Genomic DNA, 56848 nt, shown 5'->3' with positions numbered 1-56848 from the left:
ATGCAGTGCCTCACCGCGGGACTCCGGCTGACCTCGGACACCGAGCGGCACGAGATCCGCCAGATCGTCGACGAGCGGACCGCGCACCTGCCCGACGAGGACCTGGCCGTCCTGGGTTACCTGGAGTGGCGCGACTGCCTCGAACGCGGCCTCGCGGCCCACCACGCCGGCATGCTCCCCGCGTTCAAGGAGGTCGTGGAGGAGCTGTTCACCAAGGGGCTGGTCAAGGCCGTGTTCGCGACCGAGACCCTGGCGCTGGGCATCAACATGCCGGCCAGGTCGGTCGTGATCGAGAAGCTCGACAAGTGGAACGGCGAGACGCACGCCGACCTGACCCCGGGCGAGTACACCCAGCTCACCGGGCGGGCCGGCCGGCGGGGCATCGACGTCGAGGGTCACGCCGTCGTCCTGTGGCAGCCGGGCATGGACCCGCTGAGCGTGGCCGGGCTCGCCAGCACCCGCACCTACCCGCTGCGGTCGAGCTTCCAGCCGTCGTACAACATGGCGGTCAACCTGGTCGGGCAGGTCGGCCGGGAGCGTGCGCGGACCCTGCTCGAGGACTCCTTCGCCCAGTTCCAGGCCGACCGGGCGGTCGTCGGGCTGGCCCGGCAGCTCCGCAAGGCGGAGCAGGCGCTCGAAGGCTACGCCGAGGCGATGACCTGCCATCTCGGCGACTTCCAGGAGTACGCGGGGCTGCGCCGCCGCCTCTCCGACCGGGAGGCGGAGCTGTCCCGCCAGCGCGGCGCGGCCAGGAGGGCGCAGGCCGTGCAGTCGCTGGAGGCGCTCAAGCCCGGTGACGTCATCCGCGTGCCCGGAGGACGGCGGGCGGGCCTCGCCGTCGTCCTGGACCCGGGGACGAGCATGCGCGGCGAGGGGCCGTCGCCGCTGGTGCTGACCATCGGCAAGCAGGTGAAGAAGTTATCGCCCGCGGACTTCCCCGTGCCGGTCGAGCCCGTCGACACGATCCGGATCCCGAAGAACTTCAACGCCCGGTCGCCCAAGGAGCGGGCGAACCTGGTCTCCACGATGCACGCCAAGCTCGGTGATCGCGACCTGGGCAAGCCCGCCAGGGCGCGCGACCACACGACCGAGGACGAGGAGATCAGCCGCCTGCGGGTCGAACTGCGCCGGCATCCGTGCCACGGCTGTGACGAGCGGGAGGATCACGCGCGCTGGGGGGAGCGCTACCACAAGCTGTACCGGGAGACCGAAGCGCTCAGGCGCCGGGTCGAGGGCCGCTCGCACGTGATCGCCCGCACCTTCGACAAGGTGTGCGGTGTGCTCGACCAGCTCGGATACCTCGAAGACGAGAGCGTCACCGAGGAGGGCAGGCGCCTCGCCAAGCTCTACACCGAGCTCGACCTGCTCACCGCGGAGTGCCTGCGTTCCGGAGTCTGGGAGGGTCTCGACCCGGCCGAACTCGCCGCCTGCGTGTCGTCGCTGGTCTACGAGTCGCGGCAGTCCGACGACGCCCGCAGTCCGAAGATCCCCGCGGGGTCGGCCAAGGAGGCGCTGGCCGCGATGATCCGGCTGTGGGGCGAGCTCGAGGGCATCGAGCAGGACCACGGGTTGTCCTTCATCAGGGAGCCCGACCTCGGCTTCGCCTGGTCGGCGTTCCGCTGGGCCCGGGGTCACTCCCTCGACGCGGTGCTGACCGACGGTGACATGGCCGCCGGCGACTTCGTCCGCTGGATCAAGCAGCTGCTCGACCTGCTCGCGCAGCTCAAGGACGCCGCGCCGAAGGGGAGCAAGGTCCGCGCGAACGCGGTGAAGGCGATCGACGCCATGCGCCGCGGCGTGGTCGCGTACTCCTCGGTGTCGTGACGGTGCTCGTGACCGTGCCGGGTGCCGAGACGGTGCTCGTGAAGGTGCTAGTGACGGTGCTAGTGACGGTGCTAGTGACGGTGCTAGTGACGGGGCTCGAGGCGGGACTCAGGCGAGGGCGAACCTGACCTCGCGGGTGGCCGGGTCGGCTCGCGTGAGCCGTACCCGGACCCGCTCGCCGAGGGGCAGCTGTTCACCGTCGCAGCGGGCGACGACGGCGGGGTCGGTCACCTGCACCTGCCCGCCCGGCCTGCCCTCGTCGACGTCGATGACGACGGCGTCGAACGACTGTCCGAGGCGGCGGCTCAGCACGGTCGCCTCGACCAGGTCGACGCATGCCCGCTCGACCGCGCCCGCGCGCCTGCCCGCGACGGCCATCTGCTCGGGCAGCACGGACAGGGCCTCCCTGACCTGCTCGGGCACCGGTTCGCCCGCCGCGACGGCCACGCACACCTCGGTGGCGTAGCGGTCGACGAGGCGGCGCAGCGGCGCCGTCACGTGCGCGTACGGCGCGGCCACGGCGGAGTGCCCGGTGACCGGGGGCGGAGAGCCGTCGAAGGCGGCGTACGCGGCCCCCCGGAGCAGGATCGTCGACTCCCGGAGGAACGCGGCGTGGCCGGGGACCTGGGGATCGAGATCGTGGACGACGTCTCCGTACGACGCGTCCTCGGGCCAGGGGACGCCGAGCGCGGCCGCCACACGGCGGGCCTTCACGAGGTCCCGCGGCGCCGGCGGGGGCAGCACGCGCAGCACCCCGATTCCGGCGTCGAGCATCAACTGCGCCGCCGACATGCCGGTGAGCAGGGAGATCTGGGCGTTCCACGCCTCGCAGGGAAGGGTGGCGCGGAACTCGAGCGCGTAGCCGTCGCCGTCGTGGACGACCTCCTGCTCGGGGGTCGGCAGGCTGACTCCGCCTCGCTCCCGCTCGAGGGCGAGCCGCAGCGGGCCCACCTCGGAGAGCAGCTTGAGGGTGCCCTCCGCCCTGCCGGCGTCGACGGCCGCCTGCACGGTGGCATAGTCGAGCCGCTCGCGGCTGCGCACCATCGCGCGCCGCAGGTCGACGCCGACCAGTTCGCCGTCGGAGTCGAGATCGACGCACCACAGCGCCGCGGGGCGGGCCTGGCCGGGCAACAGGCTGGCCGCGCCCTCGGACAGGACCGTGGGGTGCAGCGGCACACGGGAGTCGGGCAGGTACACGGTCTCGCCCCGGGTCCTCGCCTCCAGGTCCATCGCCCCACCTGGGCGGACGAATGCGGCGACGTCGGCGATGGCGTACCACACCCGGTAGCCGCCCGGCCGCTTCTCGATGCACAGGGCCTGGTCGAGATCCATCGATCCCGGTGGGTCGATGGTGACGAACGGCAGGTCGGTGCGGTCCTCATCGGGGACGGCCAGGCTCCGCGCTGCCTTGTCCGCCTCGTCCAGGACGGCCGGCGGGAAGGCCTGGGGCAGGCCGAACTCGTGGCGGATGCGGGCCAGGCCGGTCGCGAGGCCGGCGCCGTCGGGCTTTCCCGCCTGCTCGCCGGTGAGGCGGATGGTCGTGTGCGGCACGCGGTCAACCTACTCCTGAGCGGCCCGTGCGCGCAGTGGCCGGCGTCACCGGTCGGCGAGCGTGGCCAGAAGCCGGTTGAGGGGGCCGTCGAGGCCGTACCGGTCGGCGAGGGCGACCAGGCGCTCGGGATCCCGCGGCTTGGCCGGGCAGGTCAGGTCGACGTCGGGGACGGGCGCGTCGCGGGCGACCTCGACCACCCCCGGCGCGACGGCCAGATAGTCGCGGGCCGCCGCGAGCTTGGTGCGCGCCCCCGCGGGGAAGCCGTCGGTCACGCCGGCGTCGAGCGCGGTCAGCAGGGCCGTGAGCGAGCCGAAGCGGGTGATCAGGGCGGCGGCGGTCTTCTCGCCGATCCCGGAAACGCCGGGAAGGCCGTCGCTGGGGTCGCCGCGCAGCGTGGCGAAATCGGCGTACGCCTGGCCCGGGATGCCGTACTTGTCGGCGACAAAAGCCTCATCGACCATTTGAAGGTTACGAATGCCCCTTACTGTGTAAAGGGCTCGGCACGGTTTCGCGTCGTCGACGAGCTGGAAGAGGTCGCGGTCGCCGGTGACGATGTCGACCGCGCCGGACGCCCTGGTCGCAAGCGTGCCGATGACGTCGTCGGCCTCATACCCGGGGACGCCGATCCTGGCGATGCCGAGCGCGTCGAGGACGTCCTCGATGACCGGCACCTGAGGCACCAGGGTGTCCGGCACGGTCTCCTCGTTGCCGGAGGCCACCCGGTGGGCCTTGTACGTCGGGATTGCGGCCACCCGGAACGCCGGCCGCCAGTCGGCGTCCATGCAGGCGACGAGCTCGGTGGGCGAATGTTGCCGGACCAGAGTGGCGATCATGTCGATGAGCCCGCGGACCGCGTTGACGGGCATGCCGTCGGGCGCGGTCATCGACTCCGGGATGCCGTAGTAGGCGCGGAAGTAGAGAGACGGGGTGTCGAGAAGCATCAGCACCCGTCCATTGTCACGCCTCCGTCACGCCCCGCGCCCGCGATCTACTCGAGGACGTCGACGGCGAGGAGGCACGTGTCGTCCTCCGGGTTGGGGCCGCCGATCTCCTCGATCAGGCCGTCGAGGCCGGCGTCGAGGCCGTCGCCGTGCCGGGCGATCGCCCCGGCCGCCTTGAGGGTCAGGGCGAGCCCTTCGCTGATGTCGCGCGAACGCCGCTCGATCAGGCCGTCGGTGAACATCAGCAGCAGGTCGCCCGGTTCCAGCCGGATCTCCGCCACGCCGTACGGCTGGCCGGAGACGGCCCCGAGGACGACTCCGTGCGGCGGCGTGAGCTGCTCGGCGACGCCGTGCCGTACGAGGATGGGGGCGAGGTGGCCGGCCTGGGCCCAGGTGAACAGCCGGGTCGGCGGGTCGAAGTAGCCGCAGACCACGGTGGCCGTGGTGTCGTCGAGCCGGTTCAGCACGAGCGCGTTGAGCCACGCGAGCAGCAGATCGGGCGAGGCGGTGGTCATGGTCAGCCCGACCAGCGCGTGCCGCAGCTGGGCCATCTCCGCCATGGCGGGCAGCCCGTGGCCGGAGACGTCGCCCACCGCGAGGAACATCCGCCCGCCGGGCAGCGGGGCGGCCTCGTACCAGTCGCCGCCGAGGCTCGCCGACTTCTCGGCGGGGACGTAGCGCACCGAGATCCGCGCGTAGGGCAGGGAGATGGACGCGCCGGGCTGGGGGAGGATCGCGTCGCGCAGCGCCAGCGTCACGTGGCGCTCCTCCTCGGCCAGCTCACGCACCTCGAGCAACTGCCGCTGGGACTCGGCCACGATCCGCTCGGCCTCGCGCCGCGCGGTGATGTCCTGGATGACGCCGTGGACCATCGTGGCCGCGGGTTCGAGGACCACCCGCAGGTTCCGGACGCCGTCGTCGCCCCGGACGCGGAACTCCGCGTGGACGGGTTCGCCGCTCCCGGCGCCTGGGTCGTCGACCCGGTCGACGACCCGGGAGACCACGCCGGCGAGGGCCGGCCGGTCGGCGGGCTCGGCCAGCGCGGGCAGGTCGTCGAGGCGGACGGGGCCCTGTGCCGTGTTCCTTCCGAAGATCGCGTACATGTGCTCGGACCAGGAGGTCTCACCCGTGACGAGGTCCCACTGGCTCCAGCCGATGCCGCCCAGCCGCTGGGCGTGCGCGAGCTGCTCGGGAGAGGGCGCCGCGGGAGGCGGCACGGAAGGGGGCACGGAAGGGGGCACGGAAGGGGGCACGGAAGAGGGCACGGCCGGACGGTCGGCCCGCCGCGGGGAACGAGGCGGCTCGGGCGCGTCGCCGAAGCCGTCGATCCTCCCGTCCGCCCTCCCGTCCGCCAGGCCGTTCATGACGTCGCCGATGGCGCTGTCGAGTGCGGCGCAGGGCAGGGCGCCGGTGTCGCGGCCGTCCGCGGGAGGGAGGGGCGGCTGTGGGCCGCCCGCTACGCCGACCATGTGACTCGCTCTCGAAAATGCTAATCAATAATTCTGATCAAAAGTGCTGATCACGGTGCTGATTAACGTGCTAATTAGGGACATTCTGGATGCGGACAGTAAGCGTCCTAGCGCGGAGCGTAGCAGTACGTGCGACCGCTCGGGTGAGGTTTTTTTCTACGCGGTAGGAGAAGAGCCATGGGGCGCCGGAAGCGCGCCGGCCGAGCGGACCCGGTGCCCGCTGTAGGCGGTGGCCTGTCGCTCCGCCGACCCGGGAGACCCGGGGGCCCTCTCCGGCTCGTTAGATTGGGCCCGTGACAACGATGCCCACTGACCTGTATCCCGTGACCCGCCTGGCCGAGGTCCGCGAGGCCACCGAGCGCTCCGGGCTCGGCGCGCTGCTGCTGACGCCCGGTCCCGACCTGCGCTACGTGACCGGATATGAGGCGATGCCGCTGGAGCGGCTGACCTGCCTCGCCGTTCCCGCCTCCGGGGAGCCCTTCCTCATGGTCCCCCGCCTGGAGCTCGCGGCCGCCGAGCACTCGCCCGCGGCGCGGCTCGGGATCGAGTTCGTCCCGTGGGACGAGACCGATGATCCGTACGCCCAGGTGGCCGCCCGGCTGGGCGCGGTCTCCTCGGTCGGACTGGCGGACCGGATGTGGGCGATGCAGTCGCTGAGGTTCCGCGACGCGATGCCCGGCGCCGAGCAGAGGCTGGCCGGGAGCGTGCTGCGCGAGCTGCGCATGCGCAAGTCCCCCGCGGAGGCGGCCGCGCTCGCCGAGGCGGGAGCGGCGATCGACTCTGTGCACAATCTGGTCCCGGGCTTCCTCAAGGCGGGCCGCACCGAGCGTGAGGTCGGCAAGGACATCGCGGAGGCCATCATCGCCGCGGGTCACGAGCGCGTCGACTTCGTGATCGTCGGCTCCGGGCCGAACGGCGCGAGCCCCCACCACGAGCTGTCCGACCGGGTCATCCAGGCGGGCGAGCCCGTGGTCGTCGACATCGGCGGAATGATGCCGAGCGGGTACTGCTCCGACTCGACCCGGGTCTACTGCGTGGGCGAGGCGCCCGCCGAGTTCGTCGCCTACTACGCGGTGCTCAAGCGCGCGCAGGAGGCGGCATGCGCCCATGTGCGGCCGGGCGTCACGTGCGAGTCCGTCGACGCGGCCGCGCGCGAGGTGATCGAGGAGGCCGGCTTCGGCGACCGCTTCATCCACCGGACCGGCCACGGGATCGGCCTGGAGACCCACGAGGAGCCCTACATCGTCTCCGGCAACACCGAGCTCATCGAGCCGGGATTCGCGTTCTCCGTCGAGCCGGGCATCTACCTGCCCGGCCGCCACGGGGCGCGGATCGAGGACATCGTCATCTGCGGCGAGACGGAGGGGCGGCTGCTGAACAACACGACCAGGGAACTCGTGATCGTCTGAAGTTCTCCCGCGTGATGCTCGTATGACAGGTCTGTCCAACGGGTGCGGCAAGGTGTAACAATCAGGGCGGCCGGCGATCCCGGCCGCCCTTTGTTTTCGACCTGTTCTGCGACAGCCGTACCCCACCGGGTAGGAGAGCATTGCGATGAGCGTCGACCGTATTCTGCCCACGCCCGAGGCCCACGACCTGCTCGATCTCGTTCGTGAGCTGGCCGCCAAGGAGGTCGCGCCGCGAGCTGCGGCCGATGAGGCGGCGGGCCGGTTCCCTCGTGACCTGTTCACCCTGCTGGGGTCGGCCGGACTGCTCGGCCTGCCGTACGCCGAGGAGTACGGCGGGGGAGCCCAGCCGTACGAGGTGTACCTCCAGGTGATCGAGGAACTGGCCGGAGCCTGGCTGGCCGTGGGGCTGGGCGTCTCCGTGCACACGCTGTCGTGCTTCCCCGTGTCGGCGTACGGCGGCGCCGGGCAGCGGGCGGAGCTGATGCCCTCGCTGATCGGCGGGGAGCTGCTGGGGGCCTACTGCCTGTCGGAGCCCCAGTCGGGGTCGGACGCTGCCGCGCTGACCACCCGCGCGGAGCAGGACGCCGACGGATACCTGGTCGACGGGGTCAAGGCGTGGATCACCCACGGCGGAGTGGCGGACTTCTACACGCTGATGGCGCGGACGTCAGGGGAGGGCGCGAGGGGCGTGTCCTGCTTCCACGTCCCCGCGGGTCTCGACGGGCTGTCCTACGGCGTCCCCGAGCGGAAGATGGGCATGCGGTCCTCCCCGACCGCCCAGGTGCGGTTCGACGGCGTGCGGCTCCCGCCGGAGTCCCTGATCGGCTCGCCCGGGCAGGGGTTCCGCATCGCCCTGGCCGCGCTGGACGGCGGGCGGCTCGGCATCGCGGCGTGCGCGGTCGGCGTGGCCCAGGCCGCCTTCGACGCCGCCTCCGGCTACGCGCGCGAACGCCGCCAGTTCGGTTCCCGCCTGGTGGACTTCCAGGGCCTCGGCTTCATGCTGGCGGACATGGCCACCTCGATCGCCGCGGCGCGGTCCCTGTACCTGGAGGCGGCGCGGCTGCGCGACGCGGGCCGTCCGTACGGCACGCGGGCGGCGATGGCGAAGCTGTACGCCACCGACATGTGCATGAAGGTCACCACGGACGCGGTCCAGGTGCTCGGCGGCTACGGGTACGTCGAGGACTTCCCGGTCGAGCGGCACATGCGGGAGGCCAAGGTCCTGCAGATCGTCGAGGGGACCAACCAGATCCAGCGACTGGTGATCAGCCGGGCGGTCGCCCGGGGCGACGCCTGAGAGGCGCCTCGGGCGCCTATCGGGCGCCCAGGGGGCTCAGCTGCTCAGGAAGGCGGTGACGGCCGCGAGGAACTCCTCTGGCCGGTTGCCGTGGATCTCGTGCCCGCCGCCGACGGTGACGAGCCTGGCGCCGGGGATCCGCGCGGCCAGCTCTGTCACGTCGGTTTGCGGGATGTGGCTCGCCGGGCCTCCGGCCAGGGCCAGCGTCGGCGCGGTGATCGCGGCGAGGCCGTCCAGCCAGGCCGGGTCGGGATCGCGCCGCTGCCGGGTGGTCTGCTCCACCATCTCCCAGTCGTACGGCAGGGCCCCCTCGGGTCGCTCGGGAACCTGGACGCCCGCGGGCCACGGGGCGGGCACGTCCTCGAGGATCAGGCGGCCGACCATCGCGGGGCGCTCCTGCGCGACCAGGCAGGCGACCAGGCCGCCCAGGGAGTGGCCGATCAGGGTCGCCGGTGTCCCCAGCCCCTCGAGCAGGCCGATGACGTCGTCGCGCATCGCCTCCAGCCGGTAGGAGCCCGGCCATTCGCTGCGTCCGTGGCCGCGCAGGTCGGGTGCGAGGACCCGCCACGCCCCGGCGAGGCCGCCGGCGACGGCCTCCCAGTCGGTGTGGTCGAACCCGCGCCCGTGTAGGAGCACCACCGGCGGCGCCCCGTGGTCGCCCGCCGTGCCGTACGCGAGGCGGATCCCGTTCACATCGGCGACGTTCGTCATCATCACCCGGCAATCATGCATCCCGCCGGGTTCGCGGTGCTTCCGGGTTCACTGTCAGCGTCAACCCGTATTCATCCCTGTTCATCCGTATTCCACGGGTTGGGATGGAATCATGCCGTGACCACTTACGGACACGGCGTGGTTTCCGCGGCACTACCGTTGCAGGGGTGGAAGAGATCGATCGCCGAATCGTGACGCTGCTGGCGACGGACGGCCGGATGAGCTTCACCGATCTGGCCAAGGAGACCGGGCTGTCGGTCTCGGCCGTGCACCAGCGGGTCCGCAGGCTGGAGAAGCGCGGAGTGATCCACGGCTACCGGGCCCTGGTGAACTACGACGAGATCGGCCTTCCCCTGACGGCGTTCGTATCGATCAAGCCGAACGACCCCGCCGCGCCGGACGACGCGCCGGAGCGGCTCAGTCATCTCGACGCCATCGAGGCGTGCCACAGCGTGGCGGGCGAGGAGAGCTACATCCTCAAGGTCCGCGTGGCCTCGCCGCTCGCGCTCGAGGAGTTGCTGCAGCAGATCAGGGCTTCGGCCAACGTCAGCACGCGCACCACGGTCGTTCTCAGCACCCCCTACGACTACCGTTCGCCGGGCACGGACGCCGGCGTGGACGACGGGGACGCCGAGCGCTGAGCCGCGCGGCGCCCCCGCCGGATCTTCAGCCCGCCTGAGCGGGCACGGGCGGGCCGATCTCCTCGTCCTCCCGCGCCGAGCCGAGGAAGTACTCGCGCACCCGCTCCCGCGCCTCGGCGGAGGCGCCCAGCCGGTCGAGGCCCAGCAACGCCGCTCCGACGATGGGCGGCACGTCCGCGACGACGAGGCGGGCGTGGGGCGCCTGCTCGGCGTAGCGCCGCGCGATGAGCGACATCAGCAGCTCGTCGCCCGCCGTCAGGACGCCGCCGCCGAGCACGACCTCACACGGCCCGCCGAGGAGGTCGAGCCGCCGCATCGCGACCACCCCGAGCACGGCGATCTCGTCGGCCAGCCGCTCCACCAGGGACCGCGCGACCGCGTCGTGACGGGCCGCCGCGAGCAGGGGCGGCACCAGAGCGTGCAGCCGTGCGATCGGCAAGTCGCCGAAGTGCAGCCCCACGACGGCCTGCTCGACCGTGGCCGTGCCGAAACACCTGCGCACGACGTCGGTCAGGACCGTGGCGGGTCCACGGCCGTCCTCGGCGCGCACGGCATGCCACAGGGCCTCCTCGCCGAGCCCGAAGCCGCCGCCCCAGTCGCCGCTGAGGCGGCCGAGCGCGGGGAACCGGGCGACGCCGCCGGAGGGGGACACGCCCACGGCGTTGATCCCCGCACCGCACACCACGGCCACGCCCCAGGCCGTGGCGGCTCCGGCTCGCAGCAGGGCGAAGGTGTCGTTGCCGACGACCGCGTCCCTGCCGTACCCCCGGGCCAGCAGCTCGTCGCGGAGCCGCTCCTCCTCGATCGGCAGGTCGGCTCCCGCGACGTAGGCCGCGATGTGGTCGGCGTACGGCGGATCGGCGGGAGTCCCGGCGTTCCTGAGTGCCTGCCGTACGGTGTCGCCCACCACATCGATGGCGGCCGCGACGCCCGCGCTCTGCGGGATGAAGGCCGCGCCGCGGCCGGTCGCGAGCACGGCGCCGTCCTCGCGGACCAGGGCCACGTCGGTCTTGCTGTTGCCTCCGTCGACCGCGAGGATCGTGCGGAGCCGCTGATCCGAGGCTCCGGCGGTGCCCTCGGTAGGGGTCACCGGGACTCCGCCCAGGGCAGGAACGCGCGGTTGGCGTCGATCAGGCGCCGCGCGAGGTCGCCCGACAGCGAGGCCTGGCCGATCAGCGGGTGGCACAGCAGGGCGTCCTTCACCAGCTCCTCGCCGCCCCGGACGGCCGCGTCGATGGCCAGCGTCTCGTACGCCGAGACGTGGCCGATCAGGCCGCGGTAGAGCGGCTCGACCGGAGCGACGGGCAGCGGCGTGGCTCCGTGCGCGCCGATGGTGGCGGGCACCTCGATGACGGCGTCGTCGTCGAGGAACGGCAGCGTCCCGTCGTTGCGGGTGTTCACCACCTGGACGTCCCCGCGGTCGTTGACCAGGGAGGCGATCAGCGCGACCGCCGCCTCGGAGTAGAAGGCGCCGCCCCGCTTCTCCAGCAGCTCGGGCTTGGTGTCGACGGTCGGGTCGCCGTACATGTCCAGGAGGGTGGCCTCCATGGCGGCGACCTCGGCGGCCCTGGTCGGCTTGGTGCGCTGCTCTTCGACGACGAGGTCGTGCTCGTAGAAGTACCTGAGGTAGTAGGACGGGATGACGCCCAGGTGGCGGAGCAGCTCGACCGGCAGGCCGACGCTGCCGGCGATCTCCTCGCCGTGTTCGTCGAGGATCCTCGGCAGCACGTCGACGCCGTCGAGCTCGACCGAGCGCTCCCAGGTGAGATGGTTGAGCCCGACGTGGCCGAGGGAGATCCGGTCGGGGGTGACGCCCAGACCGGCGGCGAAGCGGCGCTGGAAGCCGATCGCCACGTTGCACAGGCCGATGGCGCGGTGACCGGCGTCGAGCAGCGCCTTGGTCACGATGCCGACGGGGTTGGTGAAGTCCACGATCCAGGCGCCGGGCGCGTGCTGACGCACCTTCTCGGCGATGTCGAGCACGATGGGGACGGTACGCAGGGCCTTGGCCAGCCCGCCCGCGCCCGTGGTCTCCTGCCCGATGCAGCCGCACTCGAGCGGGAGCGTCTCGTCCACGTTCCTGGCGGCCTGGCCGCCGACGCGCAGCTGGAGCAGGACGGCTCCCGCGCCCGCGACGCCCTCCTCGACCACGGTGGTCGTGCTCACCTTGGCCGGGTGGCCCGCGCGGGCCAGCATGCGCCTGGCCATCCCGCCGACGAGCTCCAGGCGGCGCTCATCGGGGTCGACCAGGGTGATCTCCGACAGGGGCAGTTCGTCGCGCAGGCGGGCGAAACCGTCGATCAGTTCCGGTGTGTAGGTGGAACCGCCCCCGACAACGGCGAGTTTCATATGGTGTCTGGCGCCCCGGCCTCGTAGCCGGCCGGGACGCCATCCTCCTTCCAGGATTCGAGACGTGTGACGATGTGTGGCTGCGGACCTGTTCGCGGGCCCGCTCGCGGACCTATTTGACGCCCGTCAGCTTCACTCCCTCGATGAAGACCTTCTGGGCGAAGAAGAACACGACGATCACGGGGGCCATCGCCAGGATGGTCGCGGCCATGGTGAGGTTCCACTGGGTGGCGTGCTGCGATTTGAAGGCCGCCAGCCCCAGGGACAGGGTCCAGTGACTCTGGTCGGTTCCCGCGTACAGCAGGGGGCCGTAGTAGTCGTTCCAGCAGAAGAAGAACTGGAACAGGCCCACCGCGGCGATGGCCGGCCGCGCCATCGGGAGGATCACCCTGATGAGCGTACGGAACTCGCCGCACCCGTCGACCCTGGCCGCGTCGGAGTACTCCCGCGGGATCGTCACCAGGAACTGGCGGAGCAGGAAGATCGAGAACGCGTCCCCGAGGAGCATCGGGATGATCAGCGGCCACAGCGTGCCGGTCAGGTGGAAGCGCGCCCAGATGAGGTAGATGGGCACGGCGACGACCTGCGGAGGCAGCATCATCGTTGTGATGACCAGCAGGAACGCCAGTTTCCTGCCGCGGAAGCGGAACTTCGCCAGCGCGTACGCCACGGGGATCGACGACACGAGCATGAACGCGGTGGCGAGCACCGAATACATGATCGTGTTGCTGATCCAGGTCAGCAGCGGAGCCTTCTCGAAGATGTCCGCGAAGTTGTTCCAGTGCCAGGTCGCCGGCCACAACTGCGACGTGAGCGCCTGGCGGTTGCTCATGAACGCCGTCAGGACGATGAAGACCAGCGGTCCCAGGAACATGATCGACAAGGCGACGGCGATCGCGTGCTTGGCGATCCAGTAGAGCAGCGCCCGGCCCCGGGGAGAGCGGGTGCTCGCCGCGGGTCGCCGGACGATCGTCTCGGGCGCGACGGTCGCGGTCATGCCTCCTCCTCCGCGAAGCCCCGGAACTGCCGCAGCAGGATCAGGGTGAAGATCATCGAGACGACGAACAGGATCAGCGCGAGGACGCAGGCGTAGCCCATGGCGAAGTCACGGAAACCCTGCTGGAACAGCCACTCGGGGAAGGTCAGCGTCGACCCGTCGGGGTACCCGGGGGTGAACACCGAGCCCGCCGAGTCGGTCGCGCCCGAGGCCACCCGCGCCGCCACCATCGCCTGGGTGAAGTACTGCAGGGTCTGGATGACCCCGGTCACCGCGGCGAACATCAACACCGGCCGGATGACCGGCAGGGTGATCCGCGTGAACTGCTGCCACGCGCTCGCCCCGTCGAGCGCGGCGGCCTCGTAGAGCTGTTTCGGCACGTCGAGGAGGGCGGCCATGAAGATGACCATCAGGTCGCCCACGGACCACAGCGCGAGCAGCGTGAGGCCCCACTTCGACCACGCGGGGTCGCCGAACCAGTCTGGCGACTGGATGCCGACCGCGCCCAGGATCGCCTGGACCGGGCCGGTGCCCGGGTTGAGCAGATAGACGAAGCCGAGCGTCCCCGCCACCACGGGCACGAGCGACGGCAGGTAGAAGATCGTCCGGAAGACCCCGGCGCCGGCCTTGAGCTTGGTGATCAGCTGGGCCACGCCGAGGCCGAACAGGACCCGCAGCGGGACCATCACCACGACCAGCCAGAGCGTGTTCTTGATCGAGGTCCAGGCGGCGTCGTCCCGCAGGAAGTACTTCCAGTTGAGCAGCCCGACGGGCTCCAGCGTGAACATGTCATAGCGCTGGAAGGAGAAGTACACCGTGGAGATCAGGGGGTAGGCGAAGAACACGCTGAAGCCCACGATCCACGGGGAGAGGTAGAGCAGCGCGCGGAGGTTGGCGCGGCGCCGTTCCCTGGAGCGGAACGGCGCCGCCTTCCCCCGACGCCCGAGCGTCGCGGTCGCCATCGATCAGTCGCCCGCCGTGAGCTTCAGCTTCTCGTTGATCGTCTTGTCCACGTCGGCGAGGAGCGCGTTCAGGTCCGGCGCCCGGCCCGACTCCCACTTGATCTGGGCCTCCTGCAGCGTCTGCTGGTTGAAGGCCGAGTTGATGTGAGCGGGCAGCGTGGTGCTGTTCGGGTTGGCGAAGATGTCGAGGAAGGTCTGGAAGTTCGGGTCCTTCTTCAGCTCGGGCGACTGCAGCGCGGGCAGCGTGCTCGGCACGTTGCGGATCGCGTTGGACAGCGTGACCAGGGCGTTCGTGTCGGTGGTCAGGTACTTGACCAGGTCCCAGGCCGCCTCGGGGTTCTTGGCGCCGCGCGGGATGCCGATGACCGTGCCGGCGATGAAGCCCGCGCCGTAGCGCTGCGCCTGGTCGTCGGCGACCGGCATGGGTGCGGTGCCGTAGTCGAGGTCCGGGGCGTCAGAGGCGATCATGGCGTTGCGCCACTCACCGTCGACGGCCATCGCGACCTGGCCCTTGTTGAACGGGTTGTCCGCCGACCACTCGTCGCCGAAGCTCTTGCGGAACTTCTCGATCTTGTCGTAGCCGTACCAGTCGGTGAGGTCCTTCTGCCAGGTCATCAGCGTCTTCCACTGGGGGTCCGCGCCGATCGCCGAGGTGCCGTCCGGGTTGGTCCACTTCGCGCCGACCATCACGCCGGTGTGGATGGGCGCGTTCTCGTACATCTGGCTGGTGGGGACGAAGCCGGCGACCTTGATGTCGCCCTTGGAGTCCTTGACCGTGAGCTTCTTGGCCAGGTCGGCGAGCTCGCTCAGGGTCTTGGGCGGCTCGTTCCCCTGCATCAGCTTCTTGTTGTAGTAGAGCCCGTAGGTGTCGGCCAGCATCGGCATCACGCACCGCTTGCCGGCGTACTGCGTGTACTCGTCGATGACCTTCGGGAACAACGTGCCCGCGTCGATCTTGCTGGCGCTCAGGTACGGATTCAGGTCCTGGAAGATGTTGGCCTTGCAGAACTGGGCCACGCTGTCGGTCGTGAACGACAGGGCCACGTCGGGCGGGTTGCCGCCGCGGACCGACTGGATGATCTGGTCGTCCTGGACCGCCTTGGTGGCGTTGACGGTGATCCAGGGGTACTGCTTCTTGAAGCCTTCGAGAGTGTCCTGGAAGGCCTTGAGCTCGTTGTCGGCGCTGAAGCCGTGCCAGAACTGGATGGTGACCGGCTCGTGGCTGGTGGCGCTCGCGTTTATCTTCGGCGCGCTCGTCTCCGTGCCGGCCGTACAGGCGGTCATCAGGAACAGGCCGGCCGCGGCCGACAGGACCAGCAGTCGTTTCACGGGGATGCCTCCCAGGTGCGTGGTGGATGTCAGGAGGGGATGGATGGGTTCCTGCGGTCGGGCTCGCCGCGGGTCCGGTCATGCGGTTCGCGCCGGGAAGTTGTCTCGGGACGGTGGACCGCCCCGAAGGTCTCGTCTCTGGCGATGCCGAGGGCGAGGTCGAGGGCACCGGCGAGGACGGGGTTGCCCTCCACGGTGGACAGCCGCAGAGGCGGCCGGGGGATGGTGAGGGCGTGCAGCTCCTGCTCGATGAGCTCCCGCAGGACCTCGCCGCCGGACAGCAGCACGCCGCCCGACAGGACGACGATCTCGGGGTCGACGACGGCCGTGATCGCGGCCAGGCCCACCGCGAGGCGGCCGGCGAGCTCGCGCAGCGCCTCGCGCGCCTTCTCCGCCTGCGCGCCGCCGCCCTCGACCGCCGTCACCGCGTTGCCCACGGCCGCGGCGGGCGTCGCCCCGCGCAGGCCGTGCGCCCGCAGGGTCCTGAGTACGGCTGGGCCGCCGGAAAGGGCCTGGAAGCCGTGGTCGGCCCGCTTGCCGACGTCCCGTGCGGTCGGCGCGCCGAGGACCGGCATGTATCCGACCTCGCCGGCGCCGCCCGTCGCGCCCCTGTGCAGCCTGCCGCCGAGCACCAGGGCGGAGCCGAGGCCCTCGTCGGCCCACAGCAGCACGTAGTCCTGGTGGCCCTGGGCGGCTCCGCGCACCTGCTCGGCCTGCGCCACCAGGTTCACGTCGTTCTCGATGTCGACCGGCACGCCGATGCCGTCGCGCAGGGTGCCCACGAGGTCGGGGATGTGCCAGCCGGGGATGTGGGCGGCGTAGCCCAGCCGCCCGGTCGAGGGGTCGATCGCGCCCCCGATGCCGATCACCACCCGGGTGAGGCCCGCGATGTCCAGCCCGGCGTCCGCGCAGGCCCCCGCGAGCGAGGCGCGGACCCGCTCGACGACGTCTCCCGCGGTGCGCCCGGGGGTCGCCAGCCGGTGCTCTGCGACGACCGTGCCGGTGATGTCGGCCAGGACCACGTCGATCCGGCCGGGGGTGACGTCCAGGGCGGCCACGTGCGCCGCGCCGGGGTTGATCCGGTACAGCTCGGCGGTGCGGCCGGGAAGCCCTTCGCGGATGCCGTCGAGGACGACGAGGCCCGCCTCCTGGAGGCGGGCCAGCAACTGGGAGGCGGTCGGCTTGGACAGGCCGGTCAGCGCGCCGAGTTCGGGTCGGGTGAGGGGCCCGCGCTCCAGGAGGACCATCAGCGCGGCCCGGTCGTTGATGGCGCGCAGAAGGCTCGGCGTCCCAGGTGTGGGCTGGCTCAACGGCACGTCCTTCCGCGGCGAGTTAGGAAAGTTTCCTAACTTGGGGAAGGACGGTAAGTAATCGTGTTCACGCACGTCAAGACCCCGTAAGTCCTCGAAATCGACTCGTGACCGTATTCACCCCTTTTCCGTTGCCCGCCCGCCAAGGGGGTGATCATGCATGGGTTCGGGGACGCACCCCGCGACCAGCCCCTCCCCTCGCCGTGATCATGCACAGGCTCGGGGAAAGCGCCGCCGACCGGCCGCTTCGCGGTTCGTGATCATGCACACTTTCGCGGTCGCACGTCCCGGCCTGCGGCTTCGCCGTACGTGATCATGCAGAGCGTCGCGGCGTGCCGGATCACGCATAGAATCGCAGCAGGTCGGAGGCGTTGATCACGAATCTGAGCATGATCACGGCGGGGGAAGTCGCAGGTCACGTCCCTCCTCCCGAACCTGTGCATGATCACCCCCTTGGCTGACGGGTGGGGAGAGGCGACGTAGAATCTGGCGGCCTATGTCTGAGTCAACGGCGGGCGAGCTGGCCCGGGAGCAGAAGTACGTCGCCGCGCTCTATGAGCGCCTCGACGTGTTGCGGGTGCGCACGCGCGGACAGCTCGACGACGTGCTGGCCCAAGGGGCCACGGGCACCCATCAGAACCGGTCCGAGCGCGACTCGTTCGCCGGAATGTACGCGCAGCGGCTCGCCCGGCTCTGGGCGGTGGAGAACAGCCTGTGCTTCGGCCGCCTCGACCACGCCGACGAGACCCGCCTCTACATCGGCCGGCTCGGGCTCTCCGACGACGACCAGCAGCGCCTGCTCATCGACTGGCGGGCGCCCGTCGCCCAGCCCTTCTACCGCGCCACTCCGGCCGCCCCCATGGGCGTCACCCGGCGCCGCCACCTCCACACCAGGGGCCGCACGGTCACCGGCGTGGACGACGACCTCCTCGACCTCGACGCCCTGAGCGACGCCGACCGGGCCTCACTGAACGGCGAGGCGGCCCTGCTCGCCGCGCTCGGCGAGAAGCGCACCGGCCGGATGCGCGACATCGTGGCGACGATCCAGTCCGAGCAGGACAAGATCATCCGAAGCGAGCTGAACGGCGTGCTCGTCGTCCAGGGCGGACCCGGCACCGGCAAGACGGTCGTGGCCCTGCACCGGGCGGCCTACCTCCTCTACACCTACCGGGAGCGCCTGGAGCGCAGGGGAGTCCTGATCATCGGGCCGAACCCGACCTTCATGCGCTACATCGAGCAGGTGCTCCCCTCGCTCGGCGAGACCGACGTGCTGCTGTCCACCGTGGGCGAGCTCTACCCCGGGGTGAAGGGCACCCGGCAGGACCAGCCCGAGGCGGCGGTCGTCAAGGGGTCGATCCGGATGACCGAGGTGATCGCGAGAGCCGTACGGGAACGGCAGCGGGTACCGAGGAAGACGCTGGAGATCCGGCTCGACAAGTTCACCCTGAAGCTCGACAGGCAGACCTTCGACGCGGCCCGTTCGCGCGCGGTCCGCTCGCGCAAGGCGCACAACCAGGCGCGCGCCGTGTTCGTACGGCACCTGCTGAACATCCTGACCCGGCAGGCCGCCCGGCATCTCGGCCGGAGCATGCTCGACGACGCCGACTTCGCCGAGCTGCGGGAGGACCTGCGGACCGAGGAGCCGGTCCGGGCCGCGCTGAACCGGCTGTGGCCGTACCTGACGCCGCAGCAGCTGCTGATCGGCCTGTACACCTCCAAGGAGCGGATGGCGGAGGCCGGCCTGTCGCCCGAGGAGCAGAGACTGCTGCTGCGGGAGCCGCCGCGGGCGGGCGAGAACTGGTGGAGCGCGGCCGACGTGCCGCTCCTCGACGAGGCCGCCGAGCTCCTCGGCGAGATCGACGAGGGAGTGCTCAGGGCCGCCCGCCGCGCCGAGCAGGAGCGTGAGGAGCGCATCGCCTACGCCAGGGAGGTCCTGGAGCTGACCGGCATGGCGGACATCATGGACGCCGAGCGGTTCGCCGAACGCCAGCAGGCCGATGAAATCTACCTGACGACGGCGGAGCGCGCCGCGGCGGACCGCACCTGGGCCTTCGGCCATGTGATCGTCGACGAGGCGCAGGAGCTGTCCGAGATGGCGTGGCGGACCGTGATGCGGCGCTGCCCGAGCAGGTCGATGACCATCGTCGGGGACATCGCCCAGACCGGCTCGGCGGCGGGCGCGGCCAGCTGGGGCCGCGTGCTCGAGCCGTATCTCCAGGGCCGCTGGCGGGAGGCGGCGCTCAGCGTCAACTACCGCACGCCCGCCGAGCTGATGGAGGTCGCCGGGCGGGTGCTCGAGCTGGTGGGGCCCGATCTCAAGGCGCCGGAATCGGTACGGGAGACCGGCGAGCGCCCGTGGGCGATGCGGGTGGACGACCTCGCCGCGGAGTTGGGGCACGCCGTCCGGGACGAGGTTGTTGAAGGCGGCAGGCTCGTCGTGATCGTACCCTCCTCGGACGAGGACCGGCTCGGCGCGGCGGTCGCGGCAGAGGTGACCGGCGCGGTGACCGGCGCGGGACCGGCGACCCTGGACGCACCGGTCTCGGTCATGTCGGTGGCGGACGCCAAGGGCCTGGAGTTCGACGCCGTGATCGTCGTCGAGCCGGAACGGATTCTCCGCGAGTCCCCGCGCGGCCCAAGCGATCTTTATGTGGCGCTGACCCGGGCCACGCGACGGCTTGGCGTGATCTACACCGGCGGACTGCCAGCCGTTTTGACGCCCCTTGATCAGCGGGTCCGGTGATGGGGGAATAACGCGAGGTGGCACGATGTGGGGGACATCACTGGAAGACCCCGGATCGACACTGCTCACGCAGCCTGTCCTAGCTGCGAAAACTTGGTATTTTCGCTGATCGGGACACGGTTGACATCTGCGCTGAGGTCGGTAGTTTGCTGCGCAGTCCAGCACGGGACTGACTGGTTGGCCGTCTCAAGACATCACCGGATTCTGCGTCCGTGACGGAGCGTGACTCCGTCTGCACAGCCAGGCGCAGGTCGGCGTTCCGTCGAGTCGGGGCACCCCAACCGGCCGGGGGGTTGGACCCGGGGAGGGGTCCGGACACCCAGTAGACAACGGAACTCCGCGCCCGCCGCCGACGGGACGGGAACCGGTCCGAAGGGCCGTCCGGGCCCCCTTCCGCCGTGCGCGGCGAAACCGTGCGTGGAGACACGCCAGGTGATCCTTGGGTCCACCGCGAGGGACTCAAGGATCACACCGGCCGAGATCGCTCCGAGTGACCGCCGCCACCGCCTGTGTGACCGCCGGCACCGGCCCCCGCGAGCCGCCGGGCCCGCCCGTCGGCGCCCCGTCGGCGCCGGGCGCCCGCCTCTTTCTCCCACCGTCCGCGGCCCGAAATCGGCCTCTTGGATTGGCGCTGTTCACCGGGATCTGGGAAGCTGTCCGCACTGGCCGGTCCGGGACTTCGCGTCGCGTGGACCGGCGCCGGGAGGGCACACTCACGCACGAGGAGACACCGCCCCGTGGCATTGGAAGTCAAGGACGAGGCACCACCCCCCACACCTGAGAGGCGTACGGCGCCGCCGGTGGGGCATGTGCTGTTCCGTCTCGGCGCATCGGTCGCGGGCGGCCTGGTGCTGTTTTTGGCGTTTCCCCCGATCGGGCTGTGGTTCCTCGCACCGCCGGGTGTCGCGCTGCTCGCCCTCGCCCTGTACGGCGTGCGCCTTCGCCGGGCCGCCTGGCTGGGATACGCGGGGGGCCTCGCGTTCCTGCTGCCCACCCTGGCCTGGGTGCGCCCCATCGGCTACGACGCCTGGGCCGCCCTCGCCGGGATCGAGAGCCTCTACTGGGCCGCCCTGGCGTGCCTGGCCGTGCTCGTCATGCGCCTGCGGCTGTGGCCGCTGTGGGTGGCCTGCCTGTGGGTCGCGCAGGAGTGGGCGCGCGGGCGGTTCCCGGTGGGAGGCTTCCCCTGGGCGAGGCTGGCGTTCAGCCAGGGCGAGTCGCCCTTCACGCCGTACGCCGCCCTCGGCGGCGCGCCGCTGGTGAGCTTCGCGGTCGCCCTGTCCGGCGCCCTGCTCTGCTACCTGGTCGTCCGGATCGGGCGCGGGTTCCGGCGCGACCGTCTGGTCGCGGGGACGCTCCTGGCCGCCGTGGCCGTACCCGTGCTGGGGTTCGCGGTGCCGCTGCCGGGCGACGGGGGCAAGACGGTGACCGTCGGCATCGTCCAGGGCAACGTGCCCGGCCGGGGGATGGACTTCCTCGGCGACGAGCCCTCGATCGTGCTCCGCAACCACGCAGACGAGACCCACAAGATGGCCGAGGCCGTCCGGGCGGGCAGGCTGGCCAAGCCGGACATCGTGGTCTGGCCGGAGAACTCGACCGACATCGACCCGTACCGCAGCGCGTTCGCGAGCGGGATCATCGACGCCGCCGCCAAGGACATCGGCGTGCCGATTCTCGTCGGAGCAGTCGTGAACGTCGGGGACGCCAACCGGGCCACCCGAGGGCTCGTCTGGGACCCGGTCACCGGCCCCGGCGCCTACTACGACAAGCGCAAGCTCGTGCCGTTCGGGGAGTACACGCCGTTCAAGAGCATCGTGCTGGCCCTGTCGAAACGGGCGAACCTGGTCGGGCGCCAGTCGATCGCGGGCGACGTCCCCGGGGCGCTGAAGATGGGCCCCGTCACCGTCGGCGCCGTGGAGTGTTACGAGGTGGCCTTCGACGACGACGTGCGCACCACCGTCGAGGCCGGGGGAAGCCCGCTGGTCGTCCAGACCAACAACGCCACGTACGCGCTGACGAATCTCCCCGCGCAGCAGCTCGCGATGTCGCAGTTGCGGGCGGTGGAGCACAACCGGGCCGTCGTGACGGCCGCGACGACCGGAATTTCGGCATACGTCTCTCCGGGTGGCAAGGTGGAGTGGCAGACCGCCGAACTCGTCCCGGCCATGAACGTGGTGAAGGTCCCGGTGCGGACGGAGAACACGCTGGCCACCGAGGTAGGTGCGCTGCCGGAGTGGATTTTGATACTGATGGGGGCCGGAGCCGTGGCGGCGGCGTCCTATGCGGCACGGAGGAAGAGCTGATGGAGCGGACCCCCGGGCGGGTTCTCGTGATCGTTCCCACGTACAACGAACGTGAGAACCTGCCGTTGATCGCCGCGAGGTTGCGCGAGGCGCTGCCGGACGTGCACCTGCTCGTCGCCGACGACAACAGCCCCGACGGCACCGGCGAGATCGCCGACAGGCTCGCGGAGCAGGATGATCACATCCACGTGCTCCACCGTCCCGGCAAGCAGGGTCTGGGCTCCGCCTACATCGCCGGATTCCGCTGGGGCCTCGCCGAGGGCTACGACGTGCTCGTCGAGATGGACGCCGACGGTTCCCACCAGCCGGAGGAGCTGCACAAGCTGCTGAACCGGGTGGCACGCGGGGCCGACCTGGCGATCGGCTCGCGCTGGGTGCGGGGCGGCCAGGTGCTCAACTGGCCGGCCTCCCGCCAAATCCTCTCGCGCGGCGCCAACATCTACGTGCGGCGGATGCTGGGCATCCCGGTGCGCGACGCGACGGCGGGGTTCCGCGCCTACCGGGCCGCCACGCTGGAGAAGATCGGCATCGACGACGTCGAGTCCCAGGGGTACTGCTTCCAGGTCGACCTCACGCTGCGGACCGTACGGCACGGCCTGCGGGTGGCCGAGGTGCCGATCACGTTCGTGGAGCGGACCATCGGCACGAGCAAGATGAGCCGCGCCATCATCCTGGAGGCCTTCTGGCGGGTGGCCATCTGGGGCGTTGACGGGCTGCCCGAGCGGCTTCGCCGCAGGCGGCGATAGCCCCGCCGCGGGCGGCCACGACCCGGTGCGGGCCTGCGAGGAACCAGGAGCGCCACGGAAGCGTTGACCGGTTTGTACGTCTGTCGCGGCGAGTGAGGCACGTTGATGTTGCGTATCGGACTCTTTCTGGCCTTCCTGGTCGTCCCGGTTCTGGAGATCTGGCTGCTGATCAGGATCGGCACCGTGATCGGCGGCTGGCAGACGGTCGCCCTGCTCATCGCGGACAGCATCCTGGGGGCCTGGCTGGTCCGCCGGGAGGGCCGGCGCGCGTGGGCGGCCCTGCAGAGTGCCGTCCAGTCGGGCCGGATGCCGGATCGTGAGCTGGCCGACGGCGGGATGATCGTCGCGGGAGGGGCGCTGCTGCTGACCCCCGGATTCCTGACCGACATCCTGGGGTTCATCCTGATCCTGCCCTTCACGCGGCCCATCGCCCGGCGTGGGCTGGCGTGGTTCCTGCGGCGCCGTGTCCAGGTGCTGACGGCCCGCTCGCCGTACGGTCCGATGTTCACACCCGGAGGCGGGTTCCAGCGGCCGGACGGGGGAGCGCGCGGGCACGTGATCGACGGCGAAGTAATCGAGGGCGAGGTCGTCGACGATTCCCGGCGGCGGGACGCCTGACCGCTTTCGGGACCCGCGGAGCCTTCCCGGCGCATGATCCTGTCGGGACGGCCTAAGCCTCTCGGGGTGCGGGTCGGGGTCATCTGGTCTTGTCCCGAGGACGCCTGAAAGTCTCTGAGGGGGCCGGAGTGGCCATGGGCGGTCCCATCTGGCCCCTGGAGCCCCGGGAACCCCTGAATCCCCTGGAACCCCTGGAACAAACGCGTCGGCCCCTGAACATGCGAACGCCCCCGTCGGCCTGCCGGCCGACGGGGGCGTTTTCACACCTGCCGTCTACGCGCTCTTGCGTCGCTGCGCCCTGAGAATCGCGAGCCGCTCGTTGAGCACCTCTTCGAGGTCCTCGATGGAGCGGCGCTCCAGAAGCATGTCCCAGTGCGTACGCGGCGCCTTGGACTTCTTCTGCTGGGGCTCTTCGGCGTCCACCCGCAGTGCGGGGGCGCCGCAGCTGCGGCACTCCCAGTTCGTCGGGATCTCCGCCTCAGCGGCGAGGGGCACGGTGGTGAGATGGCCCTTGGGGCAGGTGTAGGACACCTCCTGGCGCGGAGCCAGATCGGTGTTGCGGTCGTTCTCGTAGCTGGTCGCCCCGAGCCGGGTACCGCGAAGTGCACGCTCGCCCATGTTCTAAGCCTCCTGAGGTCCCCGCGCATGAGAGGGGTTTGTCTCCACCGCGTACAACGCCTGATACCGTGTGTGGATTCCCACCAGAGACCTGATCCAATCGCGCTTTTTACGGCTCGCGTGCCTCAGAGATGCTCTGGAACCTCATTCCCGGCCGCGCGGATGGCCTTGGGCAGGTTGACGGATAGCAACATGATGAAGCCGACCACGAAGAACACCACGAGCGAGACGATCGCGATCCGGTAGCTGTTGGTGAACTGCACCGCGAGGGTGATGGTGAGCGAGCCGATGAACGCCGATCCCTTGTCGCTGATCTGCAGCAGGCTGAAGAACTCCGCCTCCTTGCCACGCGGGATGACGTGGGAGTAGAGCGACCGGGACAGCGCCTGGGTGCCGCCGAGGACGATGGCGATGGCGAACCCGAGGGCGTAGAACTGCACCTGGGCGCCCTCCGCGAGGAAGACGGCCACCACGACGATCACGATCCACACGACGAGGCTGGCGAGCACGGTCCGCTTGGTGCCGTACCGGCGGGCGAGCCTGCCGAGCAGCAGCGCGCCGCCGAACGCGACGAACTGGACCATCAGGATCGCGGTGATCTGGACGGTGGTGTCGAGCTTGAGCGCCTCGGAGGCGTAGGCGGCCGAGTTGCCGATCACCGTCTGCACGCCGTCGTTGTAGATCAGGTAGGCGACCAGGAACAGCAGCGTGCCGGGGTAGCGGCGCAGTTCGGAGATCGTCCGGCCCAGCTGGCGGAAGCTGCCGCCGACGGAGCGCAGCGCGGTGCTCTCATGGGCGGGGACGGGCCGGTTGCGCAGCCTGAGGAGCGGGATGATCGTGAAGATCGCCCACCAGAGGCCCGCCGACATCATGCAGATGCGCACGGCCATGCCCTCGGCGACCCCGAAGTTCTCGTGGCCGACGTAGAGGACGAGGTTGAGGGCGAGCAGGAGGAATCCGCCGAGGTAGCCGAAGGCCCAGCCGCGTGAGGAGACCTTGTCGCGCTCGGCGGGAGCCGAGATCTGCGGCAGGAAGGAGTCGTAGACGACGACCGACGCTCCATAGGCGACGTTCGCCAGGATGAACAGGGCGCCGCCGAACAGGTAGCGGTCGCCCTCGAGGAAGAACAGTCCCATGGTCGCCAGTGCGCCGACGTAGGCGAAGGCGCCCAGCAGTTCCCTCTTGCGTCCCGTGTGGTCGGCCAGCGCGCCGGCGATGGGCAGCAGGACGATCTGCAGCAGCGTCGAGACCGTGAGGATCAGCCCGAAGTAGGCCGCGGGCCGGATGTCGAAGCCGAGCACGTCGACGTAGCCGAGTTGAGCGGTGGTCAGCTTGTCGAAGTCCCTGGTGCACACCTCGAGCGGGGTGGACGCGAAGTCCTGCTCGCAGGCGGCGGTCTTGGCGATCGGGATGAGGTAGGGCCCGAGGAACACCGAGATGATCGTCGTGTAGAAGGCGGAGTTCGCCCAGTCGTACCAATACCAGCCGCGCCGTTCGCGGCCCTGCGCCCGGGGGGCCTCTTCCTTGGTGACCGGGGGGGAGGTCATGTTTCTGTGTCTCCTCGCCTAGCTGCTCGCCGTGCCGGGATGCCACTGGCCACGCCTGTCGAGCACGTCGCGCAGGCCGGTGATGTTGTCGGTCATGATGCCGTCGACGCCGAGGTCGAGCAGGACCTCCATCGTGACGGGGTTGTCGATCGTCCAGACGTGCACCTGCATGCCGATGGCATGCGCCGTGCGGACGAAGGCGCGGGTGGTGACGCGCAGGCCGCGGAACCCGATGGGGACCTGGGCGCAGGGGACGCCGGCGCGGGCGAGCCCGTTGAGCAGCCGGCCGTAGCCGCCCGCGAGCGCGGCGGCGCGCAGGGCGGCGATGCCGCGCGGGCCGAGGGCCGAGCACACGTCGCGGCCGATCGCCTTGCGTGCCTGTTCGAGCCGCAGGTCGGAGAAGGAGGTCAGGCAGACGCGGTCGTAGGCGTTGGTGCGGCGGATCGCGCGGGCCAGCGGCACGATGGCCGGGCTCTCCTTGACGTCGATGTTGAGCCGTACGTCGGGCCAGGTGCCGAGCAGGTCCTCGATGAGCGGGATCTCGTCCTTGCCGCCGATGCGCGCCTTGCCGACCTCCCGATAGGGAAGCGCGGAGATCCGTCCCGTGCGGTCGGTGACCCGGTCGAGGGTGTGGTCGTGGAACGCCAGCAGCACCCCGTCGGACGTCGCGTGCGCGTCGGTTTCCAGGTAGGTGTAGCCGAGGTCGACCGCCCGGGAGAAGGCGGCCATGGTGTTCTCACGGCCCTCCGCCGCTCCGCCGCGATGCGCGAAGGCGAGCGGCCCGGGATGGTCGAGGAACGGATAGCGGCGCTGCACGAGCAGGAGTATGCCGGTTACGGAGCCGGACCGTCATTGAGCAGAAGTGAACATTTGCGTCACGAGTCCCCCTTCGACGCCCATTCCTGACGCCGGGACTCGGCGATCACGATCGCGGCGGCGACCGACACGTTGAACGAGCCGACCCTGCCCACCTGGGGGATGTAGACGACGGCGTCGGCCGCCTCCAGCGAGGCGGGGGAGCAGCCGTGGTCCTCGCTGCCGACCAGCAGGCACACGTCGCCGGTGAGGTCGGCGGCGTGCAGGGGGACGGCGTCGCCGGTGAGTTCGACGGCGACGACCGTGAAGCCCTCCTCCTTCGCGGCCTTGACGGCGTCGGAGACGGGGACGGGTTCGTGCCACTCGACCAGGCGGTCGGTGCCGAGCGCGGTCTTCTGCACCTTGGGGTTGCTCGGCGGGGTGGCGTTCCCTGCCAGCCAGACCGTGTCCACGCCGAACGCCGCGGCGCTGCGGAAGATCGAGCCGACGTTGAACGGGCTGGTCACCGACTCAAGGATCAGCGCCATGCGGCCGGTGGTGGCGCGGCGCCAGTTCCGGTTCAGCCGTTTCACGTCGGTCGGCCGCAGTTGCCTGCGCGGGTTGGGCGTGGTCATCGGGCGTCCACTTTCAGGATTCGGTAGGCGGCGCGGGAGGCGAGCCGGGAGGTGGGCAGACCCTGGTCGTTGAGCCAGCGCTGCAGGGAGTCGGAGCCGAGGTGCTTCTGGACGACCAGGTACGCAGAACCGCCGGGCGCGAGGCGGCCGAGCCACCGGGTGAGCATCTCGTGGAGTGCGGCCTTGCCGATGCGGATCGCGGGGTTGGACCAGATGGCCTGGAACCGCACGTCGTCCGGCACCTCGTCGGGGAGAACCGGCCTTACTTTGTCAAGGCCGGCGCCTTTTGCGTTCCGCTCGCACAACTCCACGGAACGGCGGTTGACGTCGACGGCCCAGACCGTCGCGCCGGGCGCCCTCGAGGCCATGGTCAGCGCGATGGGGCCGTAACCGCAGCCGAGGTCGAGCAGGTCGCCGCCCGCGGGCGGCGGAGGCACGGTCTCCAGCAGCACCCGCGTGCCGGAGTCGATCCGGTCGGGGGAGAACACGCCCCGATCGGTCTCCAGCCGCAGATGCAGATCCGGGAGGACCAGGTTGACCACGCCGGGACGGCTGGCCGCCTGGGGGCTTTCCTCGAAGTAATGTGCCACGTGCACAAACGTACCAACGCCTGACAGCGGTGATCGCCGGACGCCGCTGTCCACAGGCCTGTGGACAGTCTGTGGACAATGCTGGGGATGTTCAGGGGATGCGCGACCCCAGGAGCATCGCCGACGCGGCGACCAGGATCCCGGCGATGATCGCCCCGATGAGGAACCGCTGCGTGATCTCCTCGTGGACGACGCGGTAACCGAGGGACGTGCCGATCTGCGAGTACACCTCGCGCAACTCGCTGCCCGACTCCGCGGCGTACGCACGGCCGCCCGTGCCGTCCGACAAGGACTTCAGCGTGGTCTTGTTGACCGGCACCTGGACCGGCCGGTTGTCGATGTTCACCGTGCCTTCCGGCGTGCCGTACGCGATGGTCGAGACCGGCACCTTGGCGCCGACGGACGCCTCGATGGCCTCGTTGACCGACCTCCCGGAGGTGTTGTCGCCGTCGGAGAGCAGCACGATCGCTGACGGGGGCGGGTCGGTGACCGCGCGCTGGTCGAAGGACCTGATCGAGTCGAGGGAGTTGAAGACGGCCTCGCCGATCGCGGTGCCCGGCCGCGTGGTCAGGTTGGAGATCGCGGTGGTGACCGCCACGTGGTCGGTCGTGGGGGAGATCACCACGGCCGCCGACCTGGCGAAGGCCACCACGCCGACGTTGAACCTCTCGGGCAGGTCGTCGACGAACTGCTGGGCGGCCTGCTTGGCGGCGATCAGGCGGGTGGGCGGGACGTCCGCTGATTCCATCGACAAGGAGATGTCAACCGCGATGATGATGGTCGCGCGGTCGCGGGGCACCCGTACGGCGTCCGCGGGCCGTGCCGACCCCAGGACCAGCAGGATCAGCATCAGCAGGAACAGCGCGGCGGGCACGTGCCGGCGCCACGCCGGGCGTTCGGGGGCGACCAGGGAGAGCAGCGCCAGGTTGGTGAAGCGCACGGCGTAGCGGCGGCGGGTCAGCTGGACCAGCACGTAGCCGATGGCGAGCGCGGCCACCAACGTGAACAGCCAGAGCCAGCCCGGAGCAAGGAAGATCACGTTGCCGCCCCTCGGGTGGAGGCCGTCCGGCGCATCAGGTAGGCGGTCCGCCTCTGCCGCAGGACGAACTGCGCGATGTCGAAGACCCAGTCCCGGTCGGTCCGCAGGACGAGGTGGGAGGCGCCGCTGCGGCGCAGGGCCAGCCGGTTGGACTCGCGTTGCGCGGCCGCCGCCTCGGCGTACCTTTCCCGGATGTCCCGCGACAGGTAGATGTCGCGGCTGCGCCCGGTCTCCGGGTCGGCGAGGGTGACCAGGCCGACGTCGGGCAGCTCGAGCTCGCGCGGGTCGATGACCTCGACGGCGAGCACCTGGTGGCGGGAGGCGAGCCTGCGCAGGGCGGGCTCCCAGCCGTCCGGGTCGTCGAGGAAGTCCGAGACGATCACGCGCAGGCCGCGCTTGCGGTGCGCGGCGGCCATCATCTCGATCGCGGGGCCGAGCTCCACCGAGCCGCCGGACGGCGGGGCGCTCAGCAGGGAGTGCAGCAGCGCGTACAGCGGCGGGCGGCCCGGCCGCGCCGGGTAACGGTGAACGTCGTCGCCGTGCAGGATGTAGGCGCCGAACCGGTCGCCGACGCGGCTGGCCAGGAACCCGATGGCGCCGACGGCGGAGATGACCAGGTCGCGCTTGGCGACGTCGGCCGTGCCGAAGTCCATGCTGGCCGACAGGTCCGCAAGCGCCCATGTCTCCAGCTCACGGTCGGCGATGAGGTCGCGCACGTGCGGGGTGGTGGTGCGCGCGGTGACGGCCCAGTCCATCCGGCGGACGTCGTCCTCGCCCGGCACGTAGACGCGGGTGTCGCCGAGCTCGCTTCCCGGGCCGGGGATCAGCCCCTGGTGGCCGCCGTGCAGCAGGCCGTCGAGCCGCCGCACCACGGTGAGCTCCAGGCGCCGCAGCGCCTGGTCGGGCGTGGCCGGGCTCATCGGCCGATCACCGGGGACCCTGGTTGTTCCACACGACGAGAGGCGGTGGGACGGCCATCAGGATCTGGCGCACCACGCCCTCTGCGTCGACGTCGTCGGCCAGCGCGTCGAAGGTGAGCATCAGCCGGTGCGACATCACGTCGACGGCGACGTCCCGGACGTCGTCGGGCAGCAGGTAGTCGCGTCCCCGGAGGAGGGCCAGAGCACGCCCGGCCGCGATCAGGCCCAGGGTCGCCCGGGGGCTGACGCCGATCTCGATGACCTCCTGCAGCTCGCGCAGGCCGTAGTCGGCGGGCGTGCGGGTGGCCATGACCAGGCGGACGACGTAGTCGGCGACGAGCTGGTGCACCGACACCTCCTCGGCCATCTCCTGCAGCCGCAGCAGCCGATCGGGGTCGAGCACGGGCCCGGCCACCGGAGGGTGGACGCTCATCCGCTGCAGGATCTCCAGCTCCTCGTGGGCGCTCGGATGCGAGACCCTGACCTTGAACAGGAACCGGTCCCGTTGCACCTCGGGCAGCGGGTAGACGCCCTCGGACTCGATGGGGTTCTGCGTCGCCAGCACGATGAACGGCCGCGGCAGGATGTGGGTGCGTCCCGCCAGGGTGACCTGCCGTTCGGCCATGACCTCGAGCAGCGCCGACTGGACCTTCGCCGGCGCGCGGTTGATCTCGTCGGCCAGCAGGAAGTTGACGAAGACCGGCCCGAGCTCGACGTCGAACCGCTCGGTGCTCGGGTGATAGACGCGGGTGCCGACGATGTCGCTCGGCACGAGGTCGGGGGTGAACTGGATCCGGGCGAACGTGCCGCCCACGACCGTGGCCAGCGTGGAAGCCGCGAGGGTCTTGGCCACGCCGGGCACGCCCTCGAGCAGGCAGTGTCCTCGCGCGAGCAGGGCCACCAGCAGCCGCTCCACCATGTGGTCCTGGCCGACGATCACACGTCGTACCTCGTCGAGGGCGTCGCGGAGGAGCCCGACGTCGGCCGGCCCGGCGTCCGCCCGGGCCGCGATCGCCTTGCCCGGCTCCGGGTCACTGAGTTCATCGGCAACGCTCATGCACGTTATTCAATCGTGACTCGGCAGGAGAATCCATTTCTCTCCCATTTGGGATGAGGCAAATGGCCGTATCGCCTGGATTGCGGTCTGGGGTGGACGGCAGGCGCGCGCCGGTCGCGTCCGGTTTCGTGTGATCTCGGTGTGATGTGCCCGCGGTCTTGGCGCCTCGTGGAGATGGCCACCTTTGTCTTCTGCTCCGTTTGCGCGTCGGCAAAACTGCGGCGTTCAGGGCTGGGCGCGGAGGCGTCCCCGTGTCACCGAGGCCTGGTGCGCAGGGGGCCGCATCGCCTCGATGCGCGCCGCCCCCCTCCGCCGCCGGGACCGTTGATCGACGCGCCCGTCGTGCGCGTGTGTTTTCATGAGGGTGATGGTCACTCCGCTGCAGTACGGCGACCCGCCCCACCTGGGGCCGTTTGTGCTGCAGGCGAGACTGCGCACGGCGCCTGCCGGGCTCGTCTACCTGGGACAGGCCCCGGACGGCCGCGCGGTGTCCGTCGCCGTGCTCACCAGCGGCGCGGCTCTCGACGCCGCCGCACGGGACAGGTTCGTGACCGCCATCAGAGACGCCGAGCAGCCCCGCGCGGGCGTGCTCGGCTGGGGCGCCACGCTCCTGCACCGGGTCCGTGGGAGGGCCCCGGCCGACACGCCGCCCATCGTCGCCATGCACGACGGGCGGGCTCCATGGGTGGCCGTGCCGTACGTGCCGGGCGGACCGGGGGCCGAGCGGTTCCTCGACCCGGTCATGGTGTCGGGGACGCTGATCGGCAGGCGGCAGGGGCCCGAGTTCGTGCCGCACTGGCTGGGCGACCGCACCCCCGCCTTCCCGGGGCCGCCGCCCCCGCCTCCGCCGCCTGTCGGCACGCGGCGTCAGGTGGTGCTGGCCTCGGCGTTGCTGGCGACGCTGACGCTGCTGATGATGGTCATGTTGTGGCTGCTGGTCTTCCGCGGCGACGAGGAACATGAGCCGTCGCGGCCGCTTCCCGCGACGAACTTCGTCCCGACGCCGCCGCCCGTCCCGACGTCGCCGGAACCACAGGAACCCTCGCCGACGCCGTCGGAGGGCGGTTCCGGCAGCCAGAGCCCGTTGCCCCGCAGCAGCGACGACGGTGGCGACGACATCTGACCGACCCCTGTGACGTGGCGATATTTCCTGCCGCTACCCTCGACGTTGCGAAACGATGACGATGTTGGGGGGATGCGCAGCGATGCACGCCGGGACGATCGTGCTGCTGCTCGTGGCGGCGCTGGCCGCGGGGTGGGTCGACGCCGTCGTGGGCGGAGGAGGTCTGCTCCAGCTGCCCGTGCTGATCCTCGCGGGCCTGTCACCCGTACAGGCCCTGGCCACCAACAAGTCGGCCGCCATCTTCGGCACGGCGTCCGCCGCGGTGACGTACGTGCGCGGGACGAAGCTGGACCGCGCGGTCGCGTTGCCGGCGGGCGTGCTGGCGGTGGTTTTCGCGGGGGTGGGCGCGGCCTCGGCCGCCCTTCTCGACGCCTCGATGCTCAAGCCGCTGGTCATGGCCGTGCTGCTGGTGGTCGCGGCGTTCGTGACGTTCCGTCCTGCCTTCGGCAGGCTGCCGCATCCTCATCTCCGGACGACGGCCCGGGTGGTGAGCGCGGTCCTGGTCGCGGGGGTCGGGATCGCGTTCTACGACGGCATCCTCGGCCCAGGGACGGGGACGTTCCTGCTCATCGCGTTCACCTCCCTGCTGGGAATGGACTTCGTGCGCGCCTCGGCGACCGCGAAGGTGATCAACACGGGGACGAACCTCGGCGCGCTGATCCTGTTCAGCGTGCAGGGGCACGTGATGTGGGCGCTCGGCCTGAGCATGGCCGTCTGCAACATCATCGGCGCGCAGGTGGGCGTCCGCATGGCGTTGCGGCGCGGCGCCGGATTCGTCCGCGTGGTTCTGCTGTGCGTCGTGACCGCGCTGGTCGTCAAGCTCGGCTACGACCAGTTCGCCTGAGCGGGCACGTCGGCGGCGTCCGTTCCGCCGGTTCGCGCCGGCCGTACGGCGGGGGCGGCAAGGGCGACGAGAAGCGTCAGCAGGGCGGGGACGAACAGGGCCTTCGGCAGGGTGACGAGTTCCGCGAGGGAACCGATGATCACCGGGCCGGCGAGGAAACCGGTGTATCCGAGGCTCGCCACCACCGCGAGCGCGCGTCCGGACTGCGCGGGGTCGCGGTGCCCGGCGGCGGAGAAGACCTGCGGGATGACGCACGACAGCCCCGCGCCGAACAGGGCGAATCCGACGACCCCGGCGACCGGCGTGCCGATCAGGAGGTTGATCGCGAGACCGGCGGCGCCGAGCAGGCCACAGCCGCGCACCAGGGTTACCGGGCCCAGGCGGGCCGCGAGGCGGTCGCCTGCGAAACGCCCGGCGGTCATCATGATCGAGAAGGCGGCGAACGCGGCGGCGGCGAAGCCGGGGGAGGAGCCGAGATCGTCGTGGAGGTAGACCGAACTCCAGTCGGCGGAGGCCCCCTCGCCGACGAGGCCGCAGAATGCGAGCACGCCGAGGAAGAACGCGCCCTGCGGCAGGCGGCGCCGAGCCGGGGTGGTCCGGCCGGCGGGGCCGGTTCCGGTGGTTCCCTGAGCGGCTTCGGGCGCGGCGGTTTCCGGCTCCGGGGGGTGCGGGGTGTCGCGCAGGGCACAGCGGGCCGACAACACCGCGACGACCAGGATGAGCGCTCCGGCGACCGCGAAGGTGACGGCCGGGCTCACGTCGGCGCTCGCGAAAACCCCGCCCAGCGCCGACCCGGCGAAGCCGCCGACGCTGAACACCGCGTGGAAGGCCGACATGATCGGCCGGCCGTACGCGCGTTCGACGGTGACGGCGTTGGCGTTCATCGAGACGTCGAGTGTGCCGTTGACGACGCCGAACAGGAACAGGGCCAGCGTGAGCATCGGCAGGCTGGGCGCGAGGGCCGGGAGCACCAGGACGGCTCCCTGGGCGAGCGCCGCCGGGATCATCACGCGGTCGCTGCCGTACCGGTCGACGAGCCGGCCGATGACCAGCATTCCGGTGATGGCGCCCGCCGCGATGCCGAGCAGTGCCAGGCTCAGGCGGCCGTCGGAGAGGGCGAGGTCGTGCTTGATGGCGGGGATGCGGGCGGTCCAGGTGCCGATGGCCGTTCCGGCGAGCAGGAACAGCCCGAAGACGGCGATGCGGGCGCGCCGCAGGGAGGGCGGGGCGGTGGCGAGTGGCGCCATGAGGCAGGGCTCCAACGGTGAGGACTGCATGATCACGGACCGGATTCGGCCAGGTGAGCGGTGACGCGGCCGAATCCGTGCATGATCACGTAGTGGAAGGGCGCAGGTGGGAGGGCATCTTCACGAACCTGTGCATGATCACGCGGAGGGGGGCGTGGTCACGCGGGGGGGCGTGGGGTGTGATCACGCGGGGGGGATGCGGACGGTCACGCCGGCGGCGGTGAGGGCGTCGTGCTGGTCCTGGGGGATGCCCTCGTCGGTGACGACGACGTCCAGCCTGTCGAGCGTGCAGACCGAGCCGAACGCCGTGCGGGAGAACTTCCCCGAGTCGCAGGCGACCACGACGCGGCGGGCGGAGGCGAGGGCGGTCTGTTTGATCGCGACCTCCGGCAGGTCGTGGGCGGTCAGGCCGTGCTCGGCGGACAGGCCGCAGCAGCCGATGACCGCGGTGTCGAACCGCAACGACCTGATGGAGGCCTCGGTCAGCGGGCCGACGAAGTTCATCTCGCCGTGCCGGACCTCGCCGCCGGGAAGGACGAGGCGGATCCGCGGAGCCCCGGCGAGCTCCTGCGTCGCCTGCAGGGCGAGCGGAAGCACCGTGAGCCGGCGGTCGTGTATCGCTCTGGCGACCTCGAGGACGGTCGTGCCGCCGTCGAGCAGGACGGCCTCGCCGTCCGCGAGCAGGCTCGCCACCTCCGCGCCGATCCGCTGCTTGGCGTCGACCGCCTCGCGCTCGCGGACGCCGAAGGGCGGCTCCTCCCCGCGCAGGAGCAGGCTGAGCGCGCCTCCGCGGACCCGCCGCACCACGCCCTGCTGCGCCAGTTCGTCGAGGTCGCGGCGGATGGTCATCTCCGAGACGCCGTGCAGGGCGGCGAGCTCGGCCACCGAGACGCTGTCGGACGTCCGCAGCTCGTTCATGATGGCGCGGATCCGGTCGGCACTTTCCATGCGTTCATTTGAACATCATCGATGTTTGAAAGCAAATAAATCTACATTGTAAAGGTGGCAGACTGGGCGCATGCGCGCGAGCCGATTGCTCTCCCTCCTGCTGCTCCTCCAGACCCGCGGCAGGATGACCGCGCCCGAGCTCGCCGTGGAGCTCGAGGTCTCGGTGCGCACGGTCTACCGCGACGTGGAGGCCCTGTCGGCCGCCGGCGTGCCGGTGTACGCCGATCGCGGCCCGCTTGGGGGATACCAGCTGCTCGACGGCTACCGCACCCGGCTGAACGGGCTGACCGCCGAGGAGGCCTCGGCGCTGTTCCTCGCGGGACTCCCCGGCCCGGCCGCCGAACTCGGCCGCGCCGACGTCGCCGCGGCGGCCGAACTGAAGCTGCTTGCCGCGCTTCCGCCCGAGCCCCGTTCGCGCGCGGCCCGGATGCGTGAACGGTTCCATCTCGACGTGCCCGGCTGGTATCGCAGCACCGACGACGTGCCGTTCCTGATGGACGTCGCGGAGGCGGTGTGGGACGACCACGTCGTCCGGATGCGTTACCGGCGGTGGGGCCGGGCCGAGGTGGAGCGGGTCGTGCACCCGTACGGTCTCATCCTCAAGGGCGGTTCGTGGTATCTCGCGGCGTCGTGCGAGGGCAGCGTCCGAACGTACCGGGTCGGCCGCATCATCACGGCCGAGGTGCTGGACGAGACGTTCACGCGGGCGCCGGACTTCGACCTCGCGGCCTTCTGGCGGGAGTTCGCCGTGGAGTTCGCCGCGCGGATGTACACCGCCGAGGCGGACATCCGGATCGCGCCGGGGATGGAGGACCTGCTCCGCTACACCATGGGCGCGGACGTCAGCGACAAGGCCCTGGCGGACGGGGTGACCGACGCGCAGGGGTGGACGCGCATCACGCTGCCGATCGAGTCGGTCAACCACGCGGCGTGGCAGCTGCTGCGGCTGGGGTCCTCGGTGGAGGTGCTGGGCCCGGCCGAAGTGCGCGACCGGATCGCGAGGACCGTGGCCGAGCTGTCCGTCATGTACGGCCAGGCCCCCGAATGAGCGGCGGCATGGCCGGCGCGGCGTGAGATCAGCCGGACCGCGGATTGCGCTGCCGGAAGGCCGCCTTCTTGGCCCTGTTGCCGCAGGTGTTCATGGAGCACCAGCGGCGGTTTCCTGGCCGGGAGACGTCGACGAACAGGCCCGCGCAGTCCGGGTCGGCGCAGCGGCGAAGCCGTGACCTCGCCGGCCCGGTGAGGACGTCCACCGCGTCGCGGGCGACGAGGGCGAGCACGTGCCGCACCTGGGCACCCTCCTGGCGCCAGCGGAGCCGCCCGACCTCGTCGAGCCGGGGGGCGAGGGCCGGGCGCGCGGCCCAGTCGTTGAGGATCGCCGCGTCCCGCGGATCGGGGAACCCTCCGGTGCGCACCTGCTCGGCCGCGCGGTCGATCGCCTCGCGCAGGCGGCGCGCCCCGGCGAGCGTGGCGGGTCCGACCGGGGAAGCCTCGGCGAGCAGCCCGGCCCGCACGCACCAGCGCGCGAGGTCGCCGGGGACGGCGAGCCGTTCACGGGGGACGGGCGCGCCCCGGTCGCCGAGCGTCGCGGTGAACGTGAAGCACAACCGCCCGTTGCCGAATCTGAAGCCGTCGTCCCGGCGTCCGCCCTCGCTCTCCACGGAACCACCATAGCCGGTTCCAACGCGTCGCCAGTCCGGTGCTAACGTGCAGGCCGGGCGGGCGCGGGGTACGACGAGCGCCAGGGCCTGCCGAGCCGGGGCGTGCGCGCCTCGACCGGCTCTCGAGTGCACGATCGAGGGGGATCCAGCGATGACAGCGATGAACGTCGGTTTCGTGGGGCTCGGCGCCATGGGACGGGGGATGGCGGCCAACCTGGTTCGCGCGGGCCATGCCGTACAGGTGTGGAACCGGTCGCCTGAGCCCGTCGCCGAGCTCGTCGCGATGGGCGCGTCCCGGGCGGACGGTCTCGAGGCCGTCTTCACCAACGACGTCGTGATCTCCATCCTGTCCGACGACGCGGCCGTCGAGTCGGTCCTGCTGAATCCGCGCCTTCTCGGAGGCGCGACGGCGACCGTCCACGTCAACATGGCGACGGTCTCGGTCGAGCTGGCCGACCGCGCCGCCGCCCTCCACGCCGAGCACGGCCTCGGCTACCTCTCCGCTCCGGTGATGGGCCGGTCAGAAGTGGCGGCCGCCGGGAAGCTCAACATCGTCGCGGCGGGCGACGGCGCACTGATCGACCATGTGGAGCCGCTGTTCGCGGCCATGGGGCAGCGCACGTGGCGCATGGGCGACACGCCTCACCAGGCCAACCTGGTCAAGATCGCGGGCAACTTCCTCATCGCCTGCGCGATCGAGTCCGTCGCCGAGGCCTGCGCCCTCGCCGAGTCGAGGGGGATCAGGTCCACCGAGCTCGTCGACCTGATGACGAACACGATCTTCCCCGGCGTGATCTATTCCGGTTACGGGTCCATGGTCGCCGAGCGGCGTTACGAGCCCGCGGGGTTCCGTCTCGCGCTCGGGCTCAAGGACGTCTCGCTCGCGCTGACCGCCGGGGCCGGAGCCAATGTGCCGCTTCCGTTCGGAAGCGTGCTGCGCGACTCCTTCGTGGACGCGATCGCGCACGGCGACGCCGACCTCGACTGGGCGGCCGTCGCCGAGGTCATCCGGCGCCGCGCGGGCCTGGCCGAGGGGGGCTCGTGACGGACGGGCGCGGCATGAGGGGGTTGCTCAGTGAGGCGGAGACCATCTGGAAGCCGTGGCGGAGCATCTCCGTCTCGTAGCGGCCCACGGCCTCGATCAGGGGAACGCCCCCTGATGCGACGCCCACCAGGGCCTGCCGCAGGAGTTCGGCGTGGCGCAGTGTCGTGTTGGCCCCTTCGCCGCGCCCGGGCGACATGGTGTGCACCGCGTCGCCGAGGAGCGTGACGTCCGCCGTCGGCCACGGGGAGACGGGCCGCGCGCTGCGCAGGCCGACCGGGAAGGTGGCGGGTACGTCGGCCTCGTCGACGATCCGCCGGGCCAGCGGGTGGAAGTCCGCGATCGTCTCGCGCGCCAGCCGGTGCAGGGTCTCCCCGTCGGACCGCCGGAACCCCTCGGGGGTGAGCGACGGCCCGGCCGGCCATCCGGTCCGCTCGTCGCTGGAGACCATCCAGGCGAGGTAGCCGGGCATGTCCGTCAGCCGTGCGCCGGGCGCCAGCCTCGCGACGGCCTCGGGCACGGGCTCCCTGGTCCTGCAGGTGACCACGGACATGGCCGCGCCGCCGGGCGCGATGAGCCGGTTGAAGCTGTCGACGAGGACGCCGGGGAGCCGGTCGAGCATGCCGGGTGTGATCGGCGTCCGGCCGTAGACGAAGTTCCCGAGGTCGTCGACCTCGGCGGCGGGCAGCAACTGGCGGCGGACGGCCGAGTTGGTCCCGTCGGCGCCGACGAGCAGGTCAGCGGTCGCGACGGTCCCGTCGGCGAAGTGGGCCCGCACCCGCCCGTCCTCGGCGTGGTCGTACCGGACGAAGGTCTTGCCGAAGTGGCGGGCGTCGTCGAGGCCGGACAGCAGGATCTCGCGCAGCGTCAGCCGGTTGACGCCGAAGAAGACGTCGTGGGGGAGCGGCGGGACGGGCTTTTCGAACTTGGGGTTCAGCAGGTGGTCAAGGAACGCCATCCGTGTGGCCGGCAGGATGGCCGTCGCGACGCAGAGCTCGAACAGGTGCTCCGGCAGGCAGCTCCTGAGTGCGGACGTGCCCTCCTTCTTGAGCGAGATGCGCCAGCCCTGGCCGCGAAAGTGGGCGGACCGGTCGCGCTCGTAGACGTCGACGCGGACGCCGGACTTGCGCAGGCCCTGAGCGAGGCAGAGCCCGCCGACGCCGCCGCCGATCACGAGCACGTGCGGGCCGTCGGAGTTGTCTTCGTTCATATGGGGGTCCTTTCGGGGGTAACGGCCCCACCGTAGCCCGATAGCTGTCGCGACAGCAACAGTCATGACAGCTATCATGACGCGATGGAATCCCCATCAGCCGGAAGCCGGCCGTACCAGGACCAGGACCAGGACCAGAACCGCGCCGTGCCGATCGCGCTCGTCCTGGGAGGCGGCTCGCTGCTCAACCAGGTCGGCCGCGAGCTGCGCACCGCCGTGGAGAGCCGGCTGGCGCCGTTCGACGTCACGTCCCAGCAGGCCGCGCTCCTCCTGCACGCCGCGCGGCAGGAGGCGAGCCCCAACCAGCTCGCGCCCCAGCTCGGGACCGACACGGCGGGCATGACCAGACTGCTGGACCGCCTCGAGGACAAGGGCCTGGTACGGCGGCGCAGGCATCCCGGCGACCGGCGCTCCATCGTCATCGAGGTGACCGACGAGGGGCGGGCGATCGTCCCCCGCCTGGCCCCCGTGTTCGGCCGCGTCACCGGGCGGCTGCTGGCGGGATTCACAGAGACGGAGGTGCGGGAGCTCACGGGCATGCTCCAGCGCATGCTGGAGAACCTGACCGGTACCGGTGCCGAAGCGCTGTCATGAGCGCTTGGCCGGCTCGGCCGCGATGACCACGACCACGCCCAGGAGCGCCAGCGACAGGTTGGCGAACAACGCGTTCTCTGCGAGGACGTCGACGCGGGGGATGACGAGGCGGTTGAAGAAGTTCAGCACGATCCCGAAGAACGGCTGGACCAGCAGGTGGTCGATGGCTCCGCTGACCCCCTGCAAGGTCAGGAAGATCCCGATGAACTGAATCGTCGAGCGCATGATCGGAACGCTAGGGAGCCCGCGCCGGCCCGCGGAACGGCCAAGAGGCTCTCCGCGGCCCGCCGCGCGTATCCGCCCGGCGGGCCGTGACCGACCAAAGTAGCGTTCGTCCGGACTTCGGTATCGTCGCCTCGCGGGCACCTGGCCGGACGCCGCCCGGTCGGTAGCCTCGAAACGATGGACGTCGTGGCGACCCGGCGCAGCACCCGGGACTGGATCGTGGACACCTGCTTGTTCCTGTTCGCGGTCGCCTTCGGGCTGCTCACGGCATCGGAGCGCGTTCAGGCGCCGCTGCCGGAGCCGGCATGGGTCTTCGGCCTCGACCAGATCGTCGCCACGCTGGGCTGCGCCGCACTGTGGCTGAGGCGCAGCCGGCCGGTCGAGCTCTGCGTGGTGCTGATCGCCCTGGCGGCGTTCTCGGAGCTGGTCTCGGGCGCGATGCTGGTCGCCCTGTTCACCGTCGCGGTCCATCGGCCGCCCCGGACCACGGGGATCGTCTTCGGGCTGAGCCTCGTCTCCGGGGTCGTCTACGTCGAGCTGCGTCCCGAGCCGGCGATGCCCGGTCTCCTGCTCTTTCTCCTGGGGCTCGCCATCCAGGGCGCCATCGTCGGCTGGGGCCTGTTCATCCACCACCGGCGGGAACTGGTCGTTTCGCTGCGCGACCGGGCGGCCCGCGCGGAGACCGAGGCGCATCTGCGCGCGGAGCAGGCCCAGTTGCGCACGCGTGAGGCCATCGCCAGGGAGATGCACGACGTGCTCGGCCACCGGCTGTCGCTGCTCAGCGTCCACGCCGGTGCGCTGGAGTACCGCCCCGACGCCCCGCCCGAGGACGTCGCCCGTGCCGCCAAGGTGATCAGAGAGAGTGCTCACCAGGCGCTGCAGGACCTGCGCGAGGTCATCGGCGTGCTTCGCGCGCCGGTGGGCGAGCTGCCGCAACCCACCTTCGCGGACATCCACCAGCTCGTCGCCGAGTCGGTCGAGGCGGGGATGCGGGTCGATCTGCGGCAGGAGATCGGCGGCCAGGTTCCCGACGGCATGGGCAGAACGGCCTACCGCGTCGTCCAGGAAGGCCTGACCAACGCCAGGAAGCACGCGACGGGAGCCGGTGTGCGGTTGCGTGCGGCGGGGGCGCCCGGCCAGGGGCTGACCGTCGAGGTGGGCAACACCGCTCCGGACGCCGAACCCGTTCCCCGGCCTGCCGGATCCACCGCGACGGACGCCCCCGGCGGCCAGGGACTTCTCGGCCTGGCCGAGCGGGTCGCGCTCGCGGGCGGGCGGCTGGAGCACGGCCCGACCGGGGAAGGCGGCTGGCGTCTGGCGGCATGGTTACCCTGGCCGACATGACCACCTCGGCCTCCCTCCCCGTGGGCGTGCTCATCGTCGACGACGATCCCCTGGTGCGTGCCGGCCTGACGATGATGCTCGGCGGCGCGCCCGACATCCGCGTGGTCGCCGAAGCCGGCGACGGCGCGCAGGCCCTGTCGCTCGTCGACCTGCACGACCCCGACGTGGTGCTGATGGACATCCGGATGCCCGCGATGGACGGGCTTTCCGCCACCGAGGCCCTGCGCGCCCGCCCGGACGCACCCGAGGTCATCGTCCTGACCACCTTCGACGCCGACGAGCACGTGCTGCGCGCCCTGCGCGTCGGCGCCGCCGGGTTCCTCCTCAAGGACACCCCGCCCGACGAGATCGTGGCGGCGGTGCGGCAGGTCGCCAAGGGCCATCCCGTGCTCTCCCCGGCGGTCACCCGGCGCCTCATGGCCCGGGTCGCCCACTCCGGCCAGGACCGGCGCCGCGCCGACGCCGGGCGGCGCCTCGCGCTCCTCAACGACCGCGAACGCGAGGTGGCCGTCGCAGTCGGAGAGGGCAGGTCGAACGCCCAGATAGCCGCCGTCCTCTATCTCGGCGTCCCCACGGTGAAGACGCACGTGTCGAGCATCCTCACCAAGCTCGGCCTCAACAACCGGGTGCAGATCGCGCTGCTCGTCCACGACGCCGGTCTCCTCGACGAGCCGGACGTGGCCGGTTAAATCGATCGACGCGCCGTACGGCGAGTGGCTAATGTCCCATTTGTGCCAGAAACCGACTCGCCGATCGACCAGAACGAGGTCAGGCCTTCTTCGCCCGACCTGCCCGTCCGGAGGCTCGGCTTCGACGACCTGCCCGACTGCATGCTGCTGGCCGAGGACCGCGACTGGTCGCGTGAAGAGCGCAAATGGCGTCTGCTTTTCGACGTCGGCGAGGTCTACGGAATCGACGACCCAGCGGGCGGGCTGGCCGCGACGGTGGCGTCCACCCGGTACGGCACGGGGGTCGCGGCCATCGGCATGATGCTCGTCGCGCGCAGGCACGAGCGCCGGGGTCTCGGCAGGCGGCTGATGACGCACGCGATGAAGCGGAGCGGCACGTCGTGCCTTTGGCTGACGGCCACCGAGTACGGGCGTCCGCTCTACGAACGCCTCGGCTTCCGCGCGATCGGTCACTCCAGCGCGTACACCGGGTCGTTCCGGGCCCGGCCGTCGGATCCGGCCCGGCCTGTGTCGCGTCCGATGACCGCGGCCGACCTTCCCGCGGTGCTCGCCCTGGACGCGGAGGCGTGGGGGGCGCCGCGCACCGAACTGGTCTCCCGGTTGCCCGCCTTCTGTGCGTCGATGCGAGTCGTGGAGGGACCCTCCGGCGTCACGGCGTACGGCGGGGCCTGGCGCAACGAGGGCGTCACCGTGCTCGGCCCACTGATCGCGCGTGACGGGGAGACGGCTTCGGGACTGCTGTCCGACCTGGCCGCGGAGGCCGAGGGGCCGCTGCGGCTCGACGTGGAGCACCGGCGGCCCGCGCTGACCGGCTGGGCCGAGGACCACGGCCTGACCCGGGCCTTCACCACGACCGTCATGATCCACGGCGACGACCTTCCCGGCGACCGGGACCGGCTGTTCCTCCCGGTGACGGTCGCCCTCGGCTGAGCCCGCGCAGGGGGTCCAGGTCCGTGCCGGCCGCGACCCCGGTTCACGAGGCGAACCGGACGTCGCGGACCTCCGCCTCGGGGGCCAGGAATTCCGCGAGCGCCGCACCCTCGGCGGCCAGCGCGTCGGCGTCCTCGCCGGACGTCTTCGCGAAGAGGCGGATCACCAGCGTCGCCTTCCCGCGCTCCGCGGCGAAGGTCCACGTCCCCGCGGTGAATCCGTCGAGGAGGATGAGGCGGGGGACGGGCCCGTGGTCGTCGAAGTCCTGCCGGCGGTAGGCGTCGGTCACCACCCGCGACCTGTCGGCGTGCGAGAGCAGGAGATTGTCGAAGTCGTACAGCAACCGGGGCGGCGCGGGGGTGCCGGGATCCGGCCGAGGAGCGTCCGGCAGGTCGAACAGCTCGGCGCCGTCCTCGTCACGGAAGGACAGCAGGCGGGGCCGCAGGCGTTCGAGTATCTCGGTGAGCCGGGTCAGGCCCGACCACGTCTGCACGTCCCGCACGGTGGCGGGGCCGAACGCCGCGAGATAGCGCAGGACCATCTCCTCCACCGGGTAGTCCGCGCGAAGCGGCCGGCCCAGCCAGGCCTCGGCCGTGGTGTGCCTGGCCAGGCCGCTCGCGCCCCAGACTCCGCGGGGCGGCACCTGGACCAGCGGCAACGCGGCCCTCGTGGTCTGGGCGAGCGACGCCTGGTCGCGGCCCGGCCACCGCTCGCCGAGGACCCTGCCGAGCTCGCTGAAGGTCAGCGGCCTCTCCTCGACCGCCGCCCTGCCCGCGCGGGCGAGCTCGTCCGGGTCGATCCCCGCGACGCCCTTGCCGAAGACGGATCTCGTGCCGCGCTCGATCACCGGCTGGATCAGCGCACGCAGCGCGAGGGCGTCCTGCGCCGTCACCAGATGGATCGTCGACCGCATGAGTGCCATGCGGACGGCCCCGCGGCTCGTCAGCAGGTCGGCGGCTTCACGGGGATCGAAGCCGGCCAACCGGCCCCACAGGCCGACGTACCAGGTGTGCGGGGTCTGCGCCTGCAGGCCCACGAGGTGCTCGATCGCCTCGTGTGCCGTCATGTCGTGGCGGCGCAGCAGGAGTTGCCGCTCGAGAGTGGCGCGGTTGATCGCGCGGCGGCTCAGGACGGGGCCGGTCCCGGGGCGGATGTCGTTGCCGTTCTCCATGCCCCGAACGTTAGACGTCCATTAGGAACACCTCATTCCTAATTAGTCGGCAGACTGGTCTCATGTTGGAGACCTCGGCGCGGCTTCTCCGCCTGCTGTCACTGCTGCAGACGCCGCGCGACTGGACGGGGACCGATCTCGCCGAACGGCTGGGCGTGAGCACGCGCACCGTCCGCAACGACGTGGAGCGGCTGCGGTCCCTCGGCTATCCCGTCAACGCCGCTCGCGGGCCGGTGGGCGGTTACCGGCTGGGCGCCGGGTCGGCCCTCCCGCCGCTCCTGCTCGACGACGAGGAGGCGGTGGCCGTCGCGGTGGGGCTGCGCACCGCGGCCGGCGGGGCGATCGCGGGCCTGGAGGAGACGTCCCTGCGCGCACTGGCCAAGCTCGAGCAGGTGCTGCCCTCCCGGCTGCGCCGCCGGGTCAACGCCCTGCACACCTACACCGTCCCGGTGCCGCGCGACGGCGGGGCACCGTCGGTCGACCCCGAGGTGCTGACGACGCTGGCGGCCGCCTGCCGCGACCGCGAACTGCTTCGGTTCGACTACCGCGACCACGCGGGGACGGTCGGCCTCCGTACGGCGGAGCCGTACCGGCTGGTCAACTGGGGACGGCGGTGGTACCTGGTGGCCTGGGACGCCGACCGCGGCGACTGGCGGACGTTCCGGGTCGACCGCATCGAACCGCGCACGCCGAACGGCCCGAGGTTCGCGCCCCGCGAACTGCCCGAGGATGACGTCGCCGCCTACGTCTCGCGCCGGGTGTCAGCGGCGGGCTGGCGTCACAACGCCAGGGTGATCGTTCACGCGCCCGCGCAGGCCGTCGCCGAGCGGATCACGCCCGCGGTCGGGACCGTCGAGGTCGTCGACGAGACCACGAGCGTCCTGCGGACGGGGGCGGACACGCTCGGCACCATCGCCGTCCATCTCGGGCTGCTCGGGCTCGACTTCACCGTCGACGACCCGCCGGAGTTGGCGGCGCACCTGCGCGAACTGGCCGCCCGCTACGACCGCGCCGCCGGCTGAGACCGGCACTGACTGAGACCCGGCACTGACTGAGACCGCGGCCGGGGCTCATTCCCGCGGCGGCTCTGGCCGTCGGGCCGCGAGCAGCGCCGCCGCCTGGCCCACGGCCTTCCACAGGGCGGGGTCGTCCCAGTAGCCGGTGTGGCTGCCGACGCGGGGGACCGGCTCGCCGTACCGGAACGTGCTGGTGGGCGGGTCGGGTGTCTCGACGTCGTGGCAGGTGGCGGCGCCGAGGGGGCCGCCGATGTAGTCGGTGAGGTAGTACAGGTTCTCCCAGCGCTCCACTCGCAGGTGGTTCAGCATGTCCTGGTTGAAGTAGGCGGGGAAGCCCCAGTTGTACAGCTTGTAGACCGGGGACCCGAACGTCACGAGCGACACCTGGTCGTCCGGGCTGCGGCGGTCCGGCTGGGCGAGTGCGGCGACGGCCAGCACGGAGCCCTGGCTGTGCGCGGTGAGCAGCACCTTGCCGCCGTTGTCGCGCAGCCACCAGATGCGGCGCTGGAGTTCGGGCACCGCCCGCTCGGCGTACGACGGCGGGGCGAACGGATGGTAGGAGCGGGGCCAGAACGTGCCGACGTCCCACAGGACGCCGATCGCCTTGCGCTTGGTGAGGTCGTTCCAGCCGGAACGCAGCAGCACGATGAGGAACAGGGGGAGCGCGGCGGCGAGCGTCGTGCCGAGGCCGATCAACCAGGGGGGCGCCCCGCCGGTCGCGCCGTCGTCCAACTGCATCGAGCCGACCAGGAACACTCCCGCGACGACGATGCCGGTGAGCAGCAGGTCCAGGTCCAGCGGAGCCTGGGCGAGCCGCCGCCAGGCGGCCACCGTCTGCGCCCAGGACCGCACCCGCAGCCAGTCGTGGACGGCCGGATTCCCTACGGCGGGGTCGGAGACGGTGGAGGCGACCCACGCCGCGGGGCTGCCGGGCGTCGGGGCGGCGGCCTGTTCCCGCACGAGATAGGCCTGCCGGGTCTGCTCCGTGGCCGGACCGCTCGCGGCGCGCCAGATCAGCACGCCCTGCCAGAGCAGGAACACCACGGCGATCGCTCCCGGCAGGAGGGCCAGGTACGGCGCGAACGGCCGGATGACCTGGAACACGGCGACGACGGGCTCCTGGGGCGGGACGAGGTAGTCGGTCTCCGAATAGTGGATCGCGCCCACGGTGTCCGCGACCCGGATGAGTGAGCCGAGCATGAAGACGTTGAGCACGCCCGCCGCGAGGGCCATCACGACGAACGGCGCCGCCCAGCGGAATCTGTCGTAGCCGCGGCGGGCCGCCTGTCCGGCGAGGGCGAGCCCGACGATGAGCACCAGCACGGCTGCGACCCGGACGCCGGGGTACTCCGCCACGTCGGTGACCCAGAGCGCGAGCACGACCGCCCCGAGCGTGGCGGCTGTCAGCAGCCACCCGGCCGGCGTCACGGCCGTGCCGGCGAGCACCGTGACCAGCACCAGTGCGAGAGTCCCCGCGACCGCCATGTTCGTGAGGTTCACGGCCTGCCCCATGCCGGGCAACTCGCCCTCGGTGAAGGCCACGGCCGGCTGCGTCCACGCGAAGACCGCCGACAGCGCCAGGGCCGCGACGGCGACCGCGAGCATCGCGACGGCGAGTTTCTCCGGCCATCTCTTCTCCGTCTCCGCGACGAGTGCCACGACCACGCCGGCGAGGACGAGGCCGCTCAGCACAAGGGCGGCGGACGCGAGAGGCCGCTGCTCCACATTCACCGTGGAGCGCACGGTGTGAGCGATCAGCGCGGCCAGCATGGCGACCGCCGCCGCCAGGTGCGCCATGCCCAGGCGGGAGGTAGCACGCCTGCCGTTCCAGAAATCGGGATGCGCGAGCCCGGCGGTCAGCGCCGCCGCGCTGCGTGCGGGATCGGCCGAGGGAAGGGGACCGCGGGCGGGAGGACGCACCGACTCGTACCGTCCCAGCGTTCGGCGAGACAGCACGAGCATGATCGCGATCGCCAGCAACGGCACGGCCGCCGCGATCAGGATGCGCCGTCCTGGATGGTCCTGGACGAAGCCGAACTGGAGCCCGAACCCGTAGAGCGGCCATGATTTGACGCATTCCGCGCGACCGCCGCACTGGTATCCGAGGTAGTCGATCGGGATCCAGGTGAGGAACAACACGGCGTTCAGGGTCACGGCCAGCGCCGCCCAGCGGATCGCGGCCCGGTAGACCGCGAAGACGCGCGGACGGCGCAACATCTGGGGAGGGAACATCCAACCGGCGAGGTTGGCCAGCAGGAACGGCAGCAACAGCAACCACAACACCCGGGTGCCGCTCCGAGAGGTCAGCCCGCCCCAGGAGTAGGCCTCGATGTGGCGGCCCTCCGCGTCGGGCCTGCGGTAGAACCCGGCGATCGCGTCGCCGCCGACCTGTTGGAGCGGGAGATCGCCGACCATGCTCTGGGGCGAGGTGCCTCCCACACCGTGGAGCCGGATCTCGGTCACGCCGTCGGAGGGGGGCTCCGGTGGCACGAGGCCCGCCCCGAGGCCCTGCCCCGGTTTTGCCACTGGTCCTGGCACTGGTCCCGCCGCCGGCTCCATCTCGGACACGGCCATGACGGCCTCCGTTCGCCCGCTGATCGATCGTGCCGCGATTGGATCACATGGAACGATGCAATGCACGATTTTTCGTGACTCGATCTTCGATGGCTCGTCCCGCCGCGAGCAGGGCCGGGGCACGAACCCGGAGATAACGGTTCGCTGCCGTCGAGGGCGCCACGGCAGCGTCATGAGCGGCGGTTTCCCGGCCGCCTCCGGGTCCGCGGGCAGAGCGGCAAGCTCCGCCCTGCGGGAGCGCCAGTCGCGAGGGCCTCCGCGGGAGGCGTCGCGGTCAGGACGGTCCGGCCGTCAGGCGGCGTGGCCCTGCCGGGCCGCGGCCCTGGCCACGTTGCCCGGCATGCGGCCGAAGATCAGCCCGTGCAGGGGCGAGATGCCGCGCCAGTACAGGTGGCCGAGCAGGCCGTGCGGGTGGAAGATCGCCCGCTGGCAGTAGACCGTCCGGCCGTCCTCCTCGTGGCAGGCGAGCTCCAGCCACGCCAGGCCGGGCAGCCGCATCTCGGCGCGCAGTCGCAGCAGGGCGCCTGGCACGATCTCCTCGACCCGCCAGAAGTCGACGGCGTCCCCGACCCGCAGTCTCCGGGCGTCGCGCCGTCCCCGGCGCAGGCCGACCCCGCCCAGGAGGCGGTCGAGCAGCCCGCGGATCCGCCAGGCGACGGGCAGGGAGTACCACCCGTTGTCGCCGCCGACACCCTCGATGACCTGCCACAGCGCGGCGCGGGACGCGTCGACGACCTTGCTGCGCTCATCGACGTAGAGGCTGCCGCCCGCCCAGTCGGGGTCGGTCGGCAGCGGGTCGCTCGGTGCGCCCGGAGTCGAGGCCGACGACCAGCGGGTGGCGACGTCGGCCTCCTTGATCCGGCGCAGTGCGAGATGCACGGCCTGGCGGAAATCGATGAGCCCTTCGGGGAGGTCGGGGACGTACCGGGTGATGTCGTGCTCATGGCAGATCGCCTCGTTGCGGAGGGACTCCACGAGAGGCCGGGCGACTCCGGCGGGCACCGGAGTGACCAGCCCGACCCAGTAGCTCGACAACCGCGGGGTGAGCACGGGAACCGGGATGATCACCCGGGGAGGCAGGCCCGCGACCTCGGCGTATCCCCGCATCATGTCGGCGTAGGACAGGACGTCCGGGCCGCCGATGTCGAAGGCCCGGCTCACCTGGGCGGGCAGTTCCGCGACGCCCACCAGGTAGCGCAGCACGTCCCTGATCGCGATCGGCTGCGTCAGCGTGCGCACCCAGCGGGGCGTGGTCATGACCGGCAGTCGCTCGGTGAGGTGGCGCAACATCTCGAACGACACCGACCCGGAGCCGATGATCATGGCGGCGCGGAGCGCGACGGTCGGAACGTCAGAGGAGAGCAGGATCCGCTCGACCTCGCCGCGCGAGCGCATGTGCGGCGACGGCCTCCTGGACGTGGTGTGCCCGCCGAGGTAGACGATCCGGCGCACGCCCGCGCCCCGGGCCGCGGCGGCGAACACCTCGGCCGCCTGCCGGTCCCTTCTGGCGAAGTCGCGTCCCGACCCCATCGTGTGGATGAGGTAGTAGGCGACGTCGACCCCGTCGAGCGCGGCCCGCGTCTGCTGGGGGATCATCGCGTCCGCCTCGCGGACCTCCACCCGGTCGCGCCAGGCATGATCCCGCAGCCTGCCGGCGGCCCTGGCCATGCACCGGACCTCGTACCCGGCCTCGAGCAGTTGCGGCACGAGCCTGCCGCCGATGTAACCGGTCGCCCCCGTGACCAGGCACCGCGTCATCGCTCCCACCCCCACGCAGGGGCATACCCGGTCAGAACGCCCCCATATGAGCGTGGGCCACCCCGCCGGGCAAACAGAAGATTTGTCTTGCTCGTATGGTTTGCGAGGTGAATGACCGGTTGATGCCCATGACTTGGGGACTGCCCCGCGACGTCCCTTCGCGCCGCTGCAAGGCGGCGTCGTGACCACCGTCGCGCCGTACGGCGCGTGGCCCTCGCCGATCACCGCGGAGACGGCCACGAGGGGGATGAGCGCCGGGCAGATCGGGGCGCCCCTGTACGTCGGCACGGTCGGTACGGAGGTGTGGTGGGTGGAGCCCCGTCCCGAGGAGGGCGGGCGGATGGCCCTGATGCGGCGGAAGGCGGACGGCGACCCGCACTCCCCGTTGCCCGCGCCGTGGAACGTCCGGAGCCGGGTCATCGAGTACGGCGGCCGCCCATGGACGGCGGCGGCGACCGGCGGCGGCGTGCTCGTGGTGTTCGCCGACTTCGCGGACCAGCGACTGTACGCCTACGAGCCCGACGTCCCCGGCGCCGAGCCGCGGCCGCTGACGCCGGTCTCCCCGGTGGGCGGCGGGCTGCGCTGGGCCGAGCCCGAGATCGACCTCGGCCGCGGCGAGGTCCGCTGCGTGCTGGAGGAGTTCACCGGAGAGGGCCCGGGCGACCTGCGCAGGCTGATCGCGGCCGTTCCCCTGGACGGCTCGGCGGCCGGGAATCGGGCGGCCGTCCGCGAGTTGTCCGACGACAGGCACCGTTTCGTCTCCGGCCCCCGGATCTCGCCCGACGGCTCGCGGGCCGTGTGGCTGGCCTGGGACCATCCGCACATGCCGTGGGACGCCGCCGAACTCAAGATCGCCGAGGTCGGCGCGGACGGCGTGATGCGGGAGGTCCGCACGCTGACCGGCGGACCGGGCGACCCGGTCGCCCAGGCCGAATGGGCGGCGGACGGCGGCCTGCTGGCGGCGTGCGAGGGCACGGGGTGGTGGAACCTCTACCGCGTCGACCCGGAGACGGGCGAGACGGTGGCGCTGCACGCGGCGGCGGAGGAGTTCGCCGGCGTCCAGCGTCTCGGCCTCCGCTGGTTCGTCCCGCTGCCGGACGGGCGGATCTGGGTGCTCCACGGCCTCGGCGCCCAGCGGCCGGCCCTGCTCGACCCGGCGACCGGCGAACTCGTCGACGTGCCGGGCGAGCGAGGGGAGTGGCTGCCGCACCTCGCCCTCTCCGGCGCAGAGGTGGTGGGCGTGGCCGCCGGTCCCTCCACGTCGTACGAGATCGTCGCGGTCGACACCGTCACCCTTCGCACCCGGGTGGTCGGCCGGGAGCACCAGGCCGTCGTCGAGGCCGGATTCCTCCCTGAGCCGGTGACCCGGGTCGTGGTGGGCCCCGGCGGGCGGGAGATCCATGCCCGGCTCCATGCTCCGCGCAACCCCGGGTTCGCCGGCCCGGAGGGCGAGCCGCCGCCGTACGTGGTGTGGGCGCACGGCGGCCCCACGCTTCGTTCTCCGCTGGCGCTCAACCTGGAGATCGCGTATTTCACCTCCCGCGGCATCGGCGTGGCCGACGTGGACTACGGCGGCTCACCGGGTTACGGCCGCGCCTACCGCGAGCGGCTGCGGGAGCAGTGGGGAGTGGTGGACGTCGAGGACTGCGCGGCGGTCGCCCGTGCGCTCGTCGACGAGGGCGTCGCGGCTCCCGGGCGGCTGGCGATCAGGGGAGGCAGCGCGGGTGGTTTCACCGCCGCCTCGTCCCTGGTCGCGAGCGACGTCTACGCCTGCGCCGCTCTCCTGTACCCGCTCCTGGATCTGGAGGGCGTCGCCACCGGGCAGACGCACGACTTCGAATCCCACTACCTGGAGTTCCTCATCGGCCCCTACACCGAGGTTCCCGGCCGGTACCGCGACCGGTCGCCGGGCGCCCATCCGGATCGGATCTCGGTGCCCTTCCTGCTGATGCAGGGGACCGACGACGTGGTCTGCCCGCCCGCGCAGAGTGAGCGCCTCCTCGAACGGATCTCCGCTCACGGCGTTCCGCACGCCCATCTGAGCTTTCCCGGCGAGGGCCACGGCTTCCGGCGTGCGGACACCATGGTGACCTGCCTGGAGGCGGAGCTGTCGTTGTACGGGCAGGTCTTCGGCTTCGATCCGTCCGGCGTCCCGGCTCTGCGCCTGGAGGCCTGACCCGCGCCGGTCTGCGTTCGGCCGCCTGAACCGGGCCCGCTCTGGCCGGGTCAGGCGTGGGAGGAGGCCCCCGGGATGGGCGCGCCGTACGGCATGCCCGACGCCACGTACGCGTCGTAGACGGGCTGCCAGGGTTCGGCCGACGCGCTGTGCGGACCGTCCGTGGTCGCGCCGGACAGGTGCCTGCCGAGTTCGGCGAGGCAGACGGTCCATCCGGCCGCGTTGCGTGCCGCGGTGTCGCGCGCCTCGAGCACGTTGACCAGGGTCAGCCGGCAGTGCTCGGCGTCGATCGGCTCGACGTCGAACAGGAGTTCGTCGCCGCCCCAGGAGAAGGCCAGGCGCCGGGGCGGGTCGAACGTGAGGACCGTACCGGTCATCGGCTCAAGGTTCGGGTCGCCGGAGAAGGTGATCTTTCCACCCGTGTGGGGCTCCAGTTCGACGGTGGAGGGGAACCAGTGGGACAGTCCCTCGGGCGTCGCGACGGCTTCCCATACCCGCTCGGCCGGATGCGCGTAGGTGCGCTCGAAGCGCACGGCGGGCCGGCCTTCGTGCTGGATGAACGTTCCGCGGTCCATCAGGGCTCCTTCGTGGTGTCGAGGTGGTGTCCGAGGGCGTCGAGCCGGTCGTTCCACAACAGCCGGTACGGCGCGAGCCACGCGTCGAGCGCGGCGAGCGGCGCGGGGTCGATCGCGTAGACACGACGCTGCGCGTCCTTGTGGACGCGCACGAACCCCGAGTCGCGCAACACCCGAAGGTGCTTGGAGGTGGTGGGCTGGGTGAGGTCGAGCTCGTCGACCAGTTCGCCCACGGTGCGCGGACGCTCGCGCAGCAGGTCGAGCATCGCGCGGCGGTTGGGATCGATCAGCACGGACCAGATCGCGTCGGACACTCCCTTAACATGCCACAAGCGGAATATGCTTGGCAAGGCATATTCAGATTTCAGACTGCCTCGCGAATGATCCTTTCCTCGCCCGTGTAGACGTTCATGGAGGTGCCGCGGACGAAGCCGAGCAGCGTCAGCCCACGCTCCGCCGCCAGCTCGGCGGCCAGCGACGACGGGGCGGACACGGCGGCGAGCACCGCGATGCCGCCCATCACGGCCTTCTGCACCAGCTCGAACGACGCGCGCCCGGAGACCATCAGCACCGTGGACGTCAGGGGGAGCCGGTCGCCGCGCAGGGCCCAGCCCAGCAGTTTGTCGACGGCGTTGTGCCGCCCGACGTCCTCGCGCACGCACAACATCTCGCCGGATGACGTGAACAGGCCCGCCGCGTGCAGGCCGCCGGTCCGGTCGAACACCCGCTGGGCGGACCTGAGCCGGTCGGGCAGGGCCGCGACCAGTTCGGGCTTCAGCCGCACGGGATCGCCGGCGACCTCCCAGCGGGCCACGGTGGCGACCGCCTCCAGGGAGGCCTTCCCGCACACCCCGCAGGAGGAGGTGGTGTAGAAGTTGCGCTCCAGGGAGACCGCCGGGGGTGTGACGCCCGGCGCGAGCCGTACGTCCAGGACGTTGTAGGTGTTCTCACCGTCGGCCGTCGCCCCCGCGCAGTAGCGGATGGTGTCGACGTCCCGCGCCGAGCCGATGACGCCCTCGCTCACCAGGAAACCCGCGGCGAGGTCGAAGTCGTCGCCGGGCGTCCGCATCGTGACGGTGAGCGGACGCCCGTTCAGGCGGATCTCCAGCGGTTCCTCGGCCGCCAGCGCGTCGACCCTGCTCGTGGCGGCCGAGTCGCGCAGCCGCAGGACGCGGCGCTGGACGGTGACCCTACCCATCGGCCGACGCGTTCCAGGCGTGCCGGAGCCCGGAATGGGGCGGGTGAGGGATCGGCCTCCCGTCGCCTCCGGCACGCCTGGTCGTCATGTGCCGTCCTTTCCCGAGTGCGTGTGTGCGGTCTGTCGGACGTCGGCGGCTACCGGACTCCGGCGACCGGCAGGAGGCTCTGCTGCCGCACCTGCTCGTCCAGCAGGTCGGTCACCGAGTGGATGGCGCGCAGGGTGGGGACCGAGGCGCCGGTGAGATCGGCCAGTTCCACGACGGCCGCGAGGATCACGTCCAGTTCGAGCGGCTTCCCCTTCTCCAGGTCCTGGAGCGTGGAGGTCTTGTGCTCTCCCGCCTTCTCCGCGCCGGCGAGGCGGCGCTCGATCGAGATGTGCGGATCGCAGCCGACCCGCCTGGCCACGTCGACGGTCTCGCGCATCATCGCGACGACGAGTTCGCGCGTCCCCTGGTGTCTGCAGATCCCGGCCATGGTGGCCCTGGTCAGGGCGCTGATCGGATTGAAGGCGATGTTGCCCATGAGCTTCACCCAGATGTCGCGGCGCAGGTCGGCCTCGACGGGGCACTTGAGCCCACCGGCGATCATGGCCTCGCTGAGCGCCAGGCACCGGGGAGACAGCTCCCCGCTGGGTTCGCCGATGGAGAAGCGGGTGCCCTCGAGGTGGCGGATCACGCCCGGTTCCTCGATCTCGGTGGCCGCGTAGACGACGCACCCGATGGCCCGTTCAAGAGGGAGCGCGGCCGTGACGCTGCCGCCCGGGTCCACGCTCTCGATGCGGTAGCCCTCGTAGGGGCCGGGAAGGCGGTGGAAGTACCACCAGGGGATGCCGTTCTGTGCTGCGACCACGCCCGTGTTCTCGTGGAGCAGCGGGCGGACCATGTCGGCGGCGGAGGCGTAGGAGTTGGCCTTCAGTCCGAGGAACACGAAGTCGACCGGGCCGACCTCGCTCGGATCGTCGGTCGTGTGCGGGTGGGCGGTGAAGTCCCCTCTGGGGCTCAACACTCGGACGCCGGACTTCCGCATGGCCACAAGGTGGGGCCCGCGGGCGATGAGATGCACCTCGACGCCGGCGGTATGCAGGGCGGCCCCCACATACGCACCGATGGCGCCGGCGCCAAGAACAGCGACTTTCACAGTAGCTCCGTTCTCGCGTCGACTGTGCATTCGGTATACAGTATGGCAAAATTGAGGTCAAGGAGCCGCTGATGACCGTCGCCGACAGGGTCCTGTCCAGGAAAACGAGCACGGTCCTGGCCGGTCCGCCGAGACGGGACCGGCCCGGGGGCGCGGTTCCGTGGGACACCGCGCGGCGGATAGCGGCCCAGGCCGTGCGGCAGCTTCCTCCCTCCGACCTGCCCCTCGAGCAGAGCGCCGGATGCCGCCTGGCGGAGCCGCTGCGGGCCCTGGTCGACCTGCCCCGCGACGACGTGGCCGCGATGGACGGCTACGCGGTGGCCGGCCCCGCGCCCTGGCGGGTGATCGGCCGGGTGCTGGCCGGCCGCTCCCGGCATGAGGGGGTCCTGTCGCCCGGCACGGCCGTCGAGATCGCGACGGGCGCCCCCGTTCCCGCGGGTGCGGAGTCCGTGCTGCCCTACGAGGCCGCTCGGGTGCGGTACGGCCCGGTGGTGACCGAGGTGTCGGGGGCCTCCCCACGAGGAAAGCACATCCGCCGCAGGGGCGAGGAGTGCGTGGAGGGCACCGCCGTGCTGGCTGCGGGAACGCCCGTCACGCCGCTCGTCCTGGGCCTTGCCGCCGGGCTCGGGCACGACACGCTGCGGGTGCGCCCGCGTCCCCTCGTCTCCGTCCTGGTGACGGGGGACGAGGTGACGAGCTCGGGCCTGCCCGCCGAGGGGATGGTCCGCGACGCCGTGGGGCCCTTCCTGCCCGGTCTGATCGGCTGGGCGGGCGGGAGGGCGGGGGAGCCGCTCTGGCTGCCGGACGGCGAGGCCGCGCTGACCGCCGCCCTGTCGGCGCACGGCGGATCCGCGCACGTGACGGCCGTCTGCGGGGCCTCCTCGAAGGGCCGGGCCGACCATCTGCGCCCCGTGCTCGAACGGCTCGGCGCCGACGTCCTCGTGGACGGCGTCGCCGTGCGGCCCGGCCACCCGCAGCTGCTCGCGCGCCTTCCCGGAGGCGGGCTCGTCGTGGGACTGCCGGGGAACCCCTATGCCGCCCTGTCGGCCGCGCTCACCCTGCTGGTCCCGGCGATCCGCGGCCTGCTCGGGCTGCCCGAGGCGCGCGGCGAGCGCACCGCGCTGGCCGGGGAGGCGCCGTCCCACCCGTCGGACACCCGCCTGGTGGCGGTCCGCCGCTCGGCCCGGGGGGCGGTCCCCGTGGGGCACGACCGCCCGGGCTCGTTGTGGGGCGCGGCGCTCGCGGACGCGCTGGCCGTGGTTCCGCCCAGGTGGGAGGGCGGTCAGGTCGAGTTGCTCACTCTGCCCGGCTGAAAGTCCTCCGGTCCCGGGCCGAAAGGGTCTGGACATCGCCCGGCCACCGGAGTACACCTTCAACATACGGTATGCAGTATGGAGTTAGGACGAATTCGCGACAGCGAGAGGACGACACAGATGACAGCGGATGCCGAATCGGGAACGATCTCCGGCGGTCACCTGGTGGCCAAGGCGCTCAAGGCGGAGGGGATCGATGTGATCTTCACGCTGTGCGGCGGCCACATCATCGACATCTACGACGGTTGCATTGACGAGGGCATCGAGGTCGTCGACGTCCGGCACGAGCAGGTCGCCGCGCACGCCGCCGACGGCTACGCGCGGATCACCGGCAAACCCGGCTGCGCCGTCGTGACCGCGGGCCCCGGCACCACCGATGCCGTGACCGGCGTGGCCAACGCCTTCAGAGCCGAGAGCCCGATGTTGCTCATCGGCGGCCAGGGGGCGCTCAGCCAGCACAAGATGGGCTCGCTGCAGGACCTCCCGCATGTGGACATGATGACGCCGATCACCAAGTTCGCCGCGACGGTGCCGTCGACGGAGCGGGTGGCCGACATCGTGTCGATGGCCTTCAGGGAGTGCTACAACGGCGCACCCGGGCCGTCGTTCCTGGAGATCCCGCGCGACGTGCTCGACGCCAAGGTGCCGCTGGAGAAGGCGCGCATCCCGGAGGCCGGCCGCTACCGCGCCTCCACGCGCCAGCTGGGCGACCCGGCGGCCATCGAGCGCCTCGCCGACCTGATCGTGCACTCGGAGAAGCCGGCCATCCTCCTGGGCAGCCAGGTGTGGACCTGCCGCGCGACGAGCGACGCCGTCGACTTCGTCCGCGCGCTCAACGTCCCCGCGTACATGAACGGCTCGGGCCGCGGCACGCTGCCGCCCGGCGACCCGCACCACTTCCAGCTGTCGCGGCGCTACGCCTTCACCGAGGCCGACCTCATCATCATCGTCGGCACGCCGTTCGACTTCCGCATGGGGTACGGCAAGCGCCTGTCGCCGACCGCGACGGTCGTCCAGATCGACCTCGACTACCGCACCGTCGGCAAGAACCGCGACATCGACCTCGGCATCGTCGGCGACGCCGGCCTCGTGTTGTCGGCCGCCGCGGCCGCGGCCACCGGCCGCGAGGACAACGGCAGCGCCCGCAGGAAGAAGTGGCTCGAGGAGCTGCGCGAGGTCGAGACCAAGGCGTTCGAGAAGCGGCTGCCCCGGCAGCTGTCCGGCTCGCAGCCGATCGACCCCTACCGCCTTGTCCACGAGATCAACGAGTTCCTCACCGAGGACACGATCTACATCGGCGACGGCGGCGACATCGTCACCTTCTCCGGCCAGGTCGTCCAGCCCAAGTCGCCGGGCCACTGGATGGACCCGGGCCCGCTCGGCACCCTCGGCGTCGGCGTCGCCTTCGCGATGGCCGCGAAGTACGCCCAGCGGGACAAGGAGGTGCTGTGCCTGTTCGGCGACGGCGCCTTCAGCCTCACCGGGTGGGACTTCGAGACGATGGTCCGCTTCGACCTGCCGTTCATCGGGGTCATCGGCAACAACTCCTCGATGAACCAGATCCGCTACGGCCAGGCCGCCAAGTACGGCGACGACCGCGGCCGCGTCGGCAACACCCTCGGCGACGTCAGGTACGACGAGTTCGCCCGGATGCTCGGCGGCTACGGCGAGG

Annotated in this window: 50 protein-coding genes (2 of these 50 only partly in view); 20 read left to right on the top strand and 30 right to left on the bottom strand. The window is 71.5% G+C overall.

The genetic code is table 11. The features are described 5' to 3' along the window. On the top strand, positions 1-1824 hold the 3' portion of the coding sequence (locus Pka01_RS09845; protein ID WP_203882318.1) for a DEAD/DEAH box helicase. Its footprint begins 891 nt before the window's first position; 1824 of the gene's 2715 nt are visible here — the last part of the coding sequence; the start codon falls outside the window, past its left edge; the stop codon is at positions 1822-1824. A gap of 108 nt (positions 1825-1932) precedes the next feature. Here the strand turns inward: Pka01_RS09845 and Pka01_RS09840 are convergent, their stop codons facing one another. The 3 genes from Pka01_RS09840 to Pka01_RS09830 are packed head-to-tail and all read right to left on the bottom strand — an operon-like array spanning position 1933 to position 5786. Then, complete coding sequence (locus Pka01_RS09840) at positions 1933-3375, bottom strand: RNB domain-containing ribonuclease (RefSeq protein ID WP_203882317.1); 1443 nt, start codon at positions 3373-3375, stop codon at positions 1933-1935. Between the two features lie 45 nt (positions 3376-3420). Further along, the gene (locus Pka01_RS09835; protein ID WP_203882352.1) at positions 3421-4317 is read right to left on the bottom strand and encodes a 5'-3' exonuclease; all 897 of its coding nucleotides are present in this window, start codon (positions 4315-4317) and stop codon (positions 3421-3423) included. Between the two features lie 47 nt (positions 4318-4364). Then, entirely contained in the window at positions 4365-5786 is a 1422-nt protein-coding gene (locus Pka01_RS09830; protein WP_239114860.1) for a PP2C family protein-serine/threonine phosphatase, read from the bottom strand. A 302-nt stretch (positions 5787-6088) separates the two neighbouring features. On the opposite strand from Pka01_RS09830, the gene Pka01_RS09825 reads away from it, so the two are divergent. Both Pka01_RS09825 and Pka01_RS09820 read left to right on the top strand, forming a co-directional pair. Beyond that, complete coding sequence (locus Pka01_RS09825) at positions 6089-7195, top strand: M24 family metallopeptidase (protein WP_203882350.1); 1107 nt, start codon at positions 6089-6091, stop codon at positions 7193-7195. A gap of 145 nt (positions 7196-7340) precedes the next feature. Next, entirely contained in the window at positions 7341-8492 is a 1152-nt protein-coding gene (locus tag Pka01_RS09820) for an acyl-CoA dehydrogenase family protein (protein WP_203882316.1), read from the top strand. 36 nt (positions 8493-8528) lie between these two features. Here the strand turns inward: Pka01_RS09820 and Pka01_RS09815 are convergent, their stop codons facing one another. Continuing rightward, complete coding sequence (locus Pka01_RS09815) at positions 8529-9206, bottom strand: alpha/beta fold hydrolase (protein ID WP_239114868.1); 678 nt, start codon at positions 9204-9206, stop codon at positions 8529-8531. A gap of 164 nt (positions 9207-9370) precedes the next feature. On the opposite strand from Pka01_RS09815, the gene Pka01_RS09810 reads away from it, so the two are divergent. After that, positions 9371-9844 (top strand): Lrp/AsnC family transcriptional regulator, encoded by a 474-nt coding sequence (locus tag Pka01_RS09810; protein ID WP_203882314.1) that lies wholly within the window; start codon positions 9371-9373, stop codon positions 9842-9844. A 25-nt stretch (positions 9845-9869) separates the two neighbouring features. Here Pka01_RS09810 and Pka01_RS09805 read toward each other — a convergent pair whose 3' ends face one another. From Pka01_RS09805 to Pka01_RS09780, 6 genes are all read right to left on the bottom strand, one after another. Then, positions 9870-10934 carry an N-acetylglucosamine kinase gene (locus tag Pka01_RS09805; RefSeq protein ID WP_203882313.1) on the bottom strand — a complete coding sequence of 355 codons (1065 nt, stop codon included), beginning with the start codon at positions 10932-10934 and terminating at the stop codon, positions 9870-9872. Further along, complete coding sequence (locus Pka01_RS09800) at positions 10931-12193, bottom strand: 6-phospho-beta-glucosidase (protein WP_203882312.1); 1263 nt, start codon at positions 12191-12193, stop codon at positions 10931-10933. Before Pka01_RS09800 ends, Pka01_RS09805 begins: the two co-directional genes overlap by 4 nt. A gap of 112 nt (positions 12194-12305) precedes the next feature. Continuing rightward, positions 12306-13190: a carbohydrate ABC transporter permease gene (locus tag Pka01_RS09795; protein ID WP_203882311.1), complete on the bottom strand. Its 885-nt coding sequence runs from the start codon at positions 13188-13190 to the stop codon at positions 12306-12308. Then, positions 13187-14152: a carbohydrate ABC transporter permease gene (locus Pka01_RS09790; RefSeq protein ID WP_203882310.1), complete on the bottom strand. Its 966-nt coding sequence runs from the start codon at positions 14150-14152 to the stop codon at positions 13187-13189. The genes Pka01_RS09795 and Pka01_RS09790 overlap by 4 nt, the downstream gene beginning before the upstream one ends. 3 nt (positions 14153-14155) lie before the next feature. Further along, on the bottom strand, positions 14156-15481 hold the full coding sequence (locus tag Pka01_RS09785; RefSeq protein WP_239114859.1) for an extracellular solute-binding protein: 1326 nt from the start codon (positions 15479-15481) through the stop codon (positions 14156-14158). A gap of 29 nt (positions 15482-15510) precedes the next feature. Next, positions 15511-16791: an ROK family transcriptional regulator gene (locus Pka01_RS09780; protein ID WP_203882309.1), complete on the bottom strand. Its 1281-nt coding sequence runs from the start codon at positions 16789-16791 to the stop codon at positions 15511-15513. Between the two features lie 496 nt (positions 16792-17287). On the opposite strand from Pka01_RS09780, the gene Pka01_RS09775 reads away from it, so the two are divergent. The 4 genes from Pka01_RS09775 (at position 17288) to Pka01_RS09760 (ending at position 23198) form a co-directional block, all read left to right on the top strand. Beyond that, a complete protein-coding gene (locus tag Pka01_RS09775) occupies positions 17288-19534 on the top strand; it encodes a HelD family protein (protein WP_203882308.1) in 2247 nt (748 codons plus the stop codon). Between the two features lie 737 nt (positions 19535-20271). Continuing rightward, on the top strand, positions 20272-21834 hold the full coding sequence (gene lnt, locus Pka01_RS09770) for an apolipoprotein N-acyltransferase (protein ID WP_203882307.1): 1563 nt from the start codon (positions 20272-20274) through the stop codon (positions 21832-21834). Next, complete coding sequence (locus Pka01_RS09765; RefSeq protein ID WP_203882306.1) at positions 21834-22580, top strand: polyprenol monophosphomannose synthase; 747 nt, start codon at positions 21834-21836, stop codon at positions 22578-22580. Before lnt ends, Pka01_RS09765 begins: the two co-directional genes overlap by 1 nt. A gap of 105 nt (positions 22581-22685) precedes the next feature. Beyond that, positions 22686-23198, top strand: a complete 513-nt coding sequence (locus Pka01_RS09760) for an FxsA family protein (RefSeq protein WP_239114858.1) — start codon at positions 22686-22688, stop codon at positions 23196-23198. Positions 23199-23471: 273 nt separating this feature from the next. Here the strand turns inward: Pka01_RS09760 and Pka01_RS09755 are convergent, their stop codons facing one another. From Pka01_RS09755 to Pka01_RS09720, 8 genes are all read right to left on the bottom strand, one after another. Beyond that, positions 23472-23816, bottom strand: a complete 345-nt coding sequence (locus tag Pka01_RS09755; RefSeq protein WP_203882305.1) for an RNA polymerase-binding protein RbpA — start codon at positions 23814-23816, stop codon at positions 23472-23474. A 125-nt stretch (positions 23817-23941) separates the two neighbouring features. Next, the gene (locus tag Pka01_RS09750; RefSeq protein ID WP_203882304.1) at positions 23942-25363 is read right to left on the bottom strand and encodes an MFS transporter; all 1422 of its coding nucleotides are present in this window, start codon (positions 25361-25363) and stop codon (positions 23942-23944) included. Between the two features lie 18 nt (positions 25364-25381). Then, positions 25382-26179, bottom strand: a complete 798-nt coding sequence (locus Pka01_RS09745) for a glycerophosphodiester phosphodiesterase family protein (protein WP_203882303.1) — start codon at positions 26177-26179, stop codon at positions 25382-25384. A gap of 59 nt (positions 26180-26238) precedes the next feature. Then, positions 26239-26793, bottom strand: a complete 555-nt coding sequence (locus Pka01_RS09740) for a TrmH family RNA methyltransferase (RefSeq protein WP_203882302.1) — start codon at positions 26791-26793, stop codon at positions 26239-26241. After that, positions 26790-27383, bottom strand: a complete 594-nt coding sequence (locus tag Pka01_RS09735; protein ID WP_203882301.1) for a class I SAM-dependent methyltransferase — start codon at positions 27381-27383, stop codon at positions 26790-26792. The genes Pka01_RS09740 and Pka01_RS09735 overlap by 4 nt, the downstream gene beginning before the upstream one ends. Positions 27384-27474: 91 nt before the next feature. Then, on the bottom strand, positions 27475-28422 hold the full coding sequence (locus tag Pka01_RS09730; protein WP_203882300.1) for a VWA domain-containing protein: 948 nt from the start codon (positions 28420-28422) through the stop codon (positions 27475-27477). Further along, positions 28419-29342 (bottom strand): DUF58 domain-containing protein, encoded by a 924-nt coding sequence (locus tag Pka01_RS09725; RefSeq protein ID WP_203882299.1) that lies wholly within the window; start codon positions 29340-29342, stop codon positions 28419-28421. The genes Pka01_RS09730 and Pka01_RS09725 overlap by 4 nt, the downstream gene beginning before the upstream one ends. 7 nt (positions 29343-29349) lie before the next feature. Beyond that, positions 29350-30399 carry an AAA family ATPase gene (locus Pka01_RS09720; RefSeq protein ID WP_203882298.1) on the bottom strand — a complete coding sequence of 350 codons (1050 nt, stop codon included), beginning with the start codon at positions 30397-30399 and terminating at the stop codon, positions 29350-29352. Between the two features lie 367 nt (positions 30400-30766). Here Pka01_RS09720 and Pka01_RS09715 point away from each other — a divergent pair, with 367 nt between their 5' ends. Both Pka01_RS09715 and Pka01_RS09710 read left to right on the top strand, forming a co-directional pair. Then, positions 30767-31522, top strand: coding sequence for a hypothetical protein (locus Pka01_RS09715; protein ID WP_239114857.1), 756 nt, complete (start codon positions 30767-30769; stop codon positions 31520-31522). An 82-nt stretch (positions 31523-31604) separates the two neighbouring features. Continuing rightward, on the top strand, positions 31605-32366 hold the full coding sequence (locus Pka01_RS09710; protein WP_203882296.1) for a TSUP family transporter: 762 nt from the start codon (positions 31605-31607) through the stop codon (positions 32364-32366). Here the strand turns inward: Pka01_RS09710 and Pka01_RS09705 are convergent. Next, the gene (locus tag Pka01_RS09705; RefSeq protein ID WP_203882295.1) at positions 32348-33613 is read right to left on the bottom strand and encodes an MFS transporter; all 1266 of its coding nucleotides are present in this window, start codon (positions 33611-33613) and stop codon (positions 32348-32350) included. The genes Pka01_RS09710 and Pka01_RS09705 overlap by 19 nt on opposite strands. Positions 33614-33796: 183 nt before the next feature. After that, complete coding sequence (locus Pka01_RS09700) at positions 33797-34561, bottom strand: DeoR/GlpR family DNA-binding transcription regulator (protein WP_203882294.1); 765 nt, start codon at positions 34559-34561, stop codon at positions 33797-33799. A 70-nt stretch (positions 34562-34631) separates the two neighbouring features. On the opposite strand from Pka01_RS09700, the gene Pka01_RS09695 reads away from it, so the two are divergent. Continuing rightward, positions 34632-35609 (top strand): helix-turn-helix transcriptional regulator, encoded by a 978-nt coding sequence (locus Pka01_RS09695; protein WP_203882293.1) that lies wholly within the window; start codon positions 34632-34634, stop codon positions 35607-35609. 28 nt (positions 35610-35637) lie between these two features. Here Pka01_RS09695 and Pka01_RS09690 read toward each other — a convergent pair whose 3' ends face one another. Next, positions 35638-36222, bottom strand: a complete 585-nt coding sequence (locus tag Pka01_RS09690; protein WP_203882292.1) for a CGNR zinc finger domain-containing protein — start codon at positions 36220-36222, stop codon at positions 35638-35640. Positions 36223-36373: 151 nt separating this feature from the next. On the opposite strand from Pka01_RS09690, the gene Pka01_RS09685 reads away from it, so the two are divergent. Then, the gene (locus Pka01_RS09685) at positions 36374-37267 is read left to right on the top strand and encodes an NAD(P)-dependent oxidoreductase (protein ID WP_203882291.1); all 894 of its coding nucleotides are present in this window, start codon (positions 36374-36376) and stop codon (positions 37265-37267) included. Here Pka01_RS09685 and Pka01_RS41205 read toward each other — a convergent pair. Beyond that, positions 37227-38474 carry an FAD-dependent oxidoreductase gene (locus Pka01_RS41205; protein WP_203882290.1) on the bottom strand — a complete coding sequence of 416 codons (1248 nt, stop codon included), beginning with the start codon at positions 38472-38474 and terminating at the stop codon, positions 37227-37229. The two genes, Pka01_RS09685 and Pka01_RS41205, sit on opposite strands and share 41 nt — an antisense overlap. An 84-nt stretch (positions 38475-38558) precedes the next feature. Between Pka01_RS41205 and Pka01_RS09675 the strand changes: the two genes are divergently transcribed. Next, entirely contained in the window at positions 38559-39068 is a 510-nt protein-coding gene (locus Pka01_RS09675) for a MarR family winged helix-turn-helix transcriptional regulator (RefSeq protein WP_203882289.1), read from the top strand. Here the strand turns inward: Pka01_RS09675 and Pka01_RS09670 are convergent. Continuing rightward, positions 39063-39293, bottom strand: coding sequence for a hypothetical protein (locus tag Pka01_RS09670; RefSeq protein ID WP_203882288.1), 231 nt, complete (start codon positions 39291-39293; stop codon positions 39063-39065). The genes Pka01_RS09675 and Pka01_RS09670 overlap by 6 nt on opposite strands. A gap of 177 nt (positions 39294-39470) precedes the next feature. On the opposite strand from Pka01_RS09670, the gene Pka01_RS09665 reads away from it, so the two are divergent. From Pka01_RS09665 to Pka01_RS09655, 3 genes are read left to right on the top strand one after another with little or no spacing between them, the layout of a single operon-like run. Further along, complete coding sequence (locus Pka01_RS09665) at positions 39471-40637, top strand: sensor histidine kinase (protein ID WP_203882287.1); 1167 nt, start codon at positions 39471-39473, stop codon at positions 40635-40637. Beyond that, positions 40634-41326 carry a response regulator gene (locus tag Pka01_RS09660; RefSeq protein ID WP_203882286.1) on the top strand — a complete coding sequence of 231 codons (693 nt, stop codon included), beginning with the start codon at positions 40634-40636 and terminating at the stop codon, positions 41324-41326. Before Pka01_RS09665 ends, Pka01_RS09660 begins: the two co-directional genes overlap by 4 nt. A gap of 42 nt (positions 41327-41368) precedes the next feature. Continuing rightward, positions 41369-42256 (top strand): GNAT family N-acetyltransferase, encoded by an 888-nt coding sequence (locus Pka01_RS09655; protein WP_203882285.1) that lies wholly within the window; start codon positions 41369-41371, stop codon positions 42254-42256. Between the two features lie 43 nt (positions 42257-42299). On the opposite strand, the gene Pka01_RS09650 is transcribed toward Pka01_RS09655, so the two are convergent. Beyond that, positions 42300-43427, bottom strand: a complete 1128-nt coding sequence (locus Pka01_RS09650) for a winged helix DNA-binding domain-containing protein (protein ID WP_203882284.1) — start codon at positions 43425-43427, stop codon at positions 42300-42302. Positions 43428-43489: 62 nt separating this feature from the next. Here Pka01_RS09650 and Pka01_RS09645 point away from each other — a divergent pair, with 62 nt between their 5' ends. Beyond that, positions 43490-44449: a helix-turn-helix transcriptional regulator gene (locus Pka01_RS09645; protein ID WP_203882283.1), complete on the top strand. Its 960-nt coding sequence runs from the start codon at positions 43490-43492 to the stop codon at positions 44447-44449. 48 nt (positions 44450-44497) lie between these two features. Here the strand turns inward: Pka01_RS09645 and Pka01_RS09640 are convergent, their stop codons facing one another. Together Pka01_RS09640 and Pka01_RS09635 are read right to left on the bottom strand one after the other, a co-directional pair. Further along, positions 44498-46933, bottom strand: a complete 2436-nt coding sequence (locus Pka01_RS09640) for a hypothetical protein (RefSeq protein WP_203882282.1) — start codon at positions 46931-46933, stop codon at positions 44498-44500. Between the two features lie 375 nt (positions 46934-47308). Then, on the bottom strand, positions 47309-48775 hold the full coding sequence (locus Pka01_RS09635; RefSeq protein WP_203882281.1) for an SDR family oxidoreductase: 1467 nt from the start codon (positions 48773-48775) through the stop codon (positions 47309-47311). A gap of 181 nt (positions 48776-48956) precedes the next feature. Between Pka01_RS09635 and Pka01_RS09630 the strand changes: the two genes are divergently transcribed. Continuing rightward, on the top strand, positions 48957-50951 hold the full coding sequence (locus tag Pka01_RS09630; protein WP_239114856.1) for a prolyl oligopeptidase family serine peptidase: 1995 nt from the start codon (positions 48957-48959) through the stop codon (positions 50949-50951). Between the two features lie 50 nt (positions 50952-51001). On the opposite strand, the gene Pka01_RS09625 is transcribed toward Pka01_RS09630, so the two are convergent. From Pka01_RS09625 to Pka01_RS09610, 4 genes are all read right to left on the bottom strand, one after another. Beyond that, the gene (locus tag Pka01_RS09625) at positions 51002-51526 is read right to left on the bottom strand and encodes an SRPBCC family protein (RefSeq protein ID WP_203882280.1); all 525 of its coding nucleotides are present in this window, start codon (positions 51524-51526) and stop codon (positions 51002-51004) included. Further along, positions 51526-51840 (bottom strand): ArsR/SmtB family transcription factor, encoded by a 315-nt coding sequence (locus Pka01_RS09620; RefSeq protein WP_275414444.1) that lies wholly within the window; start codon positions 51838-51840, stop codon positions 51526-51528. The genes Pka01_RS09625 and Pka01_RS09620 overlap by 1 nt, the downstream gene beginning before the upstream one ends. Positions 51841-51890: 50 nt before the next feature. After that, positions 51891-52724 carry a formate dehydrogenase accessory sulfurtransferase FdhD gene (fdhD, locus tag Pka01_RS09615; protein ID WP_203882279.1) on the bottom strand — a complete coding sequence of 278 codons (834 nt, stop codon included), beginning with the start codon at positions 52722-52724 and terminating at the stop codon, positions 51891-51893. A gap of 137 nt (positions 52725-52861) precedes the next feature. Next, positions 52862-53863, bottom strand: a complete 1002-nt coding sequence (locus tag Pka01_RS09610; protein WP_203882278.1) for a 2-dehydropantoate 2-reductase — start codon at positions 53861-53863, stop codon at positions 52862-52864. A gap of 71 nt (positions 53864-53934) precedes the next feature. On the opposite strand from Pka01_RS09610, the gene Pka01_RS09605 reads away from it, so the two are divergent. Beyond that, on the top strand, positions 53935-55176 hold the full coding sequence (locus Pka01_RS09605) for a molybdopterin molybdotransferase MoeA (RefSeq protein ID WP_203882277.1): 1242 nt from the start codon (positions 53935-53937) through the stop codon (positions 55174-55176). 120 nt (positions 55177-55296) lie between these two features. Further along, positions 55297-56848, top strand: the 5' portion of a protein-coding gene (locus Pka01_RS09600; RefSeq protein WP_203882276.1) for a thiamine pyrophosphate-binding protein. The gene runs 134 nt beyond the window's last position; only the first 1552 of its 1686 coding nucleotides appear in the window; the start codon lies at positions 55297-55299; the stop codon falls past the right edge of the window.

The organism is Planotetraspora kaengkrachanensis (assembly GCF_016862895.1).
Lineage (GTDB): Bacteria > Actinomycetota > Actinomycetes > Streptosporangiales > Streptosporangiaceae > Planotetraspora > Planotetraspora kaengkrachanensis.
This window is presented reverse-complemented; position numbering and strand designations above follow the sequence as displayed.

Excerpts from the sequence above, each read along its gene's own strand:
- Pka01_RS09835 (WP_203882352.1), bottom strand. The coding sequence starts at position 4,317 with ATGCTTCTCGACACCCCGTCTCTCTACTTCCGCGCCTACTACGGCATC.
- Pka01_RS09830 (WP_239114860.1), bottom strand. The coding sequence starts at position 5,786 with ATGGTCGGCGTAGCGGGCGGCCCACAGCCGCCCCTCCCTCCCGCGGAC.
- Pka01_RS09825 (WP_203882350.1), top strand. The coding sequence starts at position 6,089 with ATGCCCACTGACCTGTATCCCGTGACCCGCCTGGCCGAGGTCCGCGAG.
- Pka01_RS09820 (WP_203882316.1), top strand. The coding sequence starts at position 7,341 with ATGAGCGTCGACCGTATTCTGCCCACGCCCGAGGCCCACGACCTGCTC.
- Pka01_RS09815 (WP_239114868.1), bottom strand. The coding sequence starts at position 9,206 with ATGATGACGAACGTCGCCGATGTGAACGGGATCCGCCTCGCGTACGGC.
- Pka01_RS09800 (WP_203882312.1), bottom strand. The coding sequence starts at position 12,193 with ATGAAACTCGCCGTTGTCGGGGGCGGTTCCACCTACACACCGGAACTG.
- Pka01_RS09795 (WP_203882311.1), bottom strand. The coding sequence starts at position 13,190 with ATGACCGCGACCGTCGCGCCCGAGACGATCGTCCGGCGACCCGCGGCG.
- Pka01_RS09790 (WP_203882310.1), bottom strand. The coding sequence starts at position 14,152 with ATGGCGACCGCGACGCTCGGGCGTCGGGGGAAGGCGGCGCCGTTCCGC.
- Pka01_RS09775 (WP_203882308.1), top strand. The coding sequence starts at position 17,288 with ATGTCTGAGTCAACGGCGGGCGAGCTGGCCCGGGAGCAGAAGTACGTC.
- Pka01_RS09765 (WP_203882306.1), top strand. The coding sequence starts at position 21,834 with ATGGAGCGGACCCCCGGGCGGGTTCTCGTGATCGTTCCCACGTACAAC.
- Pka01_RS09760 (WP_239114858.1), top strand. The coding sequence starts at position 22,686 with ATGTTGCGTATCGGACTCTTTCTGGCCTTCCTGGTCGTCCCGGTTCTG.
- Pka01_RS09755 (WP_203882305.1), bottom strand. The coding sequence starts at position 23,816 with ATGGGCGAGCGTGCACTTCGCGGTACCCGGCTCGGGGCGACCAGCTAC.
- Pka01_RS09750 (WP_203882304.1), bottom strand. The coding sequence starts at position 25,363 with ATGACCTCCCCCCCGGTCACCAAGGAAGAGGCCCCCCGGGCGCAGGGC.
- Pka01_RS09740 (WP_203882302.1), bottom strand. The coding sequence starts at position 26,793 with ATGACCACGCCCAACCCGCGCAGGCAACTGCGGCCGACCGACGTGAAA.
- Pka01_RS09725 (WP_203882299.1), bottom strand. The coding sequence starts at position 29,342 with ATGAGCCCGGCCACGCCCGACCAGGCGCTGCGGCGCCTGGAGCTCACC.
- Pka01_RS09720 (WP_203882298.1), bottom strand. The coding sequence starts at position 30,399 with ATGAGCGTTGCCGATGAACTCAGTGACCCGGAGCCGGGCAAGGCGATC.
- Pka01_RS09715 (WP_239114857.1), top strand. The coding sequence starts at position 30,767 with ATGGTCACTCCGCTGCAGTACGGCGACCCGCCCCACCTGGGGCCGTTT.
- Pka01_RS09710 (WP_203882296.1), top strand. The coding sequence starts at position 31,605 with ATGCACGCCGGGACGATCGTGCTGCTGCTCGTGGCGGCGCTGGCCGCG.
- Pka01_RS09705 (WP_203882295.1), bottom strand. The coding sequence starts at position 33,613 with ATGGCGCCACTCGCCACCGCCCCGCCCTCCCTGCGGCGCGCCCGCATC.
- Pka01_RS09700 (WP_203882294.1), bottom strand. The coding sequence starts at position 34,561 with ATGGAAAGTGCCGACCGGATCCGCGCCATCATGAACGAGCTGCGGACG.
- Pka01_RS09695 (WP_203882293.1), top strand. The coding sequence starts at position 34,632 with ATGCGCGCGAGCCGATTGCTCTCCCTCCTGCTGCTCCTCCAGACCCGC.
- Pka01_RS09685 (WP_203882291.1), top strand. The coding sequence starts at position 36,374 with ATGACAGCGATGAACGTCGGTTTCGTGGGGCTCGGCGCCATGGGACGG.
- Pka01_RS41205 (WP_203882290.1), bottom strand. The coding sequence starts at position 38,474 with ATGAACGAAGACAACTCCGACGGCCCGCACGTGCTCGTGATCGGCGGC.
- Pka01_RS09675 (WP_203882289.1), top strand. The coding sequence starts at position 38,559 with ATGGAATCCCCATCAGCCGGAAGCCGGCCGTACCAGGACCAGGACCAG.
- Pka01_RS09670 (WP_203882288.1), bottom strand. The coding sequence starts at position 39,293 with ATGCGCTCGACGATTCAGTTCATCGGGATCTTCCTGACCTTGCAGGGG.
- Pka01_RS09665 (WP_203882287.1), top strand. The coding sequence starts at position 39,471 with ATGGACGTCGTGGCGACCCGGCGCAGCACCCGGGACTGGATCGTGGAC.
- Pka01_RS09660 (WP_203882286.1), top strand. The coding sequence starts at position 40,634 with ATGACCACCTCGGCCTCCCTCCCCGTGGGCGTGCTCATCGTCGACGAC.
- Pka01_RS09650 (WP_203882284.1), bottom strand. The coding sequence starts at position 43,427 with ATGGAGAACGGCAACGACATCCGCCCCGGGACCGGCCCCGTCCTGAGC.
- Pka01_RS09645 (WP_203882283.1), top strand. The coding sequence starts at position 43,490 with ATGTTGGAGACCTCGGCGCGGCTTCTCCGCCTGCTGTCACTGCTGCAG.
- Pka01_RS09635 (WP_203882281.1), bottom strand. The coding sequence starts at position 48,775 with ATGACGCGGTGCCTGGTCACGGGGGCGACCGGTTACATCGGCGGCAGG.
- Pka01_RS09625 (WP_203882280.1), bottom strand. The coding sequence starts at position 51,526 with ATGGACCGCGGAACGTTCATCCAGCACGAAGGCCGGCCCGCCGTGCGC.
- fdhD (WP_203882279.1), bottom strand. The coding sequence starts at position 52,724 with ATGGGTAGGGTCACCGTCCAGCGCCGCGTCCTGCGGCTGCGCGACTCG.
- Pka01_RS09605 (WP_203882277.1), top strand. The coding sequence starts at position 53,935 with ATGACCGTCGCCGACAGGGTCCTGTCCAGGAAAACGAGCACGGTCCTG.